Annotated in this window: 53 protein-coding genes and 1 pseudogene (1 of these 54 running past the window's edge); 32 read left to right on the forward strand and 22 right to left on the reverse strand. The window is 65.0% G+C overall.

Translation table 11 applies throughout. The annotated features are described in order from the left end of the window. Positions 1-24 precede the first annotated feature (24 nt). The 5 genes from AC51GT_RS19165 to AC51GT_RS19185 form a co-directional block, all read right to left on the reverse strand. The gene (locus tag AC51GT_RS19165; RefSeq protein WP_496329362.1) at positions 25-999 is read right to left on the reverse strand and encodes a transposase; all 975 of its coding nucleotides are present in this window, start codon (positions 997-999) and stop codon (positions 25-27) included. 44 nt (positions 1,000-1,043) lie between these two features. Then, positions 1,044-1,439, reverse strand: coding sequence for a hypothetical protein (locus AC51GT_RS19170; RefSeq protein ID WP_496324071.1), 396 nt, complete (start codon positions 1,437-1,439; stop codon positions 1,044-1,046). A gap of 269 nt (positions 1,440-1,708) precedes the next feature. Continuing rightward, positions 1,709-2,500 carry an SDR family NAD(P)-dependent oxidoreductase gene (locus AC51GT_RS19175; RefSeq protein ID WP_496329817.1) on the reverse strand — a complete coding sequence of 264 codons (792 nt, stop codon included), beginning with the start codon at positions 2,498-2,500 and terminating at the stop codon, positions 1,709-1,711. Between the two features lie 55 nt (positions 2,501-2,555). Next, positions 2,556-2,819, reverse strand: coding sequence for a hypothetical protein (locus tag AC51GT_RS19180; protein ID WP_496326653.1), 264 nt, complete (start codon positions 2,817-2,819; stop codon positions 2,556-2,558). Continuing rightward, entirely contained in the window at positions 2,797-3,960 is a 1,164-nt protein-coding gene (locus tag AC51GT_RS19185; RefSeq protein WP_496326654.1) for a 3-ketosteroid-9-alpha-monooxygenase, oxygenase component, read from the reverse strand. Before AC51GT_RS19185 ends, AC51GT_RS19180 begins: the two co-directional genes overlap by 23 nt. Before the next feature lie 184 nt (positions 3,961-4,144). Here AC51GT_RS19185 and hsaA point away from each other — a divergent pair, with 184 nt between their 5' ends. Then, the gene (hsaA, locus tag AC51GT_RS19190; protein WP_496326655.1) at positions 4,145-5,311 is read left to right on the forward strand and encodes a 3-hydroxy-9,10-secoandrosta-1,3,5(10)-triene-9,17-dione monooxygenase oxygenase subunit; all 1,167 of its coding nucleotides are present in this window, start codon (positions 4,145-4,147) and stop codon (positions 5,309-5,311) included. Between the two features lie 8 nt (positions 5,312-5,319). Here hsaA and AC51GT_RS19195 read toward each other — a convergent pair whose 3' ends face one another. Further along, the gene (locus AC51GT_RS19195; protein WP_496329818.1) at positions 5,320-6,858 is read right to left on the reverse strand and encodes an FAD-dependent oxidoreductase; all 1,539 of its coding nucleotides are present in this window, start codon (positions 6,856-6,858) and stop codon (positions 5,320-5,322) included. A 162-nt stretch (positions 6,859-7,020) separates the two neighbouring features. Between AC51GT_RS19195 and AC51GT_RS19200 the strand changes: the two genes are divergently transcribed. The 6 genes from AC51GT_RS19200 to AC51GT_RS19225 all read left to right on the forward strand — a co-directional run bounded on the left by AC51GT_RS19200 (position 7,021) and on the right by AC51GT_RS19225 (position 13,674). Next, positions 7,021-7,662, forward strand: coding sequence for a TetR/AcrR family transcriptional regulator (locus AC51GT_RS19200; RefSeq protein ID WP_496326656.1), 642 nt, complete (start codon positions 7,021-7,023; stop codon positions 7,660-7,662). 229 nt (positions 7,663-7,891) lie between these two features. Then, the gene (locus tag AC51GT_RS19205; protein ID WP_496326657.1) at positions 7,892-9,055 is read left to right on the forward strand and encodes a steroid 3-ketoacyl-CoA thiolase; all 1,164 of its coding nucleotides are present in this window, start codon (positions 7,892-7,894) and stop codon (positions 9,053-9,055) included. A gap of 60 nt (positions 9,056-9,115) precedes the next feature. Next, positions 9,116-11,317, forward strand: a complete 2,202-nt coding sequence (locus AC51GT_RS19210; protein WP_496329819.1) for an acyl-CoA dehydrogenase family protein — start codon at positions 9,116-9,118, stop codon at positions 11,315-11,317. Positions 11,318-11,339: 22 nt separating this feature from the next. Then, positions 11,340-12,209: a MaoC/PaaZ C-terminal domain-containing protein gene (locus AC51GT_RS19215; RefSeq protein WP_496329820.1), complete on the forward strand. Its 870-nt coding sequence runs from the start codon at positions 11,340-11,342 to the stop codon at positions 12,207-12,209. Then, positions 12,206-12,862, forward strand: a complete 657-nt coding sequence (locus tag AC51GT_RS19220; RefSeq protein ID WP_496326660.1) for a PaaI family thioesterase — start codon at positions 12,206-12,208, stop codon at positions 12,860-12,862. Before AC51GT_RS19215 ends, AC51GT_RS19220 begins: the two co-directional genes overlap by 4 nt. Before the next feature lie 23 nt (positions 12,863-12,885). Continuing rightward, positions 12,886-13,674 carry an SDR family NAD(P)-dependent oxidoreductase gene (locus tag AC51GT_RS19225; protein WP_496329821.1) on the forward strand — a complete coding sequence of 263 codons (789 nt, stop codon included), beginning with the start codon at positions 12,886-12,888 and terminating at the stop codon, positions 13,672-13,674. 36 nt (positions 13,675-13,710) lie between these two features. Here AC51GT_RS19225 and AC51GT_RS19230 read toward each other — a convergent pair whose 3' ends face one another. Beyond that, entirely contained in the window at positions 13,711-14,088 is a 378-nt protein-coding gene (locus AC51GT_RS19230; protein ID WP_496326662.1) for an SdpI family protein, read from the reverse strand. A 665-nt stretch (positions 14,089-14,753) separates the two neighbouring features. Here AC51GT_RS19230 and AC51GT_RS19235 point away from each other — a divergent pair. After that, on the forward strand, positions 14,754-15,965 hold the full coding sequence (locus AC51GT_RS19235) for a DUF222 domain-containing protein (protein ID WP_496329822.1): 1,212 nt from the start codon (positions 14,754-14,756) through the stop codon (positions 15,963-15,965). A 162-nt stretch (positions 15,966-16,127) separates the two neighbouring features. Here the strand turns inward: AC51GT_RS19235 and casG are convergent, their stop codons facing one another. After that, on the reverse strand, positions 16,128-17,789 hold the full coding sequence (casG, locus tag AC51GT_RS19240) for a steroid-24-oyl-CoA synthetase (protein ID WP_496329823.1): 1,662 nt from the start codon (positions 17,787-17,789) through the stop codon (positions 16,128-16,130). 198 nt (positions 17,790-17,987) lie between these two features. Here casG and casI point away from each other — a divergent pair, with 198 nt between their 5' ends. From casI to AC51GT_RS19290, 10 genes are all read left to right on the forward strand, one after another. After that, a complete protein-coding gene (gene casI / locus AC51GT_RS19245; protein ID WP_496329824.1) occupies positions 17,988-19,682 on the forward strand; it encodes a steroid-22-oyl-CoA synthetase in 1,695 nt (564 codons plus the stop codon). Positions 19,683-19,961: 279 nt separating this feature from the next. Then, positions 19,962-21,128 carry an acyl-CoA dehydrogenase family protein gene (locus tag AC51GT_RS19250; protein ID WP_496329825.1) on the forward strand — a complete coding sequence of 389 codons (1,167 nt, stop codon included), beginning with the start codon at positions 19,962-19,964 and terminating at the stop codon, positions 21,126-21,128. Next, the gene (locus tag AC51GT_RS19255) at positions 21,125-22,063 is read left to right on the forward strand and encodes a bifunctional MaoC family dehydratase N-terminal/OB-fold nucleic acid binding domain-containing protein (RefSeq protein WP_496326667.1); all 939 of its coding nucleotides are present in this window, start codon (positions 21,125-21,127) and stop codon (positions 22,061-22,063) included. Before AC51GT_RS19250 ends, AC51GT_RS19255 begins: the two co-directional genes overlap by 4 nt. Continuing rightward, on the forward strand, positions 22,063-23,166 hold the full coding sequence (locus AC51GT_RS19260) for an acyl-CoA dehydrogenase family protein (RefSeq protein ID WP_496329826.1): 1,104 nt from the start codon (positions 22,063-22,065) through the stop codon (positions 23,164-23,166). The genes AC51GT_RS19255 and AC51GT_RS19260 overlap by 1 nt, the downstream gene beginning before the upstream one ends. Beyond that, positions 23,163-23,597 carry a MaoC family dehydratase gene (locus tag AC51GT_RS19265; protein ID WP_496326669.1) on the forward strand — a complete coding sequence of 145 codons (435 nt, stop codon included), beginning with the start codon at positions 23,163-23,165 and terminating at the stop codon, positions 23,595-23,597. The genes AC51GT_RS19260 and AC51GT_RS19265 overlap by 4 nt, the downstream gene beginning before the upstream one ends. Then, positions 23,598-24,776 carry a lipid-transfer protein gene (locus AC51GT_RS19270; protein ID WP_496326670.1) on the forward strand — a complete coding sequence of 393 codons (1,179 nt, stop codon included), beginning with the start codon at positions 23,598-23,600 and terminating at the stop codon, positions 24,774-24,776. A 31-nt stretch (positions 24,777-24,807) separates the two neighbouring features. After that, positions 24,808-25,623 (forward strand): MaoC/PaaZ C-terminal domain-containing protein, encoded by an 816-nt coding sequence (locus tag AC51GT_RS19275; RefSeq protein ID WP_496329959.1) that lies wholly within the window; start codon positions 24,808-24,810, stop codon positions 25,621-25,623. A 109-nt stretch (positions 25,624-25,732) separates the two neighbouring features. Beyond that, positions 25,733-26,788, forward strand: a complete 1,056-nt coding sequence (locus AC51GT_RS19280; protein ID WP_496326671.1) for a 2Fe-2S iron-sulfur cluster-binding protein — start codon at positions 25,733-25,735, stop codon at positions 26,786-26,788. A 67-nt stretch (positions 26,789-26,855) separates the two neighbouring features. Next, the gene (locus AC51GT_RS19285; protein WP_496329827.1) at positions 26,856-27,671 is read left to right on the forward strand and encodes a mycofactocin-coupled SDR family oxidoreductase; all 816 of its coding nucleotides are present in this window, start codon (positions 26,856-26,858) and stop codon (positions 27,669-27,671) included. 85 nt (positions 27,672-27,756) lie between these two features. Next, positions 27,757-28,518 (forward strand): SDR family NAD(P)-dependent oxidoreductase, encoded by a 762-nt coding sequence (locus AC51GT_RS19290; RefSeq protein ID WP_496329828.1) that lies wholly within the window; start codon positions 27,757-27,759, stop codon positions 28,516-28,518. Positions 28,519-28,611: 93 nt separating this feature from the next. On the opposite strand, the gene AC51GT_RS19295 is transcribed toward AC51GT_RS19290, so the two are convergent. The 3 genes from AC51GT_RS19295 to AC51GT_RS19305 all read right to left on the reverse strand — a co-directional run bounded on the left by AC51GT_RS19295 (position 28,612) and on the right by AC51GT_RS19305 (position 32,041). Beyond that, positions 28,612-30,069 (reverse strand): MFS transporter, encoded by a 1,458-nt coding sequence (locus tag AC51GT_RS19295; RefSeq protein ID WP_496326674.1) that lies wholly within the window; start codon positions 30,067-30,069, stop codon positions 28,612-28,614. Between the two features lie 359 nt (positions 30,070-30,428). Next, positions 30,429-31,268, reverse strand: coding sequence for a mycofactocin-coupled SDR family oxidoreductase (locus AC51GT_RS19300; protein ID WP_496326675.1), 840 nt, complete (start codon positions 31,266-31,268; stop codon positions 30,429-30,431). A 29-nt stretch (positions 31,269-31,297) separates the two neighbouring features. Continuing rightward, positions 31,298-32,041, reverse strand: a complete 744-nt coding sequence (locus AC51GT_RS19305) for an SDR family NAD(P)-dependent oxidoreductase (protein WP_496329829.1) — start codon at positions 32,039-32,041, stop codon at positions 31,298-31,300. Positions 32,042-32,338: 297 nt separating this feature from the next. Between AC51GT_RS19305 and AC51GT_RS19310 the strand changes: the two genes are divergently transcribed. Together AC51GT_RS19310 and AC51GT_RS19315 are read left to right on the forward strand one after the other, a co-directional pair. Continuing rightward, entirely contained in the window at positions 32,339-33,769 is a 1,431-nt protein-coding gene (locus AC51GT_RS19310; protein ID WP_496329830.1) for an aldehyde dehydrogenase family protein, read from the forward strand. Positions 33,770-33,839: 70 nt separating this feature from the next. Continuing rightward, positions 33,840-34,958, forward strand: coding sequence for an NDMA-dependent alcohol dehydrogenase (locus AC51GT_RS19315; protein ID WP_496326678.1), 1,119 nt, complete (start codon positions 33,840-33,842; stop codon positions 34,956-34,958). A 45-nt stretch (positions 34,959-35,003) separates the two neighbouring features. Here the strand turns inward: AC51GT_RS19315 and AC51GT_RS19320 are convergent, their stop codons facing one another. From AC51GT_RS19320 to AC51GT_RS19345, 6 genes are all read right to left on the reverse strand, one after another. Beyond that, positions 35,004-35,876 carry an LLM class F420-dependent oxidoreductase gene (locus AC51GT_RS19320; RefSeq protein WP_496329831.1) on the reverse strand — a complete coding sequence of 291 codons (873 nt, stop codon included), beginning with the start codon at positions 35,874-35,876 and terminating at the stop codon, positions 35,004-35,006. A 38-nt stretch (positions 35,877-35,914) separates the two neighbouring features. Further along, positions 35,915-37,132 (reverse strand): acetyl-CoA C-acetyltransferase, encoded by a 1,218-nt coding sequence (locus tag AC51GT_RS19325; RefSeq protein ID WP_496329832.1) that lies wholly within the window; start codon positions 37,130-37,132, stop codon positions 35,915-35,917. 167 nt (positions 37,133-37,299) lie between these two features. Next, positions 37,300-37,701 (reverse strand): nuclear transport factor 2 family protein, encoded by a 402-nt coding sequence (locus tag AC51GT_RS19330; RefSeq protein ID WP_496329833.1) that lies wholly within the window; start codon positions 37,699-37,701, stop codon positions 37,300-37,302. A 66-nt stretch (positions 37,702-37,767) separates the two neighbouring features. Next, the gene (locus tag AC51GT_RS19335; protein ID WP_496326682.1) at positions 37,768-38,463 is read right to left on the reverse strand and encodes a type 1 glutamine amidotransferase domain-containing protein; all 696 of its coding nucleotides are present in this window, start codon (positions 38,461-38,463) and stop codon (positions 37,768-37,770) included. Positions 38,464-38,501: 38 nt separating this feature from the next. Further along, on the reverse strand, positions 38,502-39,491 hold the full coding sequence (locus AC51GT_RS19340; RefSeq protein ID WP_496329834.1) for an EamA family transporter: 990 nt from the start codon (positions 39,489-39,491) through the stop codon (positions 38,502-38,504). Between the two features lie 81 nt (positions 39,492-39,572). Further along, positions 39,573-40,622: a type III polyketide synthase gene (locus tag AC51GT_RS19345; RefSeq protein ID WP_496329835.1), complete on the reverse strand. Its 1,050-nt coding sequence runs from the start codon at positions 40,620-40,622 to the stop codon at positions 39,573-39,575. A 283-nt stretch (positions 40,623-40,905) separates the two neighbouring features. On the opposite strand from AC51GT_RS19345, the gene AC51GT_RS19350 reads away from it, so the two are divergent. From AC51GT_RS19350 to AC51GT_RS19380, 7 genes are all read left to right on the forward strand, one after another. Continuing rightward, positions 40,906-42,210 carry a glycosyltransferase gene (locus tag AC51GT_RS19350; protein ID WP_496329836.1) on the forward strand — a complete coding sequence of 435 codons (1,305 nt, stop codon included), beginning with the start codon at positions 40,906-40,908 and terminating at the stop codon, positions 42,208-42,210. Next, entirely contained in the window at positions 42,195-43,763 is a 1,569-nt protein-coding gene (locus AC51GT_RS19355) for a bifunctional 3-(3-hydroxy-phenyl)propionate/3-hydroxycinnamic acid hydroxylase (RefSeq protein ID WP_496329837.1), read from the forward strand. The genes AC51GT_RS19350 and AC51GT_RS19355 overlap by 16 nt, the downstream gene beginning before the upstream one ends. A 22-nt stretch (positions 43,764-43,785) precedes the next feature. Then, positions 43,786-44,973, forward strand: a complete 1,188-nt coding sequence (locus AC51GT_RS19360) for a lipase family protein (protein WP_496326687.1) — start codon at positions 43,786-43,788, stop codon at positions 44,971-44,973. Continuing rightward, positions 44,970-45,338 carry a DMT family transporter gene (locus tag AC51GT_RS19365; RefSeq protein ID WP_496329838.1) on the forward strand — a complete coding sequence of 123 codons (369 nt, stop codon included), beginning with the start codon at positions 44,970-44,972 and terminating at the stop codon, positions 45,336-45,338. Before AC51GT_RS19360 ends, AC51GT_RS19365 begins: the two co-directional genes overlap by 4 nt. A 5-nt stretch (positions 45,339-45,343) precedes the next feature. Beyond that, on the forward strand, positions 45,344-45,667 hold the full coding sequence (locus AC51GT_RS19370) for a DMT family transporter (RefSeq protein WP_496326689.1): 324 nt from the start codon (positions 45,344-45,346) through the stop codon (positions 45,665-45,667). A 167-nt stretch (positions 45,668-45,834) separates the two neighbouring features. Then, positions 45,835-47,064, forward strand: a complete 1,230-nt coding sequence (locus tag AC51GT_RS19375; RefSeq protein ID WP_496329839.1) for an MFS transporter — start codon at positions 45,835-45,837, stop codon at positions 47,062-47,064. Positions 47,065-47,201: 137 nt separating this feature from the next. Beyond that, a complete protein-coding gene (locus AC51GT_RS19380) occupies positions 47,202-48,425 on the forward strand; it encodes an MFS transporter (protein ID WP_496329840.1) in 1,224 nt (407 codons plus the stop codon). Here the strand turns inward: AC51GT_RS19380 and AC51GT_RS19385 are convergent. Beyond that, positions 48,418-49,620, reverse strand: coding sequence for a trans-sulfuration enzyme family protein (locus AC51GT_RS19385; RefSeq protein ID WP_496326692.1), 1,203 nt, complete (start codon positions 49,618-49,620; stop codon positions 48,418-48,420). The two genes, AC51GT_RS19380 and AC51GT_RS19385, sit on opposite strands and share 8 nt — an antisense overlap. A 166-nt stretch (positions 49,621-49,786) precedes the next feature. Between AC51GT_RS19385 and AC51GT_RS19390 the strand changes: the two genes are divergently transcribed. Next, complete coding sequence (locus AC51GT_RS19390) at positions 49,787-50,716, forward strand: SDR family oxidoreductase (protein WP_496329841.1); 930 nt, start codon at positions 49,787-49,789, stop codon at positions 50,714-50,716. Between the two features lie 72 nt (positions 50,717-50,788). On the opposite strand, the gene AC51GT_RS19395 is transcribed toward AC51GT_RS19390, so the two are convergent. After that, positions 50,789-51,667, reverse strand: coding sequence for a helix-turn-helix transcriptional regulator (locus tag AC51GT_RS19395; protein WP_496329842.1), 879 nt, complete (start codon positions 51,665-51,667; stop codon positions 50,789-50,791). Between the two features lie 99 nt (positions 51,668-51,766). Between AC51GT_RS19395 and AC51GT_RS19400 the strand changes: the two genes are divergently transcribed. Next, positions 51,767-53,398, forward strand: coding sequence for an AMP-binding protein (locus AC51GT_RS19400; protein ID WP_496329843.1), 1,632 nt, complete (start codon positions 51,767-51,769; stop codon positions 53,396-53,398). Between the two features lie 120 nt (positions 53,399-53,518). Here the strand turns inward: AC51GT_RS19400 and AC51GT_RS19405 are convergent, their stop codons facing one another. After that, positions 53,519-53,674: a hypothetical protein gene (locus AC51GT_RS19405; RefSeq protein WP_482138084.1), complete on the reverse strand. Its 156-nt coding sequence runs from the start codon at positions 53,672-53,674 to the stop codon at positions 53,519-53,521. A gap of 408 nt (positions 53,675-54,082) precedes the next feature. Between AC51GT_RS19405 and AC51GT_RS19410 the strand changes: the two genes are divergently transcribed. Beyond that, complete coding sequence (locus AC51GT_RS19410; protein WP_496329844.1) at positions 54,083-54,955, forward strand: universal stress protein; 873 nt, start codon at positions 54,083-54,085, stop codon at positions 54,953-54,955. A 109-nt stretch (positions 54,956-55,064) separates the two neighbouring features. On the opposite strand, the gene AC51GT_RS19415 is transcribed toward AC51GT_RS19410, so the two are convergent. After that, positions 55,065-55,604: an NADPH-dependent FMN reductase gene (locus AC51GT_RS19415; protein ID WP_496329845.1), complete on the reverse strand. Its 540-nt coding sequence runs from the start codon at positions 55,602-55,604 to the stop codon at positions 55,065-55,067. 49 nt (positions 55,605-55,653) lie between these two features. On the opposite strand from AC51GT_RS19415, the pseudogene soxR reads away from it, so the two are divergent. Continuing rightward, a pseudogene (gene soxR / locus AC51GT_RS19420) lies at positions 55,654-56,097 on the forward strand (redox-sensitive transcriptional activator SoxR); the annotation flags it as partial. 96 nt (positions 56,098-56,193) lie between these two features. Here the strand turns inward: soxR and AC51GT_RS19425 are convergent. Next, entirely contained in the window at positions 56,194-56,676 is a 483-nt protein-coding gene (locus AC51GT_RS19425) for a VOC family protein (RefSeq protein ID WP_496329846.1), read from the reverse strand. A 249-nt stretch (positions 56,677-56,925) separates the two neighbouring features. Between AC51GT_RS19425 and AC51GT_RS19430 the strand changes: the two genes are divergently transcribed. Next, positions 56,926-57,110, forward strand: partial view of a TauD/TfdA family dioxygenase gene (locus tag AC51GT_RS19430; protein WP_496329847.1) — the 5' end (the start) only. It continues 817 nt past the right edge of the window; only the first 185 of its 1,002 coding nucleotides appear in the window; its start codon is at positions 56,926-56,928; the stop codon falls past the right edge of the window.

A 57,110-nucleotide genomic window follows, 5' to 3' on the forward strand; every position in this document is an offset into this window, starting at 1 on the left:
CGGTAGATGTCAACCTGTGTGGAGTCATTTTGTGGCGGGTTGGGGTCCGGTGGAGTTGATTCCTGACCAGTTCGGGGCGGGTGGGGCGGTTGGTGGTTGGCGGAATCGGTCTGGGTGTTCGGTGTAGTAGGCGTCGAGTGCTTGTTGCCGGCGGCGGTGGGTTTCTCGCCAGGATCCGTCGTGGACGTCGTTGGGTGTGTAGAGGCTGATGCCGCTGTGGCGGTGGTGGTTGTTGTACCAGTCGGTGTAGGTGGTGACGTAGTTGCGGGCGTCGTTGAGGGTTTCGAAGATGCCGGGGAAATGTTTGCGGTGTTTGAGGGTTCGGAACTCTGACTCGGAGTACGGGTTGTCGTTAGAGACGCTGGGACGTGAGTGCGATTCGTTGATCTTGTTGTTGCCGAGCATGGTTTTCATGGCATCGGAGCGCATCGCTGATCCTGAATCTGCGTGTACCCATTGGGGTTTGGTTCCTTCTGTGGTGAATGCGGTTTCGAACATTTCCACTGCCATGTAGTCGAGTTCACGGTTTTCGACGCGGTTGGCGATGATCTTGCGGGAGAAGATGTCGATGATTGAGTACACCTTGAATGCTTGTCCGCGGTAAGGGGCTTTGAAGTCGGTGATATCCCAGGACCAGATTTGGTTCGGTCCGGTGGCCAGCAGTACGGGTTTTTCGCGGGGCCCGGTTTTGGTGCGGTGGGTTTTGACTGGTCGCTGTGATTGTTCCAAGGCTGCGGCGTAGCGCCACCAGGTGCGGCGTGAGCCGACTGTTATGCCCTGGTCCCAGGCGGTGGCGTAGGCCTGGTCGACGGAGTCGCCGCGCGTCCAGGCCCGTAGTACGTGCTCCTCGATCGTGGTGATCTCGGTCAGATTCAGTGCGTGTGGTTGGTGGCGTTGGGGGTGTGAGATCGGGTTGCTCACCCGGTTTCGGGGGCGTTGGCGGTATTGCCAGGTTGACCGTGAAATATTCAGTACGGCAAGGGCTTTGCGTTGGCTCATCCCGGGTAGCTGTGCAAGTAGGGTGACCAGCATGTTTTCGGAGGTCAGGAACTGGGTGGCTCGGGTGGAGTGGGGGTGTCGTCGGGCGTGTGCTCGCTCCACTTGTGCATGAGCCCGATAGCTTTTCCCAACGCGTCGTTGGCCGCTCGTAAGGAGGAGTTTTCCTCGTGGAGTTCGGCCAGTTGCGCGTCGTGTTCGCGTTGTTGTTGGGTCAGGAGTTTTTCCAGATCCTCAAGTCGAGCAGGGTGGCTGGTCATTCCTCGAGTCTTGCGAGGTACGAGGTCGCGGTCAAGGTCGCCGTGGAGATAGGCGCTGCGCCAGCGTGCTAACTGTCGGAGGCTGAACGGTTTGTCCTGCAGCCAGGCGGTCTTGCTGCCGTGGCGCTGTTGGAGGTAATCGAGGACGAACTCTCGTTTCTCATCGGTGGTGAAGGCGAGCATCGGGCTTCCTCTCGGTGCGGTGACTCACCTTGAGGCTGACACGGAGGGTAGTTGAGCAACTTTGGCACGGTCGGCGGTGATAAGGGCACGGTCAACGGCGTTTTCGGCACGCTCGACGGTGGGGCAGGCCTTGCGGACCGAGTTGATGGTCTTCTCGACTTCCCAGAATCCGCCTGCATCCATCATGCTCCAGAGACAGGTGTGCCCGGCTCGTCTGACGACGAGCCGGGCATCGCTGTGAACTTCAGGTCGGGCTTGTCGCCGACCGCTCAGCTACGGCCGAGCAGCTTGCGCATACTCTCGGCGGCGCCCTTGACGAGCTTGTTCCGCGGGAAGCCGTTGCGTTTCTGAGCAGCCTCGTAGTTGCCGCCGGCAACCCATAGGGGACCGTCAGCGAGGTGTTCGAGTCCCTCGCGCGCAACATCTTCGGGCTCGGAGACGTTCATACCGGGGATGTCGAAGTTCAATCCGGCCCGAACCATCGCGGGCGTGCGGGTGACACCGAGTACGAGTTCGACCACGTGCACACCGAACGGTTCGAGTTCGAGCCACAAGCTCTCGGCGAAGATGCGGCCGAAGGCCTTTGACGCCGCATAGATGCTCTGATGTTCGGCACCCATGTAACCCGACAACGAACCCAGCAGCATGATGCCGCCGCGTCCACGGTCTTTCATCTTGGCACCGAAGTGATGCGAGAGGGTCAGTTGTGAGGTGATGTTCAGGTCGATCACGCCCTGGAATCCGGCCAGTTCGCCGGTGACGAACTCGTGGCCGTAGCTGTTGGCTCCGGCGTTGAAGATCAACAGTCCGACCTCGACATCGTCGGTGGCCTGACGGATCTGGTCGAAGGCGTCGGGAGCCAGCAGGTCGAGGGCCAGGGTGCGGACCTCGACGCCGTTGGCCCGCGACTTCTGTGCGGTTTCCTCGAGCGGGCCGGGCTTGCGGGCGATCAGCACGAGGTTGATCCCCACCGCGCTCAGTTCGTCGGCGAACGATGCGCCGACACCTTCGGAACCGCCGGCGATCACCGCCCACGGACCGTAGTAACTCTTGTCGATCAAGACATGCTCCTTCAAATCTGCGTTACCGGGCAAATCTGCTGTGCCGGCGAATGACTCAGTGCAGCGAGCCGAGTGGGCGAACCGGTGTGGGATCGAGCACGGCAACCGAACCGGCGTGCGCGGCGGCCTCGATCGCCTCGGTCAGGAAACGGCACCGCTCGCGGGGCGCGCCGGACCGGCGGGCTGCGCCGGACTGTTCACCCGAGAAATCTCGGCAGGCGCTGCGGGCAGCGGGGTTCCACTGCACCGACGTGTGTTCCCAGCTGTTCTTCTGGACCAGGACCTGAGCTGCGCACTCAGTGCACTGCAACGGTTGCATCGGTCTCGGTTGCCTTCCGTTCGAGATTTGCTTCCACTTCCTTCTTCCACGATTCAACCGCACGGGTTGTGTCGAGTTCGAACTCGAAGCGTTCGGTCATCTCCGGTGTCACGTCTGCGATATCGACATAGAACTGCTCGTACCAGCGGCGGAGCTGGTACACGGGGCCGTCTTCTTCACACAGCAGTGGATTCTCGATGCGGGTCTTGTTCTTCCAGATCTCGATGTCCTGCTCGAAACCCTTGGCGATGAAGACACCGAAGTTCTTGGCCATCTCGTCGGCGGCGTCGCCTTCGAGATGGCTCGACTTCTTGACGATCATGCCGTACTGCAACACGAACTTGTCGGCGCTCACCGGATAGTGGCAGTTGATCAGAACCGACTCGACGTCGTGATCCTCATACTGGTAGACCAGGTCATCGACCATGAAGGACGGACCGAAATAGGTTGCCTCCGAACGGCTTCCCAGCATCCTCGGCTGACCGGCAGCGTGCGGGCGCATGTCCTCGCGGGCCTGTCCGCGCATGAACTGGCTGGCGACGTGACCCTCGAAGACGTTCTTGAAGAACGTCGGGAACGAATAGTGCACATAGAAGAAGTGAGCCATGTCGACGATGTTGTCGACCACCTCGCGGCAGTTGGTGTCGACCTCGATCCGGTACCAGACCCAATCCGACCACTCGTCGCTGAGCGCGCCCTCGATGCGGGGGATGGTGACGTCGGCCGGCGGCGGATTGCCCTCGGGATCGTGCCAGACGAACAGCATGCCGTCCTGGTCGAGCACCTTCCACGACCGTGTCTTCGCCACCGGCGGTACCCGGCGGGCGTAGGGGATGTTCTTGCAGCGACCGTTGGCAGCCCAGCGCCAGTCGTGGAACGGGCAGGCCACCTCGTCGCCCTTGATGGTGCCCTGGCTCAGGTCGCCACCCATGTGCCGGCAGAACGCGTCGAGGATGGCGAGCTCTCCGTCACTCTTGGCGAACACCACCAGTTTGGTGTCGAAAGCGTGGATGGCATGGGGTTTGCCGTCCCGGAAAGAATCGGAAAGGCCGAGGCAGTGCCAGCCTCGGGCGAACCGCGCGGGCGGTGCCCCGGTCTCGATCTCGCGGATCTCAACTGATTCGGACTGCGATGTGGTCACGATGCGTCCGTCCTTTCCATGGAGAGTTGTGGCTGCAGACCTGTTCTCAAAACGCTAGGTGATCACGCACACATCCAAAGCTCATGTCCCACTAACCGAGACCTACCGCGCCGAAGGTTCGGTGCCGGGCACCGGCCTACCATCGTCAGGAGGGCCCGCAACACACCGATGGAGTTTTCTGAACATGACCAACGAGGTCTTGCAAGCAGTTCGCACGTTGTTACCGACCATCGCCGACCGGGCACGTGAGGTCGACGAATCGAGGCATGTGCCGGTCGAGAGCATCACCGACCTGCAGCAGGCGGGCGTGTTGAAAATGTTGCAGCCCAAACGATATGGCGGCTCCGAAAGTGACCCGGTGGAGTTCTACGAGGTGATCCGGGCCATCGCGGGGGCTTGCGGATCCACCGGATGGGTCGCATCGGTGCTGGGGGTACATCCGTGGCATCTGGCGCTGTTCGATCAGCGGGCCCAGGACGACGTGTGGGGTGAGAGCACGTCGGAGCTGTTGTCATCGGCCTATGCCCCGGTGGGCAAACTGACGCCGGTCGACGGCGGATATGAACTCTCGGGCAGCTGGCGGTTCTCCTCGGGATGCGAACACGCGTCGTGGGCGCTGCTCGGTGCCCTGGTGTTCGGTGCTGAAGGCAGACCGGTCGATTTCATGACCGTCCTGGTGCCGCGGACCGACTACGGCATCAAGGATGTGTGGGACGCGGTCGGGATGCGCGGGACGGCCAGCAACGAGATCACCGTCACCAAGGCGTTTGTCCCCGAATACCGCACCATCCGGAACTACGAGACCGCCCAGTTGCGTGGTCGGGGACAGAAGGTCAACGGAGGTCCGCTGTACCGATTGCCGTTCGCAACGATCTTCACCTCGGCCGTCGCCGCCCCGATCGTGGGCGTCGTCGCCGGATGTCACGAGTCTTATCTGACGATGATGCGCGAGCGGGTGCGGCTCAGCCTGGGCGGCGGTCGGTTCGCCGAGGATCAGGCAGCGCAGGTGGCGGTGGCGCGTGCGGCGTCGGAGATCGATGCGGCGATCCTGCAGATGGACCGCAACGTCCGCGATATGTGGGAGCTGGCCCGCGCCGGCGAGGATCTGCCGATGTGGATGCGGCTACGGGCCCGTCGGGACCAGGTCCGCGCGGTCGAACGATCGCTCGAAGCCATCGACCTGTTGTTCAAGACGTCCGGCGGTAACTCGCTGACCCGGGGTAATCCGATCGAACGGGCGTGGCGGGACGCCCATGCGGGCAGCGTCCATGTCGCCAACGAACCCGAACGCGCCCTGGCCCTGTTCGGCCGGGGAGCGTTCGGGTTGACCGTCGAGGACAACCTCGTCTGACCCGGCGATCAGTCCAGCATGTGCTGGACGGCGCGGTAGGAGAACGTCATCGCGGTACCGAGCGGAACACCGGGTCCCGGGTAGAACGGGCCGCTGAGTGATGCACTGGTGTTGCCTGCGGCATAGAGACCGTCGATCGCGGTCCCATCGGTGCGCAGCACCCGGGCGTCGGCGTCGGTACGGACGCCGCCCTTGGTGCCCAGATCGCTCAGGATGATGCGGGCCGCGTAGTACGGACCGGTCGTGATGGGACGCAGGGCCACGTTCGGAAGCTCCGGATTCGGCGGACAGAAGAACGTGTCGTAAGGGTCTTCACCGCGCTGGAAGTCTTCGTCGACGCCCCGCTTGGCCTGGTCATTGAATCGTTCGACCGTGTGCCGCAGGGTGTCGGCGGGCGCGCCGATCTTCTCTGCGAGTTCCTCGATGGTGTCCGCGGCCACCCACGTGCCGGCGGCGAAGTGTTCGTCGGCGGAGGCCGCGGGGATCGACATCGACGGGAGCACCGGGCCGCCTTCGGCGGAATCGAAGACAAGGTACGACGGCACGGACGTATCGGCGCCGTGCGCGATCATGGCGCGGCCGAACTGGTCGTAGGGCAGGGACTCGTTGAGGTACCGGTTGCCGGCCTGGTCGACCAGGACACCGCCACGAACACAGACCATGAATGCGCCTGACCCGTCGGGCATTTCGACGCCGGGGCACCACCACGCCTCGTCGAGCAGGGCGGTGTCGGCACCGACCGCGACCGCGGCCCGGATCAGGTCGCCGGTGTTGGCGCCCTGCGGACCCATGCTCCACTGCGCGCGACCGGGTGTGTGGTTGGCCTCGCGGAGTTCGGCGCTGCCTTCGATACCGCCGGCGGCCAGCAGGACGCCGCGCTTGGCGTGGATGCGCAGGACCTCACCGTCAGCGGTCTCGGCCTCGACCCCCACCACGCGGTCGCCCTCGGTCAAGAGCCGACGCGCGGCAGTCCCGGTGCGCAGATCCGCGTGGCCGGTGGCCTTCAGCGCCAACAGCAGACGGCCGATGAGGGCACGCCCGGCGATGAGGGTCATGTCCGGATGCTTCTGTCCGGCCCGGTCGATGTGTGGTTCGGGCCGGACCAGCTCCCGCAGATCGCCGATCTCGTCGCTGGGCAGATCGATGGGATTGATCGAGCGGCCCGCATCCATCCGGCCCGGTGCCTTGAAGTAGTCGGGGAAGGGCTGGTACCTGAACTCGATGCTCGGGCTGCGTTCGAGGAAATCGACCACCGCGGGGGCAGTGGTTACGTAGGCCTCCTGGCGCTCGAGTTCGCTGTCGCCGACCACGGCCCGGAGATAGGTACGGGCCTTCTCTGTTGAATCATCGAGTCCGGCGCGCTCCTGGGCGACGGTTCCGGGCAACCAGACCGACGCACCGGAATATGACGACGTACCACCGAACAGACCGGTCTTTTCCAATACGATGGTGTCCAAGCCGTTCGCTGCCGCCGTATAAGCGCCGGTCAGGGCGCCGCCGCCAGATCCCACAACGAGCACGTCGCATTGAATGGTCCAGTCTTGCATCGTCATTCCTCCATCTGGTCGAGTCGGTGTCCCACGCAATCGCATTCCCGCTTCAGACACACCGAAGATCCCACTGAGTGGGCAGAATGTGATCGTTTCCTAGTCTGGTGAGACAGTCAGATGTTCAGTTCGCACAGCAGCGCACGATGAGGAGGTTGGACGGTGCCCAGGATCGCCGAGGCGCGAGACGCTGCGGAACCCAGTTCCGACCATCAGCGGGCCCGCCATGTCCGGATACTCGAGGCCGCGGCGGAGTTGGCGAACGAGAAAGAATTCGCGCGCGTCCAGATGCAGGAAGTGGCGAAACGCGCCGGCGTGGCGATCGGTACCTTGTACCGGTATTTCCCCTCGAAAACGCACCTTTTCGTGGCCGTGATGGTCGAGCAGATCGAGCAGATCAGCGACAATCTGGCGCAGCGACCACCGGTGGCGAACGGCGGCAAGGACGCCATCTATGAAGTGCTCGTCCGGTCGACACGAGGTCTGCTGCGCAGGCCGGCGTTGTCGACGGCGATGATCCAGTCGAGCAGCACCGCCAACGCGGCGACCGTGCCCGATGCGGGCAAGGTGGACCGGCTGTTCCACGAGATCGTGATGTCGGCGGCCGGGATCGAACATCCCACCGAAGACGACCACACCGCGGTCCGACTCTTGATGCAGTTGTGGCTCGGCGTGATCCAGTCGTGCCTGAACGGCCGGATCTCGATCCCTGACGCGGAATCGGATATCCGCACAGCGTGTGACCTACTGCTTGCGCGCATGTCACCCAGCGACCAGGCGCGGATGTCGCACAGCGATTTCTGACTGAAATACATTCTTGTCTCGCACCCCAGCACCCATCCGTCGAGCGTGCCGAAATCACCGTTGACCGTGCCGAAACCACCGTTGACCGTGCCAAAACGGTTGCCGCACCAGATTTGAGACTTACCGACCCAACCCGTGGTGGCACATTGCTCGGCACTGAAAAATAGAATACATTCTAGAAATATCGATCTTGGCGCTGGAAGTCCTCGCGCCATCCAAAGGAGCGAACATGAGCAATGTCGTCATCGTGGAAGCAGCGCGCACACCGATCGGTCGTCGTCGCGGCGCGTTGGCAGGCCTTCATCCGGCCGTCTTGCTGGGTGCTGCTCAGCAGGCCGTGCTCGACCGCACGGGTCTGCCCGCGGCCGAGGTCGGTCAGCTCGTGGGTGGCTGTGTCACCCAGGCCGGGGAGCAGTCGAACAACGTCACCCGCCAGGCATGGCTGCATGCCGGACTGCCGTACACGACGGCTGCGACCACGATCGACTGTGCGTGCAGCTCCTCGCAGCAGGCCGTTCACATGGTTGCCGGCCTGATCGCTTCCGGACAGATCGACGCCGGTATCGGTTGTGGAGTCGAGGTGATGAGCCGGGTGTTCCTGGGCCAGGCGAATGCCCCCGGCACCGGAAATCCGTACCCGGATGACTGGACCATCGACATGCGTGATCAGTTCACTTCGGCTGAGCGCATCGCCGAGCGTCGTGGCATCAAACGCGGCGACGTCGATGCGCTGGGCCTGCAGTCGCAGCTCCGTGCCGCCGCTGCGTGGGCAGAGGGTCGCTTCGACCGCGAGATCGTGCCGGTGCAGGCACCGGTTGTCGACAAGGAGGGCACGCCCAGTGGTGAGATCGCCACGGTGACCCGTGACGGCGGACTGCGCGACACCACCGCAGAGGGACTGGCCGCGCTGAAGCCGGTCATCGAGGACGGCATGCACACCGCAGGCAACTCGTCGCAGGTCAGCGACGGCGCCGCGGCGGTGCTGCTGATGAGCGAGGAGAAAGCCGCACAGGCGGGCCTGCGCCCCCGTGCACGCATCGTCTCCTCGGCGATGGTCGGCTCCGACCCGTACTACCACCTCGACGGCCCGGTCGACTCCACCCGGATGGTGCTCGAGCGCACCGGAATGTCGTTGGGCGACATCGACATCGTCGAGATCAATGAGGCGTTCGCGTCTGTGGTTCTGTCGTGGGCGCAGGTGCATCAGGCGGACATGTCCAAGGTCAACGTCAACGGTGGAGCCATCGCCCTCGGACATCCGGTCGGTTCGACCGGCTCGCGGCTGATCACCACCGCGCTGCACGAACTCGAACGCAGCGACAAGTCGACTGCGCTGATCACGATGTGCGCCGGCGGTGCGTTGTCGACTGCAACCATCATCGAACGTATCTGACACCCCCCACCTGACTCGCCCGACCCGGCAGCGGCCTGAACAACATGGGAATTGAACGACATGGGAATTGAACTCACCGACGACGACCGCGAACTGCGCGATTCCGTGCGGGGATGGGCGGCGCGTCACGCGACCCCGACTGTGATCCGGGATGCGGTGGAAGCCAAAACCGAACTGCGCCCGAGCTATTGGCCGTCACTGGCCGAACTCGGCATGCTCGGACTCCACCTGCCCGAAGAAGTTGGTGGTGCCGGCGTCGGACTTGTGGAGCTGGCCATCGTCACCGAGGAACTCGGACGCTCGATGGTGCCCGGACCGTTCCTGCCGACGGTTGTCGTCTCGACGGTCCTACACGAAGCGGGCCGGACCGCCGAACTCGCCGGACTCGCCGACGGATCGATCTTCGGAGCCATTGCGTTGCAACCAGGTTCGCTGCGCCTGACTCGGGACAACGGCACCGTGACACTGTCCGGAACCTCCAGCCACATCCTCGGGGGACAGGTCGGAGACCTCTTCCTGCTGGCAGCCGACGACAACGGCTCCCTCGCGTATGTCGTTGTGTCGCGGGACCGCCTCGACATCACCGACCTGCCGAGTCACGATCTGGTTCGACGCAACGCCGAGGCCAGGGTCGACGGTCTCGAGTTGTCCGAGATGGACGTACTCGGCCTCGATTCGCAGCGAATCCTCGACATCGCGGCAACCCTGCTGTCGGCAGAGGCGGCCGGTCTGGCCGACTGGTCCACCACCACCGCGGCCGAATATGCCCGGGTACGACAGCAGTTCGGCCGGGTCATCGGCCAGTTCCAGGGCGTCAAGCACAAGGCTGCGCGCATGCTCGGGCTCACCGAGCAGGCGCGGGTGACGGCATGGGACGCCGCGCGTGCGATGGGCCCGGACACTGATCGTGTCGAGGGTTCTCTGGCAGCGGCGGTCGCCGGCGCGGTGGCGCCCGAGGCCGCGTTCACCGTCACCAAGGACTGCATTCAGATCCTCGGCGGTATCGGGTACACGTGGGAACACGACGCGCATCTGTATCTGCGTCGCGCCCAGACGCTTCGGATCATGCTGGGCTCGACCGCCACCTGGCGTCGCCGGGTCGCAAACCTCACCATCGATGGCGCCCGTCGCGTCCTGGGCATCGAACTGCCGCCCGAGGCCGAGAAGATCCGCGCCGACATCCGGGCCGAACTCGCCGGAGCCGTCTCGTTGGACGACACCGAACGCAAGGCGTTCCTGGCCGACAAGGGTTACACTGCACCACATCTGGCCGCCCCATGGGGCAAGGGTGCCGACGCCGTCACCCAGCTCGTCATCGCCGACGAGCTCAGGGCCGCCGACCTCGAGCCGCACGACATGATCATCGGCAACTGGGTGGTCCCCACCCTGATCGCGCACGGCAGCGAAGAACAGTTGCAGCGTTTCCTCCCGCCGTCGCTGCGTGGCGACATCGTCTGGTGCCAGCTGTTCTCTGAACCCGGTGCGGGTTCGGACCTGGCCGGACTCAGCACCAAGGCGACCAAGGTCGACGGTGGCTGGAAACTGCAGGGCCAGAAGGTGTGGACCTCCATGGCTCGCGACGCACACTGGGGCATCTGCCTGGCGCGCACCGACGGCGACGTGGCAAAACACAAGGGCCTGTCGTACTTTCTGATCGACATCCGGAACAGCGAAGGCCTCGACATCCGGCCGCTGCGGGAGATCACCGGCGAATCATTGTTCAACGAGGTCTTTTTCGACGACGTGTTCGTACCCGACGAGTTGCTGGTCGGGCAGCCCGGTGACGGCTGGAAGCTGGCTCGCACCACATTGGCCAACGAGCGGGTCTCGCTGTCCAACGACTCGTCGCTGGGTTCCGGTGGGGAAGCGCTGCTCGAACTCGCGGCCACCATGCCAGGCGGCCTGGACTCCGAACAGATGACCGTGCTGGGAAAGGTTTTGTGCGACGCGCAGACCGGCGGGCTGATGGGTCTGCGGACCACGTTGCGGTCGCTCACCGGTGGGCAGCCGGGAGCCGAGTCGTCGATCGCAAAGTTGCTCGGTGTCGAGCACATCCAGCAGGTCTGGGAGGTCGCGATGGAGTGGTCCGGCCCGTCCTCGCTCCTGGGCGAGCAGGATCGATGGTCACCTACCCAGCAGTTCCTGAACTCGCAGTGCCTGTCGATCGCCGGCGGTACCACCAACGTCCAGCTGAACATCATCGGCGAGCGGATCCTGGGCCTGCCCCGCGATCCGGAGCCCGCGAAACCAGTTCGGGCATGACCACACAGAAGGAGTCCTAGCCGTGGGTATCGACCTGAACGTGGCATTGTCCGCCGATCCGACCGTCCGCGACGTGTCCTGGACCGAGCGGGACGTCCTGCTCTATCACCTGGGCCTCGGCGCGGGTATGGACAATCTGGATCCGGCCGAATTGGCCTGGGTGTACGAGAAGAACCTGCAGGTGGTCCCGACATTCGCGATGGTTGCCGGACAGGGCGTTTCGGCCGGTGCACTTGCCGCGCCGGGTATGAACCTGCCGGGCATCGACATCGACCTGCGCAAGATCCTGCACGGTGGACAATCGCTGCAACTGCATGCGCCCATCCCGGCGTCGGGCACCGCGCAGATCTCATCGCGGGTTTCCGATGTCTGGGACAAGGGCAAGGCTGCGGTCATCGTGCTCGAACAGGCGGCCACCGATGCCGACGGAAACCCGTTGTGGACCAGCTCGATGCAGATCTGGGCCCGCGGCGAAGGCGGCTTCGGCGGACCGGCCGGTCCTGATGCGGCCACCGCCATTCCTGACCGGGAAGCGGACAAGGTGCTCGTCACCCCGACGACCGCACAACAGGCGCTGGTGTACCGGCTCAGTGGGGACATGAATCCGCTGCACGTCGACCCGGCGTTTGCCGAGATGGCCGGTTTCGACCAGCCGATCCTGCACGGACTCGCCTCGTACGGCGTCGTGTGCAAGGCCGTGATCGATGGCGTCCTCGACGGTGATCCTGCAGCGGTGCAGTCCTATTCGGTACGGTTCGCCGGATCGCTGTGCCCGGGGGAGACGATCGAGACCTCCGTCTGGCGGGAAGGCAACCAGTTGATCCTGCAGGCCGTCTGCGTCGAACGCGAGCAGCAGCCGATCCTCACCCACGCGACGATGGGGATCCGATGAGCCAGGACCCGGCAAAGCACCCGACCGTCGGGAACGCGCCGGACGGCATCGTCCTGACGTCCCTGCCCAACGGTGAACCGGTCGACCTCGCGGCCAATGCCGCGCGCCGCGTTGTGGATGCACTGTTGCGTACCGATCGCAGCAACGCGAACCTGCAGCGGGTTGCCGAGGAATTGAACAGTATCGCCGAGCATCTCGAAGAACACGCTCCGGAGGTCGCCGACCGCCTGATCGACATGTGGCACGGCGAAGGTGTCACCCGACACGATCCGGCCACCGGACCCGAGAATGCGATCGCACCGCCGCTGACGCTGGTCGGCCGCGACGACGGTTACGTCGAAGGTGATGTGACGCTGACGTTCCCGTACCAGGGTCCTCCCGGACACGTCCACGGCGGCGTGGCGGCGTTGCTGCTCGACCACACGCTCGGTGTGGCCAACGCCTGGTCCGGCCGCAGTGGTGCCACGGCTCAGCTCAATGTGCGCTATCACGCTCCGACCCCGCTGTTCGAGCCGTTGACGGTGCGCGGCAAGTTGATCGAAGAGAACGGCAGAAAGATCACCACAGTGGGTGACATCCGTACCGCGGACGGAACAGTCTGTGTGTCGGTTGAGGCATTGTTCATCGACAAGACGGTGCCCCGCCCTCGTTAGGCGGAACCGGCGAAGGAGTCTTCATGGCCAAGTTGGACGGCAGGGTGGCTGTGGTCACCGGAGCTGGTATGGGCATCGGTCGAGGGATGGCCGGAGCGTTTGCGCGCGAAGGCGCCTCGGTGGTCGTTGCCGAAATCGACACCGCTGCAGGCGAACAGACCGCTGCGTGGTTGCGTGCCGAATGGGGCGTGGCAGCGGAGTTCGTCCGCACCGACGTCACCGACAAGGCCCAGGTCCTGGCCATGGTGGACGTTGCGGTGGAACGTTTCGGGCGGCTCGACATCCTGGTCAACAACGCCTGGCGCGGCTCCGGCTATGCGCGCTTGGAGAACATGACCGACGAGCAGTTACGCGGTGGTTTCGACATGGCGGTGATGGCCGCGTTCTGGGCCATGCAACGAGCCCTGCCCGAGTTGCAGAAACACGGCACCGGCCGCGTCATCAACCTGTGTTCGCTCAATGGTGTCAACGCGCACATGTACTCGGTTCAATACAACGCTGCCAAAGAGGCCCTGCGCAGCCTGACCCGGACCGCGGCCCGTGAGTGGGCACCGCATCAGGTGTGCTGCAACGTGATCTGTCCGGGTGCACAGAGCGAGGCCTATAAGCGGGTTGTCGAGGCCAACCCGGAGATGGCCGCCGGCATGGCCGCGGAGAACCCCATGGGTCGCATCGGTGATCCGCTGGACGACATCGGTCCCGTTGCCGTCTTCCTGGCCGGTGATGACAGCCGTTACCTCACCGGCAACACCCTTTTCGTCGACGGTGGTGCCCACATCAACGGTGTCCAATGGGCGCCGGCCGTCGATTAGGGTCGTCTCTGGCATTTTTTCGGGCTCCTGCGGTTGCTACCTGCGCGGCCGCAGCGATTTCGCCGCGTTGTTGCCCTTCACCGCTGAATAGAGCAGGACGACGAGCACCACCAGAAACATGACGGCTGCAGCGACAGCTGACACCACAGATCCGAAACCTGTGATGACGCCGATCGCGACCTGTATGCATAACCCCGCCAAGGCTGTCCAGACCGCCCGGCGCAGAAGCGGCCGCGCAACCTGATGGGCCAACTGCCACGCTTCAGGGCTCGACAAAGTCGCCTTCGTGCGTATGCCCATGACGGGATTCGGCTCGTCACCGACGAGTCGCGGCATCAGTCCGGCAGCGAACGCGACGATGAGCGTCGACGACGTCAGTGACGCCGTCAGACCCAGTAGGTCAGATGATGCCACCGGCCGGCCTCTACGTCAGATTGCGTGCATCGGAGTTCCCGGCGGGTGCCGCTGGAACACACCTGACTGTATGCGAATCGATGCCGACGCGGCTGTCCGGGGTGACGCGATCCAGGTGTTGGCGGATGAGTAGCGGGGTAGTTTGCGGGCGGGTTACCGGCGGCAGCAGCGTCTTTCATCTCTGGCGCGACGGCCCTCAACGGGCAAACGCGGGCTCAGGTGTCCACGCTGCGTGCGGTGAGGTCGAGGTTCGAGGGCTACCACGGTATTGGGGAAGGCGCTGCTGATCCGGGGGTCGGTACCCTTGCCAACGTCGTACCTGAACTCAACGGCCGCCCACGCAAACGCTGCGACTGGAGAACTCCGCCAAAGAACGACAAACTACTGCAATTGGTGCAGGGCAGGCCGAATCGGCATTGGTTCCTGCAGTTACAACACCTTGTCTATTGGGCTGTTCGATCGAGATTGAGGTTAGGTATTTCGTCTTGCTACCGAAAGACGTTGGGTCCGAGCGGAATTGATTCACAAAAACCATTGCGAACGTATGTTCGATCGACTAGGCTGTAATTAGTCGGCCCCGAGCATCACGTATCTGACGCCTTCCCCGCAGAGACACCCGGTCGACGCCCCGGTTTGTGTGTTCTCTCCTTGGAAGGTGCTGTGCCATGCGACTTCTCGAGATGGTCGACGATCTGGTCGACCTGGCGATACCCGATGACGCGAACGCGGTGTTGGGGGTGGTGAAAGATCTGATCACGCTGCGTAATGCCACCGAGCATCAGCTGGCGGTGTGTGCGGCGGTGATCGACGAGTCGGGCATTGCCCGTGAGGCGGGGTCGACGACGTCGAAGTTGTTGCAGGCCAACGGTGCGGCACCAGTTTCGGCGTATCGCTGGTTGCGCATCGGACTTGGTTTGGTCGGGTTGGATCGTACGGCCGGGTATTCGAAGGATGGGTTTCTGTCCTCTGAGCATGTCGATGCGGTAGTCAAGGGTGTCGCCCATGTTGTCGGGCGGTCGGAGGATCCGGTCGCCGCCGAGGAGCAGGTCGGGTTCGTGCGGAAACTGTTGAACCACGCCATCTCCGGAGCACCGCCGGCGGAGATCAGCACCGCAGCCCGCGCACTGGGCAACGAGATCGCCGCAGATACTGGTGGTCCGCCGCCGGCCGAAGACCGGTCGTTGAACAGTCTGGAATACAAAGTCCGCGAGGGCCGCTGTGTCGGCACATTCGATCTTGATGCGGTGATCGGGGAAAAGTTGCACTCGGCGTTGGATCTCTGGTCCCGGGCACGTCCTGAGCCAGATGGTTCGGATGATCCGCGGTCCCCAACCCAACGCCGCGCGGACGCGCTACATCAATTGTTGGACTGCGGCGGTGGTGGACAGACGCTGGTGTCAGCGCCGCGCACCGAGGTGATGGTCACCGTGCCTGCCGATCATCCGGAGGCTGCCACCCTGCCGTGGATGGGTCCGGTCACCGAAGCGACCGCTGCGATGTTGGCGTGTGATTCGTCGATCACCTCCATCACCCTCGACGGGCAGGACGTCCCGATCGATCTCAGTCCACCCAAACGGCTCTTCACCGGTCTGGTCCGCAAGGCCATCATCATTCGCGACACCTGCTGTGTGAAATGCGGTGGACATGCGAGCTGGTCGGACTGCCATCACATCGTGCACTTCGTCGACGGCGGTCTGACCACTCTGGAGAACGGGTGCTTGCTGTGCCGCACCTGCCACATGGCGGTCCACAACACCGGCTGGGACGTGATCATGGGCTCGGACGGACACCCGTGGATGATCCCGCCGGCCGATATCGATCCGCAGCGAAAACCTCTACCGGCCTACAACCGACGCACCCTGACCCTGGCCGCCTGACCAGATCAAACTCTCCACCACTTCACCAAAGCTTCCCACCAGCGCACCCGAGATCGTGTCGGGACCGCGCATGCATCTTTGACAACTTCACAGTGTGAGCGGCTGTGGTGTCGGCGCCGGGACATGCCGAGCGCCGACACCACGGTGGTCAGTCTTGGTTCGTCAGACCGTGATCGCGCGTCGCATCATCTTGCCGGTTGCGTTGCGGGGCAACGGATGTTCCGTGATCCGCCACTGCGTCGGGACCTTGTAATACGAGAGTCGCTCGGTCGCGAAGGCGCGCAGGTCGTCTTCGGTCACGGAGGCTCCGGGCCGGGCGACGATCACGGCAGCGACTTCTTGGCCCAGGTCGGGATGAGGCACGCCGACCACTGCGCACTCGGCCACGTCGGGATGCTCGTCGAGGCACTGCTCGATCTCGGTGGGGTAGACGTTCTCGCCACCGCGCAGGATCAGATCGGAGCGGCGGCCGGTGAGCTGCAACCGTCCACCGTCCATGCGGCCGAAATCGCCTGTGCGCAACCATCGTCCGGGTGCGATGGCGGCGGCGGTGGCTGCCTCGTCTTCCCAATAGCCGAGCATGACGAACGGACTGCGTACGCAGATCTCACCCTCGGTGCCCTCGGGAAGCACTTCCCCGAACGGATCGCGGATCTGCAGGCTCACGGTGACGATGGGGCGGCCCAGGGTGCCGGGGAACGCCTCGATGTCGGCGGGGGTCGCGACGGCGATGGCCGTGCTGCACTCCGTCAGTCCATAGCTGTCGACCAGTGCGTTGCGGGCGAACGCGAACTTGGCCTGCAATTTCTCCTTGAACGCGACGGAGGAGGGTGCCGAGGCGAGTGCGAACGACTTCAGAGATGACAGGTCGTACTTCTCGACGTTGTCGTGCTCGAGGAGTCGGGTGGCCATCGTCGGCACGGCACCCCAGTTGGTGACCCGTTCCCGCTCGATGAGACCCAGGATGGTGTCGGCGTCGAACGCACCCTGATTCAGGATCACCGCGCCACCGGTCGCCAGACGCGGCACCACCAGGTTGTGCAGGCTCGCGATGTGGAACAACGGCGAGGTCAGCAGGTGACGCGCGGGACTGGGCCGGCTGGGATCGTATGTCTGGCCGTCGAATTCGGCCATGAACGCGTCACTGAAGCGCTGATAGTCGACCACGGCCACGAGATTGCGCTGTGAATGCAGCGCACCTTTCGGCCGCCCGCTGGTGCCGCTGGTGTAGAGGATGACGGACGGGTCGTCTTCGTCGACGTCAGGAACTGGCAGATCGGCGCCGTCGTATTCGGCGATGAGTGCGGGAAGGTCTTCTTCCATGGTCAAGACGGTGACCGTACCGGGGACCTCGGGGAGTGAGGCGGCCCGCTTCGCGTCGACCACGAGGACCATGGGCCGGCTGTGCTCGAGGCCATAGGTGACCTCACGCGGCACCCACCAGCCGTTGAGGCCGACGGTGATGGCGCCCAGGGCCTGGGTGGCCCAGAACGTCATGACCCATTCGGGCGTATTGGCAGCGAGGATTCCCACCCGATCGCCCTTGCCGACGCCGTACTTGTCGCGCAGCGCAGTGGCCAGCGCGGCGACGGACCTGGCGTGCTCGGTGTACGAGATTCGACGGTCGGTGGTGACGAGATAATCGGAATCGCCCCAGTTCAGCGACTGTGGAAGATGCTCCGCCACGGCGCGCCGACGATTCTTCATCACCTGCATGGATGCACCGAGTACATCCTCTTCGACCAGTTCGAACGGTCCGCCGGGGCCGGTCAGACGGGTCATCACCGCAGTGATGTGCAATTGCGGATCGGTGGAGGCAGACATCAAAAGCCTTTCGTTACGTACTGCGATGTACACCACAAAATCTCACGACCCGCGGTATCCATGGTGACGGTTACCACTCAGCGAGACTGGGCTCTTATGCAGACGTTGGCGACGATACCGTTCGGCGAAGATTCGCAGTTGGAGGAGTATCACCATGACGGCAACTTACGGCGGCACACACTGTGCGCTTCGAGCACGATGAGGACTGAAGTTTTGAACGCGACCACACCCGTCACGACAATTCCCCGCGACGATGTCGCGCAGATGCTGATGGACCGGCTCGGTGATGAGCACCTCGGACTGCGCACCCGTACTCGGGACTGGACCTGGGACGAGGTCGTCCGGGAGAGCGCGGCGCGTGGCGCCTTCGCACAGTCACTGCGGCAGCCGGGTCCCTTTCACATCGGGGTCCTGCTCGAGAACACCCCTGAATTCATCTTCTGGCTGGGCGGCGCGGCGCTGACCGGCGCGACGATCGTCGGTATCAACCCCACCCGTCGCGGCAAGGAGCTCGAAGCCGAGGTCCGGTACGTCGACTGTCAGCTCATCGTCACCGACAGCGCCGGTATGGAGAAGCTCTCCGGCCTCGACCTCGGACTCAGCGCCGACCGTTTTGTGCTGGTCGACGACGCCTCGTACGCCGATTCGGTTGCCGCCCAGGCCACCGAGCCTCAGGTGGCGGACGGGGTAGACGCCTCGACACTGTTCCTGCTGCTGTTCACCTCCGGCACGACCGGGATGTCAAAGGCGGTGCGGTGCAGTCAAGGTCGCATCACCCGTCTGGCCTACGCGAACTGCGAAAAGTACGACGTCGACCGGGACGACGTCTGCTATTGCTGCATGCCACTGTTCCACGGCAACGCACTGATGGGACTGTGGGCACCGGCATTGTCCCAGGGCGCGACCATCTGTTTGGTCCCGAAGTTCACCGCATCCGGGTTCATGTCGGACGTGCGGTACTACGGCGCAACATACTTCACCTATGTCGGCAAAGCGCTGGGTTACCTCATGTCGACCGCGGAGGCCCCCGATGACGCGGAGAACACGCTGACCCACGGGTTCGGAACAGAGGCGTCGCCAGGGGACAAGGCCGAGTTCATCCGCCGCTTCGGGGCAAAGCTGTACGAGGCCTACGGTTCCAGTGAGGGTGCCGGGTCGATCCGTCTCGATCCGGCCGCACCCACGGGCGCTCTCGGGCGGCCTGCCAACGAGAACATCGTCATCGTCAACCCCGAGACCCTCGAGGAATGCCCGCGGGCGATCCTGGACGAACACGGCCACGTCCGTAACTCGGACGAGGCGATCGGCGAGATGATCGACAAGGCCGGCGCCGGACGCTTCGAGGGCTATTACAAGAACGAATCGGCGGTTGCCGAGCGAATTCGTAACGGCTGGTACTGGACCGGCGACCTCGGGTACGTCGACGAAGCCGGGTTCATCTACTTCGCCGGCCGCAAGGGGGACTGGATCCGGGTCGACAGCGAGAACACCTCGGCTCTGATGATCGAACATGTCCTGCGACGTCATCCGAAGGTGATCGCCACCGGTGTGTTCGCGGTGCCCGACCCGCGCTCGGGCGATCAGGTCATGGCCGCTCTCGAGGTCGCCGACCACAGCGACTTCGATCCCGAAGAATTCGCGGCTTACCTTGCCGCACAGGCGGACCTGGGAACCAAGGCCGCTCCCCGGTTCATCCGGGTGTCGACCGCTCTCCCGGTCACCGGATCGAACAAGGTCCTCAAGCGTGCACTGCAGGCAGACGGCTGGCGATGTGACGAACCGGTGTACCACTGGGTCGGTCGCGGCGCGCCGACATACACGCTGATGACCGATGCCGATCGGGAAGCCCTCACCAAGGAATTCGAAGAACACGGTCGCGCCCGGTTCCTGTGAATCCACGACCGACGGAAGGCCAGATGCGACGAAACTCGGGATCGTGATTCCGGTGGAACTCGGCTGTCCCTGATCCGGTCTGCGCCACCGTCTGCTGGTACGTCACATGCCACGTCGCGTGCGCAGGTGTGCCAGTGCCGAGTGCGGTCAGATCGATGCGGTCTGCAGGTTCGATATTCCTCCTCCCGCTAGGCGGGACTTCGGTACCGCGATCCGTGGCGCGCAGTTAGCGTCGGCGAACATTGCAGCGATAGCCATAAACGTCATAGGAGAACCACGATGGATTTGACTGAATCGCCCGAGCAGCAGGAGCTCAGGAGGGAGTTGCGCGCATACTTCTCCACGCTGCTGCCCGAAGAGGAGCGCCGTGCGGCCGGCGAGCAGGGTGTCGGTGGTCCCCGCTTCCGCGAGATCGTCAAGATGCTCGGCAAGGACGGTTGGCTCGGCATCGGCTGGCCGGTGGAGTTCGGCGGCCAGGGCCGTTCGATCGAGGATCAGTTCGTCTTCTTCGACGAGGTCCAGCGGGCCGGGCTGCCATTCCCGTTCGTCACGGTGAACACCGTCGGGCCGACGCTGCAGAAGTACGGCACCGAGGAGCAGAAGGCACGGTTCCTACCCGGAATCCTCTCCGGCGACATCGTTTTCGCCATCGGCTACACCGAACCCGACGCCGGTACCGATCTGGCCTCCCTCAAGACCCGGGCGGTCCGCGAGGGCGACGAGTGGGTGGTCGACGGCAACAAGATCTTCACCTCGGGCGCGAACACCGCCGACTACGTCTGGCTGGCCTGCCGAACCGATCCCGAAGCGCCCAAGCACAAGGGCATCTCGATCCTGATCGTCCCCACCGACGATCCCGGCTTCTCGTGGTCGCCGATCCCGACCGTGGGCGGTCTGATGGTCACCTCCACCTACTACACCGGTATCCGGGTCGGCCCCGAAGCCCTCGTCGGTGAGGCCAACGGCGGCTGGCGCCTGATCACCGCGCAGCTCAATCACGAGCGCATCGGCCTGGCCGCACTCGGCGGGCGGACCGAGGGTCTGTGGCATCAGGTGCTGGAATGGGCCAAGGAGTCCGGTGCCATCGAGATCCCTTGGGTTCAGCAGGATTTCGCGCGTACGCATGCGAAGTTGGTCGCCATGCGGCTGATGAACTGGAAGATGACCGCCGCGGTCGCCGCCGACACCCTCTCGGGCGCCGATGCCGGTGCCACCAAGGTGTTCGGCACCGAGACCCACGTCGACGTCTACCGGACCCTGCTCGGAATCCTCGGTGCCGCAGGACGTATCCGGCCCGACAACCCGGGTGCGATCCTGGCGGGCCAGATCGAGCAGATCTCCCGGCAGGGTGTGGTCAACACCTTCGGTGGTGGCGTGAACGAGGTGCTGCGGGACATGGTCGCGACCATCGGCCTGGGTACCGCCCGCATGGGACGTGGAAAATGAGCGGGATCGACGCGGCGCTGAGCAATCTGGTCGGTCAGGAGCTGGTGCCCACCACCTGGGCACAGGATCCGGTGAACACACCGATGATCCGGCACTGGGTGGAGGCCATGGCCGACGAGAATCCCATCTATCTCGATGACGACGCGGCTCGCAGCACCGGACGCGATGGCGCGATCGCCCCTCCGACGATGGTGCAGGCTTGGACCATGCGGGGCTATGCGGCAACCGCGGCGGGCAGCACCGGTTCCGAGGTGGCGGTCGAACTCTTCGGTCTGCTGGCCGACGCCGGGTTCACCTCGGTGGTCGCCACCGACTCGGAGCAGGAGTACTTCACCGAGCTGCGGGCCGGCGACCTGATCAACGTCACCGAGGTCATCGAATCGATTTCGCCGGAGAAGAAGACCGGCCTGGGTACCGGGCACTTCGTGACGACGCTGAAGACCTACCGCAACGCCGAGGGCGACGTCGTGGCCACCCAACGGTGGCGCACACTGCGTTTCCGTCCCGCGGAGAAGCCGGCACCCCGTGCGCTGCGGCCCCGGCCGGCACTCAACCAGGACAACGCCTTCTGGTTCGACGCCGCCAAGGAACACCGACTGGTCATCCAGCGGTGCACCGCATGCGGAACGCTGCGGCATCCGACGGGACCTATGTGTGGACACTGCCGGTCACTGGACTGGGACACCGTGGACGCCTCGGGCAAGGGGTTTGTCTACAGCTTTGTCGTCAACCACCATCCCAAGATCGATGCGTTCGACTATCCGCTGATCGTCGCCGTCATCGAACTCGAAGAGGGCACCCGCTTGATCGCCAACATGGTCGGTATCGAACCGGACCAGGTGGAGGTCGACATGCCGGTGGTACTGGACTGGATCGACGCCGACCCGGATCTGACGCTTCCCGCGTTCCGGCCGGCCGCACCCGAGGAGAACTGATGGATTTCACCTTCAACGAAGAGCAGACCGCGATCGGTGACCTGGCCGCGGACATCTTCGCCGGCAAGTCGGGCATCGACCGTGTCAAGGCCGTCGAGTCCACCGATGAACGCATCGACCGTGAGTTGTGGCGCGAGCTTGCCCAGGCGGGGCTTGTCGGGATCGCGTTGCCCGAGGAGTTCGACGGCGACGCAATGGGTTTGACCGAACTATGTGTGCTGCTCGAGCAGCAGGGCCGCAACGTCGCCCCGGTGCCACTGTGGGAGACCGCGCTGGGCGCCATGGCGATCGCGGAGTTCGGTACACAGGAACAGAAGCAGGCATATGTGGGTCCGGTCGCAGCCGGTGAGATCTTCCTGACCGTCGGTCTCGAAGAGTTCGGTCCCACCGACCCGACCGCACCGACGACGGCTGCGCACGCCGGCGCCGACGGAACCTGGACGTTGACCGGCGCCAAGGCCGTGGTCCCGGCCGCCCACATCGCCACGCGCGTCGTGGTGTCGGCCGCGACGCCCTCGGGCACAGGGCTTTTCCTGGTCGATCCGACCAGTACCGGGGTGGTATCGGAGAACAACGAGACAACGACCCGCGCAATCGCGTCGAACCTGACCTTCGACTCGGCTCCGGCCGAGTTGCTCGCCGAGGGCGAAGCGGTGCAGTGGCTCGTCGACCGGGTCGAGGTCGCCCTGGCCGCCCTGCAGGTCGGCGTCGGCACCGGTGCGGTCGCGCAGGCCGTGACCTACCTCAACGATCGTCAGCAGTTCGGTCGTCCACTGTCCACGTTCCAGGCGGTCAGCCATCAGCTCGCCGACTGCTACATCGACCTCGAGGCCATGCGCGTGACCCTGTGGCAGGCGGCATGGTTGCTCGCGAACGGCCACGACCCGGAAACCGCAGTGCTGGTGGCCAAGTGGTGGGCCACCGACGGTGGTCAGCGCGTGGTGCATCGCACCCAGCACGTGCACGGCGGCATCGGCGTGGACACCGACTACCCGGTGCACCGGCACCTGTTGTGGGGCAAGCAGATCGCGGCAACCCTGGGCGGTTCGAGTGCCGACCTGAGCCGGCTCGGCGCACAGCTCGCCGCCGGGGTCGCATCATGACCGTCGACGACGCGGTGGGGCAGACCGTTCCCGGCCCGATCGTGGTGGGCCAGGTCCTGCCGGAACTCGCCATCCCGCTCACCCGGACCATGATCGTGGCCACGGCCATCGCGAGCCGGGACTACCAGGATGTGCATCACGACCCCGATCTCGCGGTCTCGCGCGGTTCCAAGGACGTGTTCATGAACATCCTGACCACGAACGGGCTCGTGGGCCGGTTCGTCACCGACTGGGCCGGACCACGTGCATCGCTGCGCAAGGTCGCGATCCGGCTCGGGGCGCCCAACTACCCCGGAGACACCATGACGCTCACCGGAACGGTGACGAGCGTCGAGGACGGTCTCGTGTCCGTGCAGGTCCGGGGCGCCAACAGCCTCGGGGACCATGTCAAGGGCACCGTCACGTTCACATACCTGGAAGGAAGTCTGTAGATGGCGATCAGCCCCCTGTCCGGCGCGGCAGCCATCGTCGGAATCGGTGCCACCGAGTTCTCCAAGAACTCCGGACGCACCGAACTCCAGCTGGCGTGTGAGGCGATCATCGCCGCGCTGGCCGATGCCGGAATCGATCCGTCCGAGGTCGATGGCCTCTCGACCTATACCGCCGAGACGAACGGTGAGGTGCTCGTGGCCCGCAACTGCGGGCTCGGCGAACTGAAGTTCTTCTCCCGCATCGGCTATGGCGGAGGCGCCGCCTGCGGGACCGTGCAGCAGGCTGCGATGGCGGTGGCCACCGGTGTCGCCGACGTCGTGGTCTGTTACCGCGCCTTCAACGAACGCTCGGGTGTGCGGTACGGCCTCGGCCAGCACGACCGGCCGATGGACAGCACCGCCGACCGTGCGGCATACGCCTGGATGACGCCGCAGGGGCTGTCGACACCCGCGCAGTGGGTGGCGATGTTCGCCCGGCGGTACATGCACCAATATGGCGCCACGAGTGAAGATTTCGGGCGCGTGGCCGTGGTGGCGCGCAAGCACGCCGCAAACAACCCCGCCGCTTGGTTCTACGAGCGGCCGATCACGCTCGAAGACCATCAGAACTCTCGGTGGATCGCCGAACCGCTGCACCTGCTCGACTGCTGTCAGGAGACCGACGGCGGCCAGGCACTGGTGATCGTCTCTGCCGAACGGGCCAAGACCCTCACCGGCACAGCGGCATTGATCAAGGGCGCCGCACAGGGCAGCGGTAAAGATCAGCACATGATGACCAGCTATTACCGTCCCGACATCTCCGGGATCCCGGAGATGGGCCTGGTCGGCCGACAGCTCTACGGTCAGAGTGGGCTCTCACCGGCCGACATCAACGCCGCGATCCTGTATGACCACTTCACGCCACTTGTGTTGCCGCAGCTCGAAGAACTCGGCTTCTGCGCACCGGGCGAGGCCAAAGATTTCATCCGCGACGGCAACCTGGAAATCGGTGGACGGCTCCCGTCGAACACCCACGGTGGTCAGATCGGTGAGGCGTATCTGCACGGCGTCAACGGCATTGCCGAAGCGGTGCGACTGTTGCGGGGTACCTCGACGAATCAATTCGACGGTGTGGAGAATGTGCTCGTCACCGCAGGAACCGCGGTGCCCACCAGTGGCCTGATCCTCGGCGCCGCGTGAGACAAGGAGCTTCTCTGTGACCTCTGACAGCATGACGGGAACAACCGCCAAGACCGCGGGGCAGTGGCGCGGTGAGGATCTGGGCACCCGCACCGTCTCCTACGACGAGCGCGATGCCATCCTCTACGCATTGGCGGTGGGCGCCAGGGCCACCGAACTCGACCTCGTGTTCGAGGACCGGCTGCGGGTACTGCCGACATTCGCACTGACGTTGGCGCAGTGGGCTCCTGACGAACTGGGTGCACGCGGCGCGTTCGACATGACCACCGCGTTGCACGGTTCACAGCAGTTGACGGTCCTGGCACCGTTGCCACGTAGCGGCGACGTGACCCTGTCGGCCGCGGTCGGAGAGGTCTGGGACAAGGGCGCGGCTGCGGTGTTCGAGGTGGTGGTCCGCAGTGACTACTTCGTGGCAACCTGGTCGATCTTCGCCCCCGGCGCAGGCGGATTCGGGGGAGACCGCGGACCGGCCCGTCCGAAGGGACCGCAGGGCGATCCGGCGCTCGAAGGCGTGGTGCACACCACGGAGAATCAGGCAGCGCTGTACCGCCTGACCGGCGACCGTCATCACATCCACATCGACCCCGAGGCCGCGGCCAAGATCAATCAACCGCGCCCGATCATGCACGGGCTGTGCACGCTGGCCGTCGCGGCAGTGGACGCTGCGCGCCTGACCGGTGCTCATCCGGCCGACCTGACGACCCTCGAGGGACGTTTCGCCTCGGCGATCCACCCGGGCGAGACCGCAGACCTGCGCGTGTGGGGCGATGCGGCTGACCTGGCATTCGAGCTCGTCAAGGACGGCAGTGCGACTATTTCCGGTGGCCGTGCCGGCTTCACCCGATGACCATGGCACGACCCGTTGATCCCGTTCAGCGAGAAGTCGGTGTGCTCGGACACTTCTGGTGCCCTAGTGTCGTCGAGTCCGGTTCACGTATGGAGAGGCAGCGCTCGCGATGACAACTGCTGAAATGTCGAACAGCTCGCGTTCTGCGAAGGTGACCGTCGCGGCGGTCGTCGAAGAGACCAGCGATGCACGGTCACTGGTCTTCGAGGTCCCCAGCGACCGCGTGGACGAGTTCGCCTACAAGCCGGGACAGTTCCTGACCCTGCGAGTTCCGAGTGACCAGACCGGTTCGGTCGCGCGGTGCTACTCGCTGGCCAGTTCGCCGTTCGCCGACGATCTGCCGAAGGTGACGATCAAGCGGACCGTGGGCGGCTACGCCTCACATTGGCTGTGCGACAACGTCGAGGTCGGTGACGTGATCGAGGTGTTGCCACCCGCGGGTGTCTTCACCCCACCGAACTTCGATGACGATCTGCTGTTGTTCGCCGCCGGTAGCGGCGTGACCCCGGTGATCTCGATCCTGAAGTCGGCGCTGAGTCAGGGCGCAGGCAAGGTCGTCATGGTGTACGCCAACCGGGACGAGAACTCGGTGATCTTCGCGCGCGAGCTGGCCGAACTCACCGCGCTACACGGCGGCCGGTTGACGGTGATCCACTGGCTCGAGAGCCTGCAGGGCCTGCCGTCCGCGGACCAGTTGGCCTGCCTGGCCGCCGGGTTCAGCGACCGCCGAGTCTTCATGTGTGGGCCGAAACCCTTCATGGACACCGTGCATGAGGCAACCGCGCGGGCGGGCTTCCCACGCAACCGGGTACATGCCGAGGTGTTCACCTCACTTTCCGGTGATCCGTTCGCCGACGTGGTCCTGCCCGAGCTCACCGAGGAAGAAGCCGGAGACGCGGCAACGGTCTCGGTCACCCTCGACGGCGAAGCCCACGAGTACAACTGGCCGCGGTCATCGACCTTGGTCGATGTGCTGCTGTCCAAGGGCATCGATGTGCCGTTCTCCTGCCGCGAAGGTGAATGCGGCTCGTGCGCTTGCACATTGGTCGACGGGAAGGTCGACATGGGCAATTCTTCCATCCTCGATGACGACGACATCGCCGACGGATACATCCTGGCCTGCCAGGCGCGTCCGATCAGCGACCACCTGAACGTGGAGTTCTGAAAAGACCGAATCTCGTTCAACGGGAACAACACTGTGATCTCGGTAACTCTTGGGTACCGTGCCCGAGATGACAGAATTGTTTGCCGGAAAAGTTGTTCTGATCACGGGCGCGGCGCGGGGGCAGGGCCGTAACCACGCCGTGCGCTTGGCGCGCGAAGGCGCAGACGTGATCGCAATCGATGTGTGTGCACCGATTTCAGATGATGTCGGGTACGCGGCGGCCACTGTGGAAGACCTCGCTGAAACCGCTCGGCTGGTCCGGGCCGAAGGGCGCGAGATCGTCACGGTGGTCGCCGACGTCAGGGACCTCGGGGCCATGCGCGCGGCCGTCGCCACCGGTGTCGAGCGTTTCGGACGACTCGATGTGGTCATCGCCAATGCCGGGATCGTGAACTGGAACCGATTCTGGGAGATGTCCGACGAGCAGTGGTCAACTGTGGTGGACACCAACCTCAACGGGGTCTGGCGCACCATGGCCGCAGCTGTTCCGGCGATGATCGAGGGCGGTCGTGGCGGTTCGATCGTCATCATCAGCAGTGCTTCCGGAGTCGCGACCTCGCCTGGCTGCGCGCACTATTCGGCGGCCAAACACGGATTGGTCGGCTTGGCGCGGACCGCCGCGACCGAACTGGGCGACCACAACATCCGGGTCAACACCGTTCACCCGGGCGCAGTGGACACCGAGATGGGCAATGATCCCGAGGTGGCCCGGCTGTTCGCAGATCACCCGGACTACATGAAGTCCTACGGCTGGCCGCTCACCGCGCTGGAGCGCACAAGCGTCGACGACATCACCGAGGCCGTGGTGTACCTGGCCTCGGATCTGTCCCGCGCGGTCACCGGCTCGAAGATCGTGGTCGACATGGGGCAGACGATGGCGTGAGTCGCCCGAGTGCAGGCCGCTGTCTGACGGTCAGATGCACTGTGGCGTTCGGTTTTTGGCAACCCCCCGCGGAGAGGAAGCAAGTATGGGAACGCTTGATGGCAAGGTGGCGCTGGTGACCGGCGCCGGTCAGGGAATCGGCCGTGGCATATCGCTGGCGCTGGCGAAGGAGGGCGCGGCGATCGCGGTCGCGGGACGAACGGAGTCCAAGCTGCTCGACACCTGTGCGCTTCTGTCGGACCTGGGCGCGGTCGCCGAGCCCGTCGTGTGTGATGTCAGCGATCGCGCCAATGTCGCCGCGGCCGTGGAGAAGACGGTGTCGGTGCTCGGCTCGGTGGACATCCTGGTCAACAACGCGAACGACTGTAAGCCCGGACCGATCCTGTCGATCGACGACGACGAGTACATGAAGTCGTTCGCGACCGGCCCGTTGGCCACGCTGCGCCTGATGCAGCTCTGCCACCCGCACATGAAAGCCCGTGGTGGGGGCGTGATCATCAATCTGGTGACCTCGGCCGCGGTGCGCTGGGACGCGAGCAATTATGGCGCGTACGGCTCGATCAAGGAGGGCATGCGGTCGCTGACCCGAGCGGCCGCCTGTGAGTGGGGCGTGGAAAAGATCCGGGTGCTGTCGGTGGCGCCCCATGCCAGCACGCCGGCGCTCGAGGGCTGGATGGAGCGCAACCCGGAGGAGTCGGCGGCGTTCGTCGCAGGTATTCCACTGGGCCGGGTCGGAGATCCGGAGACCGATATCGGGCGTGCGGTTGTCTTCCTGGTCGGCGACGACGCCGGATATCTCACCGGCGCAACGATTCCCCTCGATGGTGGGCAGTCGCGGTGGGGCTGAGGTTCCAGCGTATTTCATGAACAGACAAACAATCGAGGTTGCATCGCCCAGGCGATGCAACCTCGATTGTTTTGTGTTGGAGCCTTGCTGAGATCAGTGCGCGTATACGCTGCCACGGCGAAGCAACAGTGCCAGGCCGACGGTGAGGATGGCCCCACCGAAGATGATGCCGGCGATGGCATTGAGCCCGGCCACAGTGGGAGCAACACTGCCCGCCACTGCTGAAGCGGCCAGTACCGTCGTCGCGACCGAGGTGCCGATACCCTGGCCCGCGGTACGGAGAACAGTCTGCAATCCCGTTGCCTCACTGGTGTTGCTGACCGGGACGGCCTCCACGATCAGGTTCGGGAGAGCGGTGTACGCGAAAGCGGTTGCGATGGAAGCCGTGGTGACCATGGCGAACATCCCACCCTTTGAATCGTGGGCGGTGACCAGCAGGATCGCCACGATGACGTAGAGCAGACCACCGACGATCAACGATGCGCGTGAACCCACGGTGCGCGTCAGGCGGCCGCTGAGCGGCGTGAACGCGAAACCGATCAACGCGCCGACCAGAGCCATCAGGCCGGCGTCGGTGGGCGACATGCCGAGGCCGTAGGGCGCCGTGGTCGGGGACTGAAGTACCAAGGGCGTGACCATGTTACCGACACCGAAGGGGCCGATGGCCGCAGCCAGCGTCGCAAGCATCGTCAGCGCCACCTTACGGTTGGTGAACAGCCGCACGTTGGCGATCGGGTCGGTCACGCGAAGTTCCCAGACCACCCACAGCCCCAGGGCCACCACACCGGCAATGATCAGGCCGCTCGTCTTCGGATCAGACCACCCCCACGTGCTGGACTTGTTGATACCCAGCAAGATCGCGGCAATGGCCGGCGCGAATACGATGGTGCCGATGTAGTCGACCTTTTGGGTGGTGCCGACCGGCGGGCGCCACGGGAGTGCGAACAGCACCAACAACAATGTGAACGCTGCGTAGACTGCCGCGACGATGAAGATCATGTGCCAGCTGTAGTGGTCGATCATCAGGCCCGCGACGTAGGCGGACGCGGCGCCTGCGGCCACCGCCGACCCCGAGATGATCGCGATCGCAACGGGAACCTTCTCTTTGGCGAGGTGTTCACGTGCCAGGCCGAGGCAGAGTGGGAGAATCGCGCCTGCCACGCCCTGGATCGCCCGACCGACGATGATCGCGGTGATGCTGTCGCCGAGGGCGCTGACCAGCGAACCGATCGTGGCCATGGCCAGGATGACCACCAGGACCCGTTCTCGTCCGAACATGTCGCCGAGCCGGCCACAGACCGCAGCCGAGGCGGCGGCGACCAGAAGGAATGCCGTCACTGCCCATCCGACTGTGGCTGCGTCGCTGCCGAAGTCGGCGATGATGGTCGGGATCGCGGCGAACACCATCGAGGTCTCGAAGGCGCTGATGATCTCGACCAGCACCAGGATGGTGATGATGAACCCCGCCGAGCGGCGCCGGTTGTAACGCCCACCGGTGGGCAGCGGTGGCGGCGGCTTGGGGGGAGCAATCGGATCGGGGATGGTGGTCATCGAACTCCTCCAAGAAGGCGACGTGTCATGGGCATGGTCGTCGCGCTGCAACACCGTGGGAGCAGAAGCCGTGGGGCCGGTGCTGTGCCGTTCAGCATTGTGTGGTCCTTACCTGTATCCGAGGCGGAACGTGACCGCCGAGTGCCTAAACAAATACAGTGACGCAGGGCACACACGGGGTTCAGTCTCGCTGAGTGGAAACTAGATGCGAGCTTCAGACCGGTTGTGGCGGTGGGCCGTTAGGTCAACACCGTCACCCTGCTGCGAAGTCGGCCTGGCGCGCCGATAGGCGACCGAGAGCTGTGGCCTCCGGTGATCGAAGCACCAGAGGCCACAGCGGAGGCAGGGTTGGGAGGGCGTCAGCCGGTGACGCGTGCGGCGTTGCCGGCGTCGACGGGGATGACCGTTCCGCTGATGTGCGCACTGCCCTGTGCGGCCAGGAACAGCACCACACGGGTGATCTCTCCGGCTTCCAGCCACGGCACGGGCTGGGCATGAAGGGAGGTGAAGATGGGCGCCACGTCGTCAATAGTCGGCGTTTCGAGGTCGGGCCGCATCATCGAGTAGAGCTGGGCGTTGTGGATCATCGGGGTCGAAATATTGCCGGGCGCAATCGCATTGACGGTGATCCCGTGGCCTGCGAGGTCAAGCGCCGCGCTCTTGGTCAGGCCGATGACGCCCCACTTGGCGGCCGCGTAGCCGACCATATTGGTGTTGCCGGCCCGGCCGAGCATGGACGAGATGGTGACAATGCGACCGAACCCGCGCTCGATCATGCCTGGTGAGACGGCGCCGACGGTGTTGAAGACGCCGGTCAGGTTCGATGCGATGACCTCGGACCACTGCGCCTGCGTCATCGCCTGGACCGGGGCCGCAACGGACACACCGGCATTGGCGACCGCGATGTCGATCCGCCCGAACTCGGACTCTGCCTCTGCGACAAGCGCATCCATCGCGGACCGGTCGGCGGTGTTGGCCTTGACGGCAATACATCTGCGTCCGGTGGCCGTGACGAGGCGAACGGTCTCGGCAAGGTCGGCTTCCGTCGCGAGCGGGTAGCCCACCGCCGGGCTGTCCTCACATCTGTCGCAGATGACCACATCGGCGCCGCGCTCGGCGAAGGCGATCGCGTGGCTGCGCCCCTGTCCGCGGGCGCCGCCGGTGATCAGTGCGACCTGTCCTTCAAAACCGTCTGTCACGATGTCTGCTCCTTGTTTGTGCTCGGGGCCTAGCGAAGTTTGATGATGCCGCCATCGGCCATCAGGGTCTGTCCGGTCATGTACTTGGAGTCCTCGGAAGCGAGGAAGACGGCAACGGGCGCGATATCGGTCATGGGGTCACCGATCCGCTGTAGTGGAACTTTGGCCACGGACTCGGCGGCACGCTCGGGAAAAGCCTTCTGCCAGGCCAGCACACCTTCGGTGGCTGCGAACGGGCAGAGGATGTTGACCCGGATGCCGTCGGGTGCCCATTCGTTGGCGGCCACCCGGCTCATACCGCGGATGGCTTCTTTTGCGGCTGCATACGAGGTCTGGGTCGGCATGCCCTCGAGACCGGAACCGGAAGCGAAGTTGATCACCGAACCCGACGATGCCTTCAACTGCTCGTAGCAGGCCTGCATCAGATGCACGGTCGGATAAAAGCCGGTGTTGAAGGACAGTTCGAACATCTCGGCCGTGTGGTCGACGAGTAGGGCTTGGCGAGAGGCGTGCGCGTTGTTGACCAGGATGTCCACCGATCCGAATGTCGACACCGCGGCGTCGCGTATCTTCTCCGCCGCACCGGATTCCGAGATGTTGATGTTGAGAAACCTTGACGCACTGCCCAGTTCGCTCTCCAACGCGACTCCGCGTTCGTCGTCGATGTCCACGAACAGGACGTTGGCCCCCTCCGCGGCGAAGACGCGGGTGATCGCCCCGCCGATTCCACCGGCCCCACCGGTGATGATTGCTGTCTTACCTTGCAGTCTCATTGCACTCCCTCGTGCTCGATGCCTCCGCGTGAGCCCGTCGGATCGGTATGGCGTCGGCGACCGCGTCGGAGACGGATGGCTACCTGGTCTCCAGAATAGAATCAATTCTATTCGTATGCGCCACAATGGCAATTGTGCAATCAATCCCGTTCAGCGGGACTGCGCCGGTGCGCCCCGACCACCGCCGAACGCTCTGCTGACGGGCGGCTGCGGGCCCTGACGTCCGGCCTGAGCAGCGGGGTCCCGCTCACCGAGACCGCCGGGCCCGTTCACCGAGAGTGATCTTAGTCTCGTGCGATGACCGCGAACATCACAACCACCGTTGCTTTTGACGACGCACTTCACCTGCAGCGACGGGCGCAGCGCGCCAGCGGACCCGCGACGGCTGCGCAGCGCCGGGACAACCTCCAGGCCGTTATCGACCTCGTGGTTCGGCACCACGAAGACCTCGCAGAGGCGATGGACGCCGACTTCGGTGGCCGCCACCGGGGGTTCTCCCTCATGAATGACGTCGTCGGTTCGCTCGGGGCGCTCAAGCACGCCCGGGACCACCTCGAGTCGTGGATGCAACCCGACGGACGGCCGGCGTTCGCGCCGTACGACGCGCTCGGCGCAGTCGCGGAGGTCCAGTTCCAGCCCAAGGGGTCGATCCTGATCATCGGGACCTGGAACGCGCCGCTGTTCACGCTGTTGAGCCCCCTGGCCGGTGTGCTGGCCGCCGGCAACCGTGCGGTCCTCAAGCCGTCGGAGATCACCGGTCGCACCGCCGAGGTGTTCGCCCGGGCGGTGGAAGCCGAACTGGACCCCGCGGTCGTCACCGTGTTCACCGGGGGAGTCGACGTCGCCGAGGCGCTGACGTCCCTTCCGTTCGATCACATCGTGGTCACCGGGAGCGGGACTGTCGGCCGGGCCGTGATGGCCAATGCGGCGCGCAATCTGGTCCCGGTCACACTCGAACTCGGCGGGAAGTCCCCGGTGATCGTGGCCCGGTCGGCGGACCTGACCGACGCGGCAACCAAGATCGCAATTGCCAAGGCCACCAACGGTGGGCAGATCTGCGTCAGCCCCGACACCGTGTACGTCCCGCGGGAGTACGTCGAGGCGTTCGTGGGCGCTGTCGCCGATGCGTTTGTGGAACTTCATCCGACAGTGTCCGGAAACCCGGACGTCGTGGCGGCGGTGAACGAGCGCCACCTCGAACGGGTCGACGGGTATGTGCGAGAGGCCGCCGACCTCGGGGCCCGCGTGGTCACCGCCCCGGACGAGGAGCTGTCCCGGGCTGATCGGCGCAGGCCCCTTCGCATCGTGGTCGATCCACCGGCACAATCACGGATCCGCACGGAGGAGATCTTCGGCTCGGCGATGGTGGTGTCGGCCTACGACGACATCGTCGACGTCATCGATACCGTCAACGCGGGACCGAAACCGTTGGCGCTCTATTACTTCGGCGCCGATCAGGACGAGCGTCGGACGGTGCTCGAGCGCACCAGCTCCGGCGGCGTCACCGTGGACAACGTAATGATGCACCCGGGCATGATGGACGCCCCATTCGGTGGTGTCGGCGCCTCGGGGATCGGACACTACAACGGACGCGAGGGATTCCTCGAATTCAGCCATGCCCGAACGGTATTCATCGCTCCGGCCGCCGATCCCCGGCGCGAGTGGGGGATGCTACCGCCCTACGGTGACCATTTTGTCGCGGCGATGACCGCTCAGATCACGCCCTGACCACTGTTCGGACCACCTGACCCCGGCCGACGTCTCGGACGTCGCCGGCACCCTCGAAGGGAACAATCACATGAAGACACGCGGCGCGATCATCCGCCAGGCCCCGGGCACTTATGAGGTCGCCGAGCTCGACCTCGACGAACCACGGCAGGGTGAGATCACCGTGCGGATGGTCGCCTCGGGTCTGTGTCACTCCGACGACCACATTGCCTGCGGAGACCACGCGGTTGCCTCCTATCCGATCTGCGGTGGTCACGAGGGGGCCGGCGTGGTGGTGGCCGTGGGCCCGGAAACCCATGGCTGGGCAGAAGGCGACCACGTCGTGTTCTCCTTCGTTGCCGCCTGTGGCCGATGCCGTTGGTGTGCAAAAGGTTTGCAGAACCTGTGTGACCGCGGCGCGGCGATCATGGCAGGGACTCGGCCGGATGATCCGACGAGCTTCCGGCTCAGCCTCGACGGGGCGCCGGTGGCACAGACCTGCGGTCTGTCCACCTTCAGCGAATACACCACCGTCAGTACGGATTCAGCCGTCAAGATCATCGACAAGGATCTGCCCTTGGAGGTACTGTGCCTGCTCGGCTGCGGCGTGGTGACCGGTTGGGGGGCCGCGGTCAATTCCGCACAGGTATACCCCGGGCAAACCGTCATCGTCGAGGGCATCGGCGGTATCGGGATCAACGCCGTCCAGGGGGCCGCGCATGCCGGCGCCGCGCACATCATCGCGGTTGATCCGGTCGGGTTCAAACGGAGCAGTGCGCTGGAGTTCGGTGCCACTCATGCAGTTTCGGGTATGGAGGAGGCCACGGAGATCGCGCGGTCATTCACCAATGGGCAGGGGGCAGACGCGGCGATCGTCACCGTCGGCGTCACCACGGGCGAGCACATCGCGGCGGCGTTCTCGGCGATCCGGAAGGCCGGGATCTGCGTGGTCACCGGACTCGGGAAGATGACCGACGTGGGCATTCCGATCAGCCCGATGGAGCTGACCCTCTACCAAAAGCGTTTGCAGGGTTCGCTATTCGGATCCTGCGCGCCCACGGCGGACATCCCGTGGATGATCGATCTGTACACCTCGGGCAAGCTCGAGCTCGACAAACTGGTGACCAACACCTACAAACTCGACGACATCGCTCAGGGCTTTGCGGATATGCACGCAGGCAAGAACCTGCGCGGAGTCGTCCACTTCTGACAGCTCGGCAGTTTCAGACTCGGCGCGGGTGTCGAGTTCACCAGGTCAGACGGTGAACTCGACGCCCTCGTCCGTTGCGAGTCGATGGAGCTCTTCGGCCTGTTCGCAGTAGTGTTCGGCCGTTTGTGCCACCAGCGAGGTGCCGACGATGGTCGCTCCCGCATCACGCAGTCGCGCCAGGGTGCGAACGGTCTTGTCAGGATCATCCAGCGGATCGAGGGGAAACCCGGCCGACAGGACGACCTCGAAGGACGCGGGGAGGGTAGCGGCTTCCAGCATCGTCTTCAGTTCGGATGCGCTGAGCCCGAACGGAACCCACCCATCGCCGTGTTCACACGCCCGGCGCAGCGACCGTTTGGTGCGGCCGCCGATCCAGATCGGGACCCGCTGCGCCGCGGCATGTGGCTCGACAACGAAACCCTCGTAGTCGTAGAACTGGCCGTGATATTCCGGCTGCGATGTCGACAGGGACATCCGAATTGCGGCAAGCGCGTCATCGGCACGGGCCCCGCGGTCATCGAACGGCGCGCCGATCAGTTCGAACTCCTCTTTGAGGGTTCCCACACCCAAGCCGAGGATCAGACGGCCACCGCTGATGCGATCGAGAGTTCCGTAACGCTTGGCGATTTCGAGCGGATGATGGTAGCCGAGCACCAAAACCTGTGTGGCCAGCCGTATTTGCCGAGTGCGGGCCGCCAGGTAGCCGAACGTGGCCAGCGGATCCCAATACGTCCCGCCACGCTCGGCTGCCACATCGACCGGCACCGCCACATGTTCACTGCAGGTCAGATGGTGAAACCCCAAACGATCAGCGCATTGCGCGATCTCCGCCACATCGTCGATGGTTGCGGTGGCTTCCCACGCCGAACGGGTGCTCGGGTGCTGGACCAGGACCGGTGTTGAAATGCCAAGGCGCATATCGTTGCAGCTTTTCTGTGGTGGTGTCGGCCGACGATTCAGCTCAGGCGCTCGAGAACCATCGCCATGCCTTGTCCGCCGCCGACGCACATGGTTTCGATGCCGAAGGTCTTGTCGTAGGTCTTGAGGTTGTTGATCAGGGTGGTGGTGATCCGGGCCCCGGTCATGCCGAACGGGTGGCCCAGGGCGATCGCGCCACCGGAGACGTTGAGCTTGTCGTGGTCGATGCCGAGTTCGTTGGCCGATCCGAGGACCTGCGCGGCGAAGGCCTCGTTGATCTCGAACAGGTCGATGTCGTCGATGCTCATGCCGGCGTGGCGCAGTGCTTTGCGGACCGCTTCGATGGGGCCCAGGCCCATGATCTCGGGGGACAGGCCGGTGGCTGCGGTGGCGACGATCCGGGCGAGCGGGGTCAGGCCGAGGGCTTTGGCCTTGGTGTCGCTCATGATGACCAGTGCGGCGGCACCGTCGTTGAGGGGGCAGGCGTTGCCTGCGGTGACGGTGCCGTCGGGGCGGAAGACCGGCTTGAGCCCACTCAGCTTTTCGTAGGTGGTGCCGGCGCGGGGGCCGTCGTCGGTGCTGACAAGCGTGCCGTCGGCCAGGGTGATGGGGTCGATCTCGCGGGCGAAGAACCCGGAGTTGATGGCTTCTTCGGCGCGGTTCTGACTGAGAGCGGCCCAGCGGTCCTGGTCTTCACGAGAGACCTTCGAGAAGGAGGCGACGTTCTCCGCGGTCTCACCCATGGGGATGTAGATGTCGGGCAGCAGTCCCTGCTCACGGGGATCGCTCCACGTGGAGCCACCCTCGGCAGCTTTGGCGGTGCGTTCCATCGCCTCGGCGAACTCGGGGTTCTTGGTGTCGGGCCACCGGTCTGCACTGCCGAAGGCGAAGTTCGAGACGCTTTCGACGCCGCCGGAGATGAACACATCGCCTTCGCCGGCGCGGATCGCGTGCAGTGCCATGCGGGTGGTCTGCAGCGAGGACGAGCAGTAGCGGTTCACGGTGACACCGGGAAGGTGATCCATTCCGGCCAGGACCGCGACGACGCGGGCCATGTTGAAGCCGGCCTTGCCTGCGGGCTGTCCGGAGCCCAGGTGCAGGTCGTCGATGTCGGCGCGGTCGAGTTCGGGGACCTTGCTCAACACGGTCTCGACCATCTGGCGGGCCAGTTCGTCGGGGCGGACGTCTTTGAGTGAACCTTTGACGGCCCGGCCGATCGGTGACCGGGCGGTGGCGACGATAACTGCTTCTGGCATGGGGAGTCCCTTCGAAAACGTGAGCGCGTAGAGCATCGCGGGCGTGCCGGTGGTCGGTTTGCTGACATGGCCGCCAGACGTCTGCTCAGACCAACCTAGCAAGTGCTTGGTTGGCGAGCTGAGTGAGCCTGGTCAGCGCCGGAATGCCACGCGGGACCCGCGAGGGGTCACAGTGGAACAGTGTTGACGTCGTTCGGTGACCAGAAGGCGCGCATGCTGGTGATGAGTCCGTCGTCGTCGAAGGTCATGACATCGATCGGCTCGATGGTGATCACCGCATCCGCCGTGGTGGTGGCGACCCGGAAGTGAAACGCTGCGGAGTTGCCGGCGACCCGGACGGTGATCAGGTCGGCCGTAGAGCTCGTACCGTCCATCTTCGAGTAAAACGCCCGGATGTTCTTGCGGCCTCGGCGTGGCTCGGAACCCACCGGGTCTTCGAGCGTTCCCTCCACTGCGTAGAGAGCGGCGATGTCGTCCGCTGTCCCGGTCCCCAAGAGCGAAACATACTGGGAGACAGTGTGAAGGATCTTCTTCGGCAGGTCAGCAGGACCGCTGTTCGTTGACGTCACCGGACGAGATCACCAGTTTTCGCAGAGATTTTCCAGCAGGTTCCCGGTGGGTGGGAGATCACTCGGTCAGGAGAGGGCGGAAAGGATCTCCTTCGCCAGCGGTCCGGAGGAGGCCGGGTTCTGGCCGGTGAAGAGATTCCGGTCGACGACCACCTCGGGCTCCCAGGGTGAGCCGTGCTCGTAGTCGATGCCGAGTTCGATCATCCGGTCCTGCAGCAACCACTTTGCTTTCGCGGCGAGCCCGACCTGCTCTTCTTCGGTGTTGGAGAATCCGGTGGCCCGGTAGCCGGCGAAGGTCGCGGTCCCATCGGGCCGGTGAGCTGCGAGGAATGCGGCCGGGGCGTGGCAGACAACACCGAGGGGGCGACCCGAATCCAATGCCTCGGTGAGGAGTCGGCCCGAGACCTCATCGACCGCGAGGTCTTCCATCGGCCCGTGGCCACCTGGATAGAAGACGGCTGCGTAGTCGTCCAGATTCACGGTGTCGAGTGGGATGGGTTGTTGCAGTGCCTGGTTGGAGCGCACCTTGGCTGCGACGGTATCGGCGCCTTCTTGGCCGCCGTTGACATCCGGGCTCAGGCTGGCCTCATCGACGACCGGGACCACACCACCGGGCGTGGCGACCACCACTCGGTAACCGGCGTTGGTGAACTCCTCGTAGGGCGCGACGAATTCCTCGGCCCAGAAACCCGTTGGATGTTTGGTCCCGTCGGCGAGTGTCCAGTGCTTGGCTCCGGTCAGGACGAACAGTATGTCTGCCACGGTGTGCTCCTTTGCGCGTAAATGGCGGAGTCGATGCTTCACCCCGGTGTCTGCAGGGCACTGCCTGGTTCAAGGTCTTTAGGGCCGCTTGATATTCCTCGACGCCCGCCCGCGTTGACGGCGACCAGCCCGGCCAGCAACACACCCGCGCCGATGAGCTGGGCGAACGCCATCGTCTGGCCGAGAAGCCACCACGAGAACAGGGCCGAGGCGACGACCTCGACCAACGCGATGAACGAGGCGGGCGTTGCACCGAGCAGGCGGACCGCCTGCACCCCCGTGACGTACGCCAGGCTCGTCGAGATGCCGGCCACCGCCAGGGCCACCAGCCACCAGGGGATCTCCGTGTGGGCCAGGACCGCGGAGTCGGTCGCGGCGGACATCGGCAGCACCCCGATCGCACCGGAGATCGCGATCACCACGGTTCCCACCATCAGACCGCCGGCGGCCAGCGCCAGCGGGTCGACGCTGGTGCCGGACTTCGTGAAGTCGTCGGTGGCCAGGATGAAGTAGGCGGCCAGCCCGATCGCGGCACCGATTGCCCACAGCAAACCGACCGGGTCGATGTCACCGATGCCTTCCCCGCCCAGGATCACCAGGAACAGGCCGCCGAGCGCGACCACACAGCCCAGTCCGGTGAGCAAGCTCTGCCGTCGCCTGCGGACGAGCCAGTCGTAGACGACGACCAGGATGATGCCCGAGTATTCGCAGAGCAGGGCGATCGGGACGTCGAGATACCGCACGGCGTTGAAAAAGCTCAATTGCACGACGGCCACACCGAGAACCCCGTAGGCGACCACCAAGACCGGGGCGCGCCGCAGATTCTCGAACAATCGGCGGCGCAACAGGATCAGCGGAATGGCCAGGAGTAGCGACCCCAGCCCGAGGCGGACGACTGTGACCGAGGCCGACGACCAGCCGCTGTCGATGAGCGCCGTGGCCAGCGGACCCGACGTCCCGAAGCAGATCGCCGAGGTCAGTGCGACCAGTACGCCGTACGCCGGACGGGCCGTGCTGTCCGTGGGCATCGCTTTTACTCGACCGGTCATGCCAGTAGTAAAGCCCACGCGCCGACCCTGCCGAAGCGCGGACGATACCGAACCGCGCAATCAGAGGCGGAAGAGCATGGTCTCCGCGGTCAGGCCGGGGCCGAAGGCCATGGCGCTACCCATGCCCGTCGGTCCACCGTCGGCGGCTTGCCTCATCATCTCGGCCAGCACGAAAAGCACTGTCGCCGAAGACATGTTGCCGTAGTTCTCGAGGATCTGACGCGACACCGCCAGGTGCTCGGGTGTGAGTTCGAGTGCGCTTTCCACCGCGTCGAGAATGGTCCGGCCACCCGGGTGGATGGCCCAGAGGTCTATGTCTGCGGGTGTGCGGCCGGCCAGGATCAACTTGAGGTTCTCCGCGTTGAGGGCTTTGCCCAGCTGTCCGGGCACTTTGCCCGAGAGCACCATGTCGAAGCCCTCGTTGGCGATCCGCCAGGTGATCAGCTCGCGGGTCTGCGGGACCATGACCTGCTTGAACGAATCGAGGGCGATGCCGGTCTCGTCAGCGGAGATGATCGCCGCCGCGCAACCGTCACCGAAGATGAGGAAAGACAACATCGACTCCAGGCTCTTCGGCTTCTGCAGGTGGACCGAGCAGAGCTCGACGCTCACGAGCAGCACCTTGGCGTCGGGGTTTGCCCGCACGATGTTATTGGCCGTCTTGAGTCCGGTGATACCGGCAAAGCAGCCCATGAAGCCGATCTGGGTGCGATCGACGTTCGGGCTGATGCCGCAGTTCTCGATCAGGTCGTAGTCGATACCCGGTGAATAGAAACCGGTACAGGTGACCAGTACAAGATGGGTGATGTCGGCGGCCGCATCGCCCAGATCCAGTCCATCGACGGCTTTCTGCGCCAGCCCGGGTGCCTTGTCCTCGTACTCGATCATTCGGGTCCCGGTGTCGACGGAGCTGGGGTTCGCGCCGTAGAACCGCACCGGATCATCCACCGACGACCACCGGTGGCTGATCTGCGCCCGTTCGGCCATCCGCTTGAACAGCAGCTTCTTGCCCCGTTCCTCGATCACCTCGGGGGCGTACCGGACGAACAGGTCGTGGCAGTCGAATGTCGGTACCGCAGTGCTGATCTGGTTGACGTAGGCAGTTGGCATGAGGAGGTCCAAGTCTTGTTCGAAAGCGTTGGGGGAGTTGCGCCGTCGCAACCGATGTCTGACTCAGGTGGCCCTGGTCTGTCCGATACCGTCACCAACGTAGGTCGGGTCCTGCCCGCCTCGCAACAGTGGTGTCCGTCGGATGACTGATTCTTCGGCTTGCGTCGACGCGGTTTCGGCCGTGATGGTGTCGAATGGAAATGCCCTGTCCGCCAGCGGGTTAGCAGTTGGTTGCCAGAAGGCAAGCAGATGTGGGCCAACATGGGAGCCGAGGTATGACGCGATGAAGGTGGTCCTCTGTAGCGCCCCACTGACCGGACACGCGACTCCGATGATCGCGATCGGCAGGCAACTGGTTCAAGACGGTGCGGCGGTCACGATGCTGACGGGGAGCCGGTTTCGTGACCGCGTGGAAGAGGCCGGTCTGGAGCATGTATCGCTTCCACCCTCCTGCGACTTCGACGAACGAGATCTGGACGGGCACTTCCCGGGTCGGGCACGGATGCCCGGCGTCCTGCGCTCCCGCTTCGACCTCGAGCACCTCTTTGCCCGGGCAATCATCGACCAGCACGACGGCCTGACCGCTGTGCTCGACGACGGTGCCGTCGACGTGGTGCTGGCGGAGAATCTGTTCCTGGGAGTGTTGCCGCTGTTGAGCGCAAACCGCGACCGACCCCGGGTCGGTTCGGTATGCACCTCTCCGCTGATGGCCGGCAGCGCCGACACCGCGCCCTTCGGACTCGGATTCCCGCCGTCAACAACACCTTTGGGCATGCTGCGGAATCGGGTGCTCACCGCCACGTCGAAGTCGCTCGTCTTGCGGCGGGCCAACCGGATCGCGGACGACGCCGTACGCACGACGGTCGGGTGCGCCGCCGCGTCGTTTGTCCTGGACTGGCCGTTGCTGGCGGACGACATCTTCGTCTTGACCGCCGCCGCATTCGAGTATCCGCGCCGCGACCTCGACCCGGTGCTCCACTTCGTCGGGCCGATCCTGGGGCGTGGTGGTCCCGAACCGGAACCGCCGCCCTGGTGGGATCGGGTTCAGGGGCCCGAACCCGTTGTGGTGGTGACCCAGGGGACGCTCGACAATGAAGACCTGGGTCGACTGATCGAACCGACCATCGCCGGACTTGCCGATACCGGCATGGTTGTCGTCGCGACGACAGGCGGTCCTGCGGCAGCATCGGTGAAGACCACCGCCGCCAATGCGGTTGTCACCGAGTTCGTCCCATTCGATCTGATGTTCGGGAAGACGGACGTGCTGGTGACCAACGGTGGTTGGGGCGGTGTGCATTTCGCGCTCACGCACGGTGTCCCCATGGTGATCGTCGGCTCCACGGAAGACAAGAACGAGGTCGCCGCCCGGGTGGTGCGGTCGGGCAGCGGTGTCCGCCTGCGGTCCGCCAGGCCGTCGGCCATCCGGCGCGCGGTGCAGACGGTCCTCGACGACCCCTCATACCGCGAGCGGGCGCTGGCGCTGCAAGCGCAACTGGCCGGGATGGATGGTGCCCGCGGCATCAGCGAGGCGCTCACCCGTCCACCGAAGAACACACGCGAAGCCCCGGGCCCGTGGCGGCCCCGGTAGTCATCGTCGGTGCGGGACCGACCGGTCTGACGACCGCCTGTCTGCTTGCCGAATACGGCGTCGAATCGGTGGTGCTCGATCGCCGGCGCGGTGTCTACCCGCTGCCGCGGGCGGTCCACATCGACGACGAGGTCCACCGGATCATTCAAAGTGCCGGTGCGGCACCGGATTTTGCTCCATTTGAGTGCGCTGCCCGGGGGATGCGTCTGGTCGACGGCCGTCGAAGGACTCTGATGGAGTTCCGGCGCGAGAATCCGGTCGGTCATTCCGGGTGGCGGCAGAGCACGATGTTCGACCAGCCCGATCTCGAGCGGGCGCTGCGGGCGACCGCGTCGCGGCAGCGGGCCACAACACTCGTCGAGGGGTGCACGGTGACGCGGGTCCGGACGGATCCCGACGGGTCGGTGGCCGTCCGGGTACGTGACGATGATGGATCGGAGCGGGTGATGCGCACCGGGTTCGTGCTCGGGTGCGATGGCAGGTCGAGTGTGGTGGGTGCCGAAATCGGTGGGGGTGACATCGATCTCCGCTTCGACCAGCGCTGGCTGGTCGTCGATGTCCGGGCGGCGACCGACCTGCAGATGTGGGCAGGGGTGCACCAGGTCTGCGCGGGCGCGCAGGCCGCCACCTTCATGCGGATCGGCGCCGACCGGTATCGATGGGAGTTCCGGTTGCCCGATCACGACGACCCGGACGAGGCCGGGAGATACGGCGAGGAGGAGACCGGGCGTCCGGACTACGGCTGGGCGATCGGCGCCATTCGGGCGCAGGTCCAGCACGCAGCCCCGGACATCGAGATCGTCCGGACCGCGACGTACCGGCACAGCGCCCGGGTTGCCAGGAGGTGGCGCTGCGGACCGCTCTTCGTGCTCGGGGATGCCGCGCACACGACACCGCCCTTCATCGGGCAGGGACTCGGCGCCGGATCGCGGGACGCGATGAACCTGGCGTGGAAACTCGCCGCGGTGCTCGGCGGAGACGCCGACGAGCGGTTCCTCGACACCTATCAGTCCGAACGTCGGCCGCACGTGCTGCGTGCGGTGGCCGCGGCCACCACGATCGGCCGGGTGATGTCGGTCCGCGCACCCGCTCGCGGCCCCCTCGACCTGGCACTACGCGGACTCCACCGGATGCCCGGTTCGGCGCAGGTGGGACCACGGGTGATCTATCCGCCGCTCGGCAGGTCGTCGATGCGGCTGCGGGATCGGATCACACCCGCAGCGCGATCGGTCGGCAGACTCTTTCCGCAGTTCGTCCGGTCGGGCCCGGCCGGCGCGTTCGAGGGCAGCGACGAAGTACTGGGCAACGGCTTCGCGCTGGTCCATATCGGCCCGCCGGGCCATGGGTTGTCGCGCCTGGCACCCGGTGGCCGGTCTGCGGTGCCCACCGACTTCGGTGGGGCGTCACAGGAGGTCGGGGCGTGGTTGCGCCGGTGCGGCGCCAATGCCGTTCTCGTGCGCCCGGATCGGGTGGTGTGTGCGGTCGAATCGACCTCCGGCAGGGTGTATCGCGGAACACTCGCCGATCGGGACCAACCTCGCTGTCGCCGGTAGCGATCGCTGGTAAATTGCGGCAGTGGGATTTCCGAGGCGAGGTGTGGCCGCCATCTGTGCCGTATTGGTTCTGGCCGGGTGTGGCGATGCGTTCTCGGCATCGATGTCCGAGCAGGCGCAACCGGTACCGCAGGCGCACTGGCAGGTGAAGCTCCCGATGCCCGGTGAAGTGGTGCAGACCGAGGACTGGGTCTCGTCGGCCGCCGCCGGTTGGCAGATCTCCGGCAGCAAGATCCTGTACCGCTCAACCGATGTCGACGATCAGGGCGTGATCGTTTCGGGGACGGTCTTCAAGCCGGAGGGCGTTGCGCCCGCCGATGGATGGCCGGTCCTGGCGGTCGGGCACGGTTCGACCGGGATCAACACCAACTGTGCGCCTTCGCTGACCGACAATCTGTACGGTCTGTCCGGGTTGGTGAGGCGCTACCTGGACGCCGGATTCGCGGTGACGTTCCCGGATTTCTCCGGGCTGGGCACCAACAGCGGCCCGCATCCCTACCTCGACTCGTATGCCGCTGCCCGGACGATGATCGATTCGGTGCGCGCGATCGGTGAGGTCTATTCGGATATATCGGAAACCTGGGTGTCATACGGGATCTCGCAGGGCGGCGGCGTGACGTGGGCTGCCGACGAGATCGCCGGACGGTACGCACCAGAACTCGACTTGGTGGGCGCGGTCGCCCACGTGCCGTCGACCACCAAGGTTCCGCTGGTCGACGGTGCGGTCGCCGGGAATCTGACCGTCGAACAGCAGGGCGTTCTCCAGTGGCTGGAGGAGTCGCTCGCGCGCCGTCATCCCTCCCTGAACCTCAATGAATTGCGCAGCCCGGCACTGGCGGCGCAGTGGAATGCGCTGAGCGACTGCGGTCGATCGCCGGTACGCGGTGCGGCGCTGAGCAAGGTCTCGGCCCAGGATTTCCGGCCGACGACCCCTGCGGCCACCGAGACCCTGCGCTCCCTGCTGCAGGAGATGGCTTTGCCCAGAGCGAGTCTGAGCGCCCCGCTCTACGTGCTCTACGGCGGCAACGATCGGTTCAATGATCCGAGGTGGACCGGCGACGCGATCGGCCGGGCCTGTGAGCTGGGCGGACCGATCACGGTCAACTTTCAGCCCGCCGCCGGCCACGTCGACGTGAACACCGCCGACGTCGAGCAATATCTCAAGGATCGGATCGCCGGGCTCCCGGTCAGAAATGACTGCCGCAGATGACCGGATCATCGACGAAGCGGTGGGCGCTGTTGGCCGGTGCCATCGTTGCCGAGGTCAGCGCGACCCTGGCGTTGCGGGCAGCGGTCGATCACGCGGCCTGGGTGACGTTGGTCGTGATCGGGTACGTCACGGCATTCGCGTGCCTGGCACTGGTTCTGCGTGAGGGCATGCCGATCGGCGTGGCGTACGGAGTCTGGGCCGCCTGCGGTATGGCCTTGACCGCGGTCTTGGCCGCAGTGCTGTTCAGCGAACCGTTCACCTGGGTCATCGGTCTGGGCATCGCGATTGTGATCGCGGGTGTGCTGTTGGTGGAACTCGGTTCCCACCCTGCCGAGCAGTCGCCCCGATCAGAGCCGGAGCAGTAGCGCCGATGCAATGGGTTTATCTGGCCATCGCCATCGGAGCCGAACTGATCGGGACGATGTCGCTGCGCGCCTCGGACGGCTTTCGGAAGATGGTGTGGCTCATCCCGACCGTGCTCGGTTACCTCACCGCATTCGGTGCGCTGGCGTTGTCGCTTGCCGAGGGCATGCCGGTCGGGATCGCGTACGGGATCTGGGCGGCAGTCGGCGTGGCACTGACCGCGGTGGTGGCGTGGATCCTGTTCAACGACCCGCTCACCTGGCTGATGGGGGCCGGCATCGCCTTGATAGCCGGGGGAGTGCTGATCATCGAAATCGGTGCCGCGCACTGACGTCGACTCCCGATGTTGGTGGCCCCGGTGGGCAAACCCGCAGGTCGGTCCCGCCTGAACGCACCACGGCCGGGGGTGACGAGTGGTTCGGCGCCGCTGCGGTGTTGACTGATTACGTAGCGATCGCTGCGTCAACTGAGAACCCGGATAGAGGATTTGTGACTGCCGTGGACCGACCCCCGATGGGCTCCGATGCGATCGGGATCGGCGGGACACCGCGACGTCGGTTGCAGTGGATCGCGTTTCCCGCGGTGGTGTTCGCGTTCACGGTCGTGATGATGGGGACCACCCTGCCCACCCCGCTGTACCCCGAGTACGCACGCGAACTGGGCTTCGGAAGCGCGATGACCACGGTCATCTTCGCGACCTATGCGATCGGGGTGATGGCCGCACTGATCGGGGTCGGCCGGTTCTCGGACACCATCGGCCGTCGTCCGATGCTCTATGCCGGACTGGCACTGTCGCTGGCCAGCGCGGTGCTGTTCATCATCGGTGGCAGCCTGACGATCCTCTTCGTCGGCCGGGTGATCTCGGGATTCTCGGCGGGCATCTTCACCAGTACCGCCACCGCCGCAGTGATCGAGGCCGCGCCGAGAGGTCGCCGGACCATGGCCACGGCGGTCGCCACTGCGGCCAACATCGGTGGTCTCGGGCTCGGCACACTGCTGGCGGGTCTGGTCGCCGAGTTCGCGCCCGGCCCGACCCGCACGGTGTTCGTCGTCCATGCGGTGCTCCTGGTGATCGCCGGACTTGGGCTTATCACCGTGCCGGAAACGGTGAAGGTACTCACCGGCGCGCGCCCCAAGCTGCAACGTGTCAACGTCCCGCCGTCGGTGCGTGGCGTGTTCGCTCTTGCCGCGGTCGGTGCGATGGCCGGATTCGCGGTGTCGGGGCTGTTCAGTGCCGTCGGGCCCAACTTCCTGGCCCACGTGCTCGACGAATCATCGCCTGCGCTCGCCGGAATCGTCGTCTTTGTGACCTTCGGTGCCTCGGCCGTGGCCCAGATCGTGTTCATGAGAGCGCGCGTCCGCCCCTCGCTGCTGTACGGGTATCTCGCGCTGGCGGTGAGTATGGCGATTCTGATCGTGAGCTTGGTTGCCGAGTCGCTGCCGGGGCTGCTTCTCGCGTCGGCCATCTCGGGTGCCAGCCAGGGTGTGTTGTTCGCCAAGGGTATTGCGGCAATCGCAGCCAAGGTCGAGCCGTACCGTAAGGCCGAGGCCACATCGGCGTACTTCGTGGTTGCCTACCTGGCGATCTCGGTCCCGATCATCGCCGTCGGGATCGCCTCCTCGGCCTGGGGCCTGACCGCCGCCGGCGTCGTCTTCTCCGCGGTGATCGGTGTGATCGCGGTGGCCACGGTGACCGGTCTGCTCCTGCGACCGCGTAGCGCCACCTGATCAGGCAAGAGGTGCATTGCGCGCATCATCGCCGAACGCCTGATCGTGGTTTTGCCTGGGGCTATCGTGACTCACAGATACTGATCGACCTGTAACCCCTGTTTGCCTATCGGGACTGGATCTGGGATGTGACTTCCGTGGGCCCGTCCGAATCGCCGGAGGACGCCGCCGCCCCGGCGCGGAACCGAACGCAGATGATCGCGTTTGTGGCGGTGGTCTATGCGTTCACGGTGGTGATGATGGGGACCACGCTGCCGACTCCGCTGTACCCGGAGTTCTCCGAAGAGTTCGGGTTCGGCACCTTGATGACCACGGTCATCTTCGCCGTCTACGCACTCGGCGTGCTCGCTGCTCTCATCGGCGTCGGCAGATTTTCCGACACCATCGGCCGCCGGCCGATGCTCTATGCCGGCGTCGCACTGTCGTTGCTCAGTGCCGTGTTCTTCATCATCGGCGGAAGCCTGGAGATGCTCTTCATCGGCCGGGTCATGTCGGGGTTCTCGGCCGGCATCTTCACCAGTACCGCCACGGTGGCGGTGATGGAGTCGGCGCCACAGAGCCGCCGCGGGATCGCGCCGGCGGTGGCCACCGGAGCGAACATCGGCGGCCTCGGGCTCGGCACCCTGCTCGCCGGTGTGGTCGCCGACCTGGCCCCGGATCCGACCCACACGGTCTTCGTGGTGCAAGCGGTGCTGGTGGCGATCGCCGGTGTGGGCCTGCTCAGGGTTCCGGAAACGGTCGACGTGCGAAAGGGCGCTCGCCCGAAACTGCAGCGGGTCAGTGTCCCGCCTTCTGTGCGTGGCGTTTTCGCCCAAGCCGCCGTGGGTGCAATTGCCGGCTTCGCGGTCTTCGGTCTCTTCAGCGCGGTGGCGCCGGACTTCCTTGCCGACGTGCTCCACGAGAAGTCGCCGATCGTTTCCGGTGTGGTGGTCTTCGTGCTGTTCGCTTCGTCGGCGATCACCCAGATCGTGTTGTCCAAAGCGCCCATTCGGCCGTCCTTGCTCTACGGATATGTGGCATTGACCGTGAGCATGGTTGTGCTGATCGTCAGTTTGCACGCCGAATCATTGATCGCGTTGGTTGTTGCGGCGGTGATCTCGGGTGCGAGCCAGGGCGTCCTGTTCGCCAAGGGAATCGCGGCGATTGCCGCACGCGTCGAACCGCACCGCAAGGCGGACGCAACGTCGGCATATTTTGTGGTCGCCTACGTGGCGATCTCGGTGCCGATCATCGCCACCGGGTTTGCCGAGCAGGCCTGGGGCCTGAGGACCGCGAGTGTGGCGTTTTCGGTCGTGGTCATCGTCCTGGCACTGGGCGGATTGATCAGTTTGCTGATGCCGCCCCGCGAGTCGATCAGCTGAACGTGGCGTCCAGCGCCGCTGACAGATCGGCGATGATATCGGCGGGGTCTTCGAGTCCGATCGAGAACCGGAGGTGTCCCCAGGTGCGGAATTCCTCTGGATAGTGCTGCACCCGTGGACCACTCGTACCGACGTGCACGATCAGCGTTTCGTCGTGACCGAGCGATACGGCCGAGGTGATCATCCGCAGATTCGAGACGAATCGGTTCTGGGTGTCGGAATCGCCGTTGACGGCAAACGCCATCATCGCGCCGTGGCCACGGCCACCGAACTGGGTGGTCGCCAGCGCGTGCTGAGGATGCGACTCCAGGCCGGGGTAGGCCACATAGGCCACGCGCCTGTCGCTCTCGAGGAACTCGGCGACCTGCGCGGCCGACTCCAGGTGCCGGGCCATCCGCAACGGAAGTGTGATCGACCCGCGACTGATCAGCCAGGCATTGAACGGTGAGATCACGCCGCCGACGTCAACCATCGCGTCGGTCTTGATGGGATCGATCAGTGCCTTGGCGCCCAGGACCGCGCCGCCCATCGCGTCGCCGTGACCGTTGTAATACTTGGTCAGCGAGTGCACCACCAGATCCGCACCGTCGGCGAGTGGCCGGTACAGCGGCGGTGGTGTGAATGTCGAATCGACGACCACCAGCGCGCCTGCGGCATGCGCGATCTCGGCGACCGCACCGATATCGGTGACCTTGGTGGTGGGATTGGCGATCGCCTCGATGTGGACCAGGCGGGTGTTGGGCCGCAGTGCTGCCCGCACCGAATCGAGGTTCGAGGCATCGACAAATGTCGCCTCGATGCCGTATTTACGAGGCAGGAGTTCGGTGAACAACCGAAACGTCGCCTCATAGGTGACGTCGGCGATCAGCACGTGGTCCCCGGACTCGAGATGGGTGAAGAACACCGCATGCAGCGCGGCCACCCCCGAAGCCAGGACGACAGCGTCCTCGGCACCTTCGAGTGCGGCCAATTTGTGCTGCAACGCAATCTGATTGGCCCCGGAGTTACGGGTGTAGAGCGGGATCTCCGTGCCCGACCAACTGACCTGCGACGGATCATCGGGCAGTGCATACGAATTGGCCATCACGATCGGCGTACGGATCGCTCCGGAACCCTTGTCGATGCTGTTGCCGGCATGCACCGCTTGGCTGCCGAAGGCGAGTGTGGCGGGGTCGTGGCTGTCGGGGCGTGACATGTGCTCAGGGTAGGAGGGCGGCGACCACCCCCGCCAACGCGACGCGCCCACACCGTCTGTCGAAACGGCCCGGAGCAGATGACGAACCGAAAACGTAGTTGCAATCGGAAATTTGGTATCACAATGTTTGTGAGCTATCACAAACGTGGGCGGGCGGAGATGTCACATGAATATCGCGGTGCTCGGTGCCAATGGCGCGGTCGGGATGAGGGTGGTCCGTAAATTGCGCGACGACGGCCACGATGTCGTCCGGATCGGCCGCAGACCGGACGACAACGACGTGCTGGTCGATCTCGCCGACGCGGGCGGGGAGGCGTATCGCGCGGCGGTTGATGGCATGGATGTGGTGGTCAACGCTTCCGGGATCGAGGATCCCGCCCTCGCGAAAGAGGCTGGGGCAGCACGATTTGTCGACATCAGCGCCACCCCGCGATATCTCGAGGCGATCATGGCCGCGCCGGCCGCAGGTGGTGTGCTCACCTGTGTCGGGCTCGCTCCCGGCCTCACGACCATCTTGGCAACTGCACTGGCCGCCGACTCATCCGACGGCGTCGACATCGGATTGATGCTCGGGGCGGGTGAACGTCATGGCCGGGCGGCTGTGGAATGGACGGTCGACCTTCTCGGTACGTCGTTCACCGATTATGTCTCGGGTGAGCGGATCCGGAACATGGTCAGGTCAAGAATTCTCGAGGGCCCGCACAACAGTCGAAAGCGATATGTGCGAGCCGACTTTCCCGACTATCTGGCAATCGGCTCAGATGGACCGCATGTGGCGAACTACCTGACCCTGAGTTCGGTGTCGGCGACGCTGGCGTTGCGGGCTGCCGCACTGATGCCGGCACTGGGCCGGCCCATGCTGCGCAAGGTGCACCTGCCGGGAAGCGAGGAGTGGTCGGTGCTGGTCCGTAACCGCAACACCGGGCGATGGCTGTACACCGAGGGCCGCAATCAATCCGAGATCACGGCCACCATGACCGTTGCTGCCATCGAAGCCGCGCAAGGACGCATCGATCCGGTGTTGCTCAGCTGCGATGTCCTCGACACCAACGCTCTACATGCTCACTGGGACATCATGATTCGAGCTGGTCGTTAGACCGCCCCGATGATGTGCCCCTTTGGCGATCAAAAGCCCAGGTGGACGCCGCCAGAAGGGCACATCATCGGGTTAGGGGAGCAGATTCATTCGCCGGGCCGTGACCACGGCTTCGTGCCGGTTGTGGACGCCCAGCTTGAGCATCGCGCTGCGCAGATAGCTCTTCACGGTCTCCGGTTTCACCGAGAGTGTCTTCGCGGCTTCGGCATTGGAGCAACCCAGCGCCACCACCGCCAGGACATCTATCTCCCGGCGGGACAGGTCGACATCGGGTGCCGGTTCTGCCGCCTCGCCGCCGACGACGCGAGCAAGCCGGTCGGACAGGTCACGGGCCCGACGGCCCTCGACCGGTTCGATTCGCCCGGCAAGGTCACGGAGCCCGGCGTGGATGCTGCGCAACTCTTCCCGTGTCGCCGAGTCGGGACGCTCGGCGGTGTTCTCGGTGGCGGTGTTCTCGGTGGCGGAGGCGAGCATTCGGATTCGACGGTCCACCTCGTCGCGGATCGCGATCTCCGTCGCCAGCCGCCGGCACGCCGCGATCACCGACTCGGAGGTACGGCTGCCGATCGGCGCGGCGTCACGGCGCGCCGCATAGATCACCGCCCGGGCGGTGGAACCGACCACGACGGGCACCGCCAGGACCGACCGCAGGCCCTCGCCCAACACCGGCCCGTCGTAGTCGTGGGTGATTGCCGACGCGGTCCGGTAGTCGGACACCGACGCCGGTTGGCGTCGCTGCACCACTCGGCCACCGAGACCGGCCGCGGGATTCACATTCAACCCCCGCAGCCCGTTGGTGCGGACCCCGAGAAACTCGGTGAGCAGCAGCGTTCCGGCAAGAACCTCGCCGCCGAACAGGACCGGGGTCTGTGGCTCCGTCGCCAGTGCCCGCATCTCGTCCCGGAGAGCGTCGGTATCGCGCGGTCGCAGCAGTGGGTGCCGGCCTGTCATCGGTGAGTCAGCCCTTTTCGGGGGTAGCGGGTGAGTTACTGTGACGTGGATCCTACTCCGGAGTAGAAGTGTCCTGACCAGTGAGGATTCAAAGGGAATATGTTTGCCACAACTGAGCGGGTCAGCGAGATGCTGGCACAGTACGACCGCCCCGACGCAAGTGCCGCTGACCTGCTGTGTGATCGCCACCCAGCCGACGCGGTGGCGTTCACGGTGATCGAGACCGACGACGCCGGAGAACTCGTCTCCGTCGATCTGACCTACGGAGAGCTGCGCGAGCAGTCGTCGAAGTTCGCGGCAGCGCTGGCCGGGCTCGGCGTCGAGCCGGGTGACCGTGTCGCAAGTCTGATGAGCAAGTCCGCCGACCTGGTGGTCGCGGCGTTGGGCATCTGGCGACGCGGCGCTGTGTACGTCCCGTTGTTCACCGCCTTCGCGTCTCCGGCGATCGCTTTCCGGCTGACCAACAGCGGGGCCAAGTTCGTGATCTCCGATCTCGATCAACTACCCAAGCTGGCCCCCGGTGACGACATTCCGGCCGATGCACCGTGGCGGGTCATCGCTGCCGGTGAGTCCGCGGAGCACGAACTGCAACTGGCCACGCTGATCGAGGCCCACGAGGTGGACGAGCCCGGTGGGCAGGCGGTCGCGGTCGGTGGCGAGGGACTCCTCGTCGAGCTGTTCACCAGCGGAACCACCGGGGCCCCCAAGGGCGTGCCGGTCCCGGTTCGGGCGCTGGCGTCGTTCCACGCGTACCAGGAGTTCGGGCTCGACGTACGCCCCGACGACGTGTTCTGGAATGCGGCCGATCCCGGATGGGCGTACGGCCTCTACTATTCGTTGCTCGGCCCGCTCGCGACCGGCACCCGGAGCCTGCTGCTCCACGCCGGTTTCTCCCCGGCGTTGACGTGGAAGGTGCTCGAGCAGTTCGGTGTCACCAATTTTGCCGCCGCGCCCACCGTCTACCGCGCGTTGCGCGCCGACAGCGGACCGGTCCCCGAGTCGATCGGACTGCGGCGCGCGTCGTCCGCCGGTGAACCGCTGACACCCGACGTCGTCGGCTGGTCGAAGGATGTCCTGGGTGTGTCCGTACGTGATCAGTACGGACAGACCGAACACGGCATGTTCATCGTCAACGCCTGGCACGACGATCTGCGCGCCGACGTGCCCGCGGGCTCGATGGGACGGCCATTGCCGGGCTGGTCCTGCGCGGTACTCGCCGAGGACTCCGATACGCCTGCTCCGGTGGGGACCGTCGGCCGGGTTGCGATCGACACCACCGCCAGCGACCTGCTCTGGTTCACCGGATACGTGGACGCGCCGGAGAAGACGGCAGGCCGGTACACCGAGGACGGCCGCTGGTACGTCACCGGGGATTCCGGGTCGGTCGACGAGAACGGCTTCTTCACCTTCTCGTCCCGCGATGATGACGTCATCATCATGGCCGGTTATCGCATCGGCCCCTTCGACGTCGAAAGCGTGCTCGTGATGCATGAGGCCGTGGTCGAGGCTGCGGTGGTGGGCAAGGCAGACGAGCTGCGCGGCGAGGTGCTCGAAGCCTATGTGGTGCTCAGGGATCCGGCGGACGCGTCGGCCGAACTCGAGGCCGAACTCCAGCAGTTGGTCAAGAAGAAGTTCGCGGCCCACGCCTACCCGCGCACGGTGCACTTCATCGAGGCACTGCCGAAGACCCCCAGTGGCAAGGTCCAGCGCTTCCAGCTCCGCAAGCGCTGATCCGCATCGGGCGACCACCAGCGTCGTCGGGACTGTGACCAGAAACACACAACAATGGCCCGCCGATCATCGGCGGGCCATTGTTCTAACCGGAGATATGAGGCGAACAGGGTTCGTCGCTCAGCGCGGTGTGCGCTCTTGTGCGCGCTGTACCGCGGGATCGACCACCTGGTCGGAAAAGACCGGCTGCGGGATCCGCGGCGCGTCTTTGGAGCTCTGTGCGGCGGGCTCGGAGCGGATCGACTCGCGGTGCGAGAAGAGTTCGGTTTCGGGCATGCTGGCTTCTTTCTTCGTTTCGGTGCGGCTCTCGTGTTGTCGTGCGATGCACGGGATCTGCGCGAGAGCTGCCGGGTGTCGCCGGCGATCGTGGTCTGAAAAGACTCATTGGGAGAATCTCTTCGAGATGTTCCACGGTGCCAGGAAAAATGTGATCAAACGTCTACCGGCTATCGGCGATTCGCAGGGTTCCGAGGTATCGGATTCGAGGAGGTTCGACGAAGGTTGCCGGTGGTGGATGTATCCGACGATACCAAGTGTACGGGCAATTCGGCCGAACCGGTTGTATTGGGCACATATGCCCTACATCGACGTGGCGAAATGTGGTGCAGTAGATGTGCGGCGCGCGTTGACTGGGTGAAGCCCGGCGCGATTGTATGGGGCCGACGTGAACAAGGAGGTTCGACCATGAGCACCACGATCGTTGTAGGAGTAGACGGTTCGGAATCCGCCCTCGAGGCGGTGGCCTGGGCAGCGAAAGCTGCTGAGCGGCAAGGCGAATCCTTGTCCATCCTGGGCGCGTACGAAACCCAGGGCGCGCTGTACGCGCCGGCACTGGTCATCCCGCAGGATGTCGTCGACATCATCCGGCAAGAAGCACACGACAACGTGGACAAAGCCGCGGCAATGGTCCGGGATATCGCACCCGGCGTCGACGTGAAAACCAAAGTCGCCGAAGGGCGCGCCGGGACACTGTTGATCGAAGAATCGCACCATGCCTCGATGGTCGTGGTGGGCAGTCGAGGTCTCGGCGGCGTCAAGGGACTGTTCCTCGGTTCGGTGGGTGTCGATGTCGCCGCCCATGCCACGTGCCCGGTCCTCGTCTACGCAGGTCCGGGCGGGACCGGACCGGTTGTGGTCGGTCTCGATGGATCCGAATTGAGCGAGGGAGCGGTCGCCGCGGCGTTCGAACAGGCGTCATTGCTGAAGACCGATCTGCTTGTGGTCCATACCTGGACCGACCTGGCCTCCGATGCGCTGTACGGATACGGACTCGAGCCCGATCAGCTGCAACAACTGTCCGATGACGCGCATGAGGTTGTTGCCGAACGGATCGCCGGCTTCGGCGCCGACTATCCCGACGTCGAGGTCAAGCGGGTGATCGTGCCCGACGGCCCGGTGCACCAGCTACTCGAGCACGCCAAAGATGCGAAACTGCTGGTGGTGGGCAGTCGTGGGCGTGGCGGATTCAGGGGGCTGCTGCTCGGCTCCACCAGCCAGGCGATCCTGCACAGGGCCCACTGCCCGGTCCTGGTCGTCAAGCCGTCGACCAAGGACTGATTCCGACGATTCAGCCGGGCTCAGCCGAGAGTTCTTGAGCGCCGGCGTTTTCGATTCCGGCGGTGCCGAGCGCTAGGACGGCTGCCACCTTTTGTGCGCAGGTCCATGGTCACGCTGCGCCTCGATCCCGATGGTTGCGTTCGGGTTTGAGCAGTTCGGCCCACCAGACGAGTTCGTCCATCGCGCTGCGTGCCGAGACGATCGCGGTCTCGTCGAGCGTGAGGCGACCGTCGGTCACGTGGTCCCAGGGAGCGTGGATGACCACACCGTTTCTGGTGCCGACCGAATACAGTTCGGCGAACACGGCGCGTAGATGTTCCACTGCGCGTAGACCTCCCGACATGCCGCCATAGGACACGAAGGTCACCGGTTTGTGTTTCCATTCGAAGCGGTGGGCATCGATGAGAATTTTCAGCTCGCCGGGGTAGGAATGGTTGTATTCCGGTGTGACCACGATGAACCCGTCGGCGGTCGCCAGCAGGTCGGTGGTGTGCGGTCCGGTGGGTTCGGCGAGGTCGATGACCTCGATGTCGAGCCCATACGGATTGACTTGTTCGACAAACCATTCGGCCACGCGTGGGCCGATGCGACCGGGGCGGACGCTCGCGATGATCAGGGCGAACCCGAGGTGTGTTGCTTGCATGGTCATCAGTCTTCAAGTTCAAGGGCACTTGAAGTCAAGGGGGTACGATGCGAAAATGGCAGTGAACAAGTTGGAGTTGACGGTAGGGGAGTTGGCCATCCGGGCCGGCGTGGCGCCGTCGGCCGTGCGATATTACGAAGATCGCGGACTGATCTTCAGTCGCCGTACCGCTGGTAACCAGCGGCGCTATCACCGCGCGATGTTGCGGCGGCTGGCCTTCATCCGGGCCTCCCAAGCCGTCGGGATACCCCTGGCGACCATCGGTTCGGTCCTGGAGGTGCTCGGTGAACACGAGTCGCCGACCAAGGCGATGTGGCACAAGGCCTCGGTGCGGTGGATGGAAGACCTCGACGAGCGGATCGCGCTGCTGCAGCGGATGAGGGACCTGATGGACGGCTGCGTCGGCTGCGGCTGCCTGTCGATGAAGGCGTGCCAACTCCTCAACCCCGGCGACGTGTTCGCGCAGCAGGGAGTCGGCACCAACCGGTTGCTCACGCAGGAATGTGAAGAGAAACTCGAAGGTCATGAGCCGGCGGGCTGCGCCAAACCCTCGCCGCGCGCAGGTGGCCCAGCCGGCCGGGTCGGTCCCGTCCGCTCAGGCGGCTGAGTCGGCGCCGGCCTCCAGATCGGCGATCACCAGCTTGCCGTGGGTTTTCATCATCGCTTCACTGGCGCCCCGGGCGCGGGCCGAATCCGGATCGGTCAACAGTTCGTACAACCTGTTCGGCACGATCTGCCAACTGAGACCGAACGGGTCCTTCAGCCAGCCACACTCGGATTCGGAGCCGCCATTGGCGGTCAGCGCGTTCCAGTAGTAGTCGATCTCCTCCTGTGATCCGCAACGAACCACAAACGACACCGCCTCGCTGAAATGAAATTCTGGGCCGGCGTTGATGCCTTCGAAGCTGTTGCCGGACAAGGTGAACATGGCGGCGAGGATGCTTCCTTTCGGTCTCGGATCATCCTCGCCGACGTACAAGATCTGGTCGATGGTCGAGTCGGGGAAGGTCTCGGTGTAGAGCTTCATGGCTTCTTCGATGTTCTGGTTGAACCAGAGCGAGGGGGTGATGGCGGGCATGTCCGGGTCCTTTCGGGTGTAGGAGGCGAGCAGACGGCCTGCTTGCCTCCGGCGCTGCGTCCACAGGTACCGACTGCGCCGGCGGTGAAAACTCACCGCGGAGGCCCAGCCGGTACTCGGGGCCAATCGGCTCGGGGTTCGAATCGTGACCTTGCCGCCGCCATTTCTTGGCATTTCTCGCACTGTGCGATCGGTTGGCGCGGATTACCCTGTTGATACCGCCTCGGCATGGATCGGAGGGCGAGCAAGATGAGTGCACAATCGCTTCCCGGACTGCACGGGCACCTCTGGCCGACAGTTCAGACGGCAGATATCGGTGAGTATGCGCAGGTCATCAGCAAGCTCGCGCAGAATGTGTCCGCCGATTCGCTGACGGATCCGCAAGATTTCAGCAGGCAGGCCCGACTGTCGGCGGCGCTGTTGCCCGCGCCGAT

It is taken from the genome of Williamsia sp. z34 (assembly GCF_059553395.1).

What these genes read in the sequence shown, in the direction of transcription:
- AC51GT_RS19165 (WP_496329362.1), bottom strand. Translation starts at nt 999, where the DNA reads ATGAGCCAACGCAAAGCCCTTGCCGTACTGAATATTTCACGGTCAACC.
- AC51GT_RS19170 (WP_496324071.1), bottom strand. Translation starts at nt 1,439, where the DNA reads ATGCTCGCCTTCACCACCGATGAGAAACGAGAGTTCGTCCTCGATTAC.
- AC51GT_RS19180 (WP_496326653.1), bottom strand. Translation starts at nt 2,819, where the DNA reads ATGCAACCGTTGCAGTGCACTGAGTGCGCAGCTCAGGTCCTGGTCCAG.
- hsaA (WP_496326655.1), top strand. Translation starts at nt 4,145, where the DNA reads ATGACCAACGAGGTCTTGCAAGCAGTTCGCACGTTGTTACCGACCATC.
- AC51GT_RS19195 (WP_496329818.1), bottom strand. Translation starts at nt 6,858, where the DNA reads ATGCAAGACTGGACCATTCAATGCGACGTGCTCGTTGTGGGATCTGGC.
- AC51GT_RS19205 (WP_496326657.1), top strand. Translation starts at nt 7,892, where the DNA reads ATGAGCAATGTCGTCATCGTGGAAGCAGCGCGCACACCGATCGGTCGT.
- AC51GT_RS19210 (WP_496329819.1), top strand. Translation starts at nt 9,116, where the DNA reads ATGGGAATTGAACTCACCGACGACGACCGCGAACTGCGCGATTCCGTG.
- AC51GT_RS19220 (WP_496326660.1), top strand. Translation starts at nt 12,206, where the DNA reads ATGAGCCAGGACCCGGCAAAGCACCCGACCGTCGGGAACGCGCCGGAC.
- AC51GT_RS19225 (WP_496329821.1), top strand. Translation starts at nt 12,886, where the DNA reads ATGGCCAAGTTGGACGGCAGGGTGGCTGTGGTCACCGGAGCTGGTATG.
- AC51GT_RS19235 (WP_496329822.1), top strand. Translation starts at nt 14,754, where the DNA reads ATGCGACTTCTCGAGATGGTCGACGATCTGGTCGACCTGGCGATACCC.
- casG (WP_496329823.1), bottom strand. Translation starts at nt 17,789, where the DNA reads ATGTCTGCCTCCACCGATCCGCAATTGCACATCACTGCGGTGATGACC.
- casI (WP_496329824.1), top strand. Translation starts at nt 17,988, where the DNA reads ATGAGGACTGAAGTTTTGAACGCGACCACACCCGTCACGACAATTCCC.
- AC51GT_RS19250 (WP_496329825.1), top strand. Translation starts at nt 19,962, where the DNA reads ATGGATTTGACTGAATCGCCCGAGCAGCAGGAGCTCAGGAGGGAGTTG.
- AC51GT_RS19255 (WP_496326667.1), top strand. Translation starts at nt 21,125, where the DNA reads ATGAGCGGGATCGACGCGGCGCTGAGCAATCTGGTCGGTCAGGAGCTG.
- AC51GT_RS19260 (WP_496329826.1), top strand. Translation starts at nt 22,063, where the DNA reads ATGGATTTCACCTTCAACGAAGAGCAGACCGCGATCGGTGACCTGGCC.
- AC51GT_RS19265 (WP_496326669.1), top strand. Translation starts at nt 23,163, where the DNA reads ATGACCGTCGACGACGCGGTGGGGCAGACCGTTCCCGGCCCGATCGTG.
- AC51GT_RS19270 (WP_496326670.1), top strand. Translation starts at nt 23,598, where the DNA reads ATGGCGATCAGCCCCCTGTCCGGCGCGGCAGCCATCGTCGGAATCGGT.
- AC51GT_RS19275 (WP_496329959.1), top strand. Translation starts at nt 24,808, where the DNA reads ATGACGGGAACAACCGCCAAGACCGCGGGGCAGTGGCGCGGTGAGGAT.
- AC51GT_RS19280 (WP_496326671.1), top strand. Translation starts at nt 25,733, where the DNA reads ATGACAACTGCTGAAATGTCGAACAGCTCGCGTTCTGCGAAGGTGACC.
- AC51GT_RS19285 (WP_496329827.1), top strand. Translation starts at nt 26,856, where the DNA reads ATGACAGAATTGTTTGCCGGAAAAGTTGTTCTGATCACGGGCGCGGCG.
- AC51GT_RS19290 (WP_496329828.1), top strand. Translation starts at nt 27,757, where the DNA reads ATGGGAACGCTTGATGGCAAGGTGGCGCTGGTGACCGGCGCCGGTCAG.
- AC51GT_RS19295 (WP_496326674.1), bottom strand. Translation starts at nt 30,069, where the DNA reads ATGACCACCATCCCCGATCCGATTGCTCCCCCCAAGCCGCCGCCACCG.
- AC51GT_RS19305 (WP_496329829.1), bottom strand. Translation starts at nt 32,041, where the DNA reads ATGAGACTGCAAGGTAAGACAGCAATCATCACCGGTGGGGCCGGTGGA.
- AC51GT_RS19310 (WP_496329830.1), top strand. Translation starts at nt 32,339, where the DNA reads ATGACCGCGAACATCACAACCACCGTTGCTTTTGACGACGCACTTCAC.
- AC51GT_RS19315 (WP_496326678.1), top strand. Translation starts at nt 33,840, where the DNA reads ATGAAGACACGCGGCGCGATCATCCGCCAGGCCCCGGGCACTTATGAG.
- AC51GT_RS19320 (WP_496329831.1), bottom strand. Translation starts at nt 35,876, where the DNA reads ATGCGCCTTGGCATTTCAACACCGGTCCTGGTCCAGCACCCGAGCACC.
- AC51GT_RS19325 (WP_496329832.1), bottom strand. Translation starts at nt 37,132, where the DNA reads ATGCCAGAAGCAGTTATCGTCGCCACCGCCCGGTCACCGATCGGCCGG.
- AC51GT_RS19340 (WP_496329834.1), bottom strand. Translation starts at nt 39,491, where the DNA reads ATGCCCACGGACAGCACGGCCCGTCCGGCGTACGGCGTACTGGTCGCA.
- AC51GT_RS19345 (WP_496329835.1), bottom strand. Translation starts at nt 40,622, where the DNA reads ATGCCAACTGCCTACGTCAACCAGATCAGCACTGCGGTACCGACATTC.
- AC51GT_RS19350 (WP_496329836.1), top strand. Translation starts at nt 40,906, where the DNA reads ATGAAGGTGGTCCTCTGTAGCGCCCCACTGACCGGACACGCGACTCCG.
- AC51GT_RS19365 (WP_496329838.1), top strand. Translation starts at nt 44,970, where the DNA reads ATGACCGGATCATCGACGAAGCGGTGGGCGCTGTTGGCCGGTGCCATC.
- AC51GT_RS19370 (WP_496326689.1), top strand. Translation starts at nt 45,344, where the DNA reads ATGCAATGGGTTTATCTGGCCATCGCCATCGGAGCCGAACTGATCGGG.
- AC51GT_RS19385 (WP_496326692.1), bottom strand. Translation starts at nt 49,620, where the DNA reads ATGTCACGCCCCGACAGCCACGACCCCGCCACACTCGCCTTCGGCAGC.
- AC51GT_RS19390 (WP_496329841.1), top strand. Translation starts at nt 49,787, where the DNA reads ATGAATATCGCGGTGCTCGGTGCCAATGGCGCGGTCGGGATGAGGGTG.
- AC51GT_RS19395 (WP_496329842.1), bottom strand. Translation starts at nt 51,667, where the DNA reads ATGACAGGCCGGCACCCACTGCTGCGACCGCGCGATACCGACGCTCTC.
- AC51GT_RS19400 (WP_496329843.1), top strand. Translation starts at nt 51,767, where the DNA reads ATGTTTGCCACAACTGAGCGGGTCAGCGAGATGCTGGCACAGTACGAC.
- AC51GT_RS19405 (WP_482138084.1), bottom strand. Translation starts at nt 53,674, where the DNA reads ATGCCCGAAACCGAACTCTTCTCGCACCGCGAGTCGATCCGCTCCGAG.
- AC51GT_RS19410 (WP_496329844.1), top strand. Translation starts at nt 54,083, where the DNA reads ATGAGCACCACGATCGTTGTAGGAGTAGACGGTTCGGAATCCGCCCTC.
- AC51GT_RS19415 (WP_496329845.1), bottom strand. Translation starts at nt 55,604, where the DNA reads ATGACCATGCAAGCAACACACCTCGGGTTCGCCCTGATCATCGCGAGC.
- AC51GT_RS19425 (WP_496329846.1), bottom strand. Translation starts at nt 56,676, where the DNA reads ATGCCCGCCATCACCCCCTCGCTCTGGTTCAACCAGAACATCGAAGAA.